Below are 57324 nucleotides of genomic sequence, written 5' to 3'. Positions count from 1 at the left end.
CCGGCAATGGCAATCAACGTCTCGCCGCTGGCGCGGTCGAACAGGCGGGCGATCATACTGCCGGGCGCGTCCATGCTGCCCTCGAAGCCCATCGGATGAAAATGCCAACGCATCAGCTGGCAGGCGTTGGGGAACGTCACTTTATTCATGTTGCCCACCTTGTTCATTGAGCGCTTCCTTTAGCTCGCGGCAGGGGGCCAGACCTTCACTGGTCGTGGCGGTGTAGAGCTTAAAAATAGCATTCGTTCGTCACCGCAAGGTGACTTTTTCGGCCCCGTTCGGCGGTTGTTTTCCATAAGGTTGATGTGGGTCATGTCCTACTTGGGATTGGGCAAAAGGCCATTAGTCGGAAGCGTCAATTGGCCATTGAAGCGCCCGGGAAATTTCGGCAATCTCCAGGGTTTACCCGCCGCAGAGCCGTCCATGCCCGACATCGCTGCAGACGATGATTGCCAGCAATCCCACGCCACGCGAGAGTTGGTGTTACGCCATCACCTCTGCTGGCGCCACCGGGACCTGGAAGGCGTGATGTCCTACTACCACCCGGACATCCAATACCACGACTTTTTCCAGAACCGAGTCGTCGGTTTCGCCGACTTGCGCGATTACCTGCAAGCCAGCATGCCCCGTGAGGCTGACGAAGCAATCGAGCACAGCGACCGTATCCGTGCCGACGGCGATACCGCGTTCATCCAGTACCGCATCACCTTGCGGGGCAGCCAGGGCCTGGTGTCATTCCGCACCAGCGAAGCCATTACGGTGCGCGACGGGTTGATCTGGCGGGTCAACGAATACGCGTCCCTGGTGCACGAGCAGCCGGCCCAGGCCGCACGGCCCTCTGTCAGCCGCCTGGGCCTGTCGCCCCAGCAATTGGGGCATATGGCCAATGACCTGCAACAGTATTTCGAACGCAAGCAACCTTACCTGGACCCGGAGCTGGACCTGCAACGGGTGGCCAAGGAGTGCGGCTACAGCCGCAATCAAATTTCCTACCTGCTGAACCAGGTGCTGGGGCAAAGCTTCTACCGCTACGTCAACCAGGCAAGGCTCCAGCATTTACTGGCCGCGCTGGATCAGGCCGTACCGCCGATCAAGGTCGATGACCTGGCGTTTGCCGCCGGTTTCAATTCGCTGTCGGCGTTCTACAGCGCGTTCCGCCAGCATACGGGCCAGTCGCCCAAGGCCTACGTCAAACAAATTTCTCTGCGTGCACGCGCGCAAGACAGCCCATAACACGGCGCTCTAGGATCAACCCTATCGAAACGAGGTAGGGGAACCTGGCATGCCGGCATGGCGCAACATCAGTTTATGGATGGACCAGTTGGACGACCCGCTGCAGGCGCGGCCGACGCTGGAGCATGACCTGGACGTCAACGTGGCCATTATCGGCGCCGGTTACACCGGGCTGTGGACCGCGTACTACCTGAAACGCCAGGCTCCTGAGCTGAAAATCGCCATCATCGAAGCGCAAACGGCCGGTTTCGGTGCATCTGGCCGTAATGGCGGCTGGCTGATGGGTAATCTGCTGGGTGAGGACCGCTTGCTCGCCGGCCTGAATCCCGAACAACGTCGCGCTTCGTTTGACCTGCTGCACGCCATCCCCGATGAAGTGGCCCAGGTGCTGGCACGTGAAGGCATCGACTGCGACTACCGCAAGGGCGGCGCCTTGTACTGTGCCGCGCGCTACCCCGAGCAGGAAGGCAGCCTGCGCCGCTATTTGGACAAACTCTACGCCCAAGGCCTGACCGAAGACGACTACCGCTGGCTCGCCCCGCAGCAGTTGGCCGAGCAAATCCGCATCGCCAAGCCCTATGGCGGCATTTACGCGCCCCATGTCGCAACCATCAACCCGGCCAAGCTGGTGCGTGGCCTGGCGCGGGTGGTCGAGAGCATGGGCGTGATGATCTACGAAAACAGCCCGGTCACCCACTGGCAATCCGGCAGCCTGCGTACCGCAAAGGCCGGTGTGCGGGCGGCCTGGGTGGTGCCGGCGGTGGAGGGCTATGCCACCACCTTGCCGCCGCTGGGTCGCTACCAACTGCCGGTGCAAAGCCTGATCGTCGCCACCGAGCCGTTACCCGCCAGCACCTGGGATGAGATCGGCCTGAGCCATGGCCAGGCCTTTGGTGAAAGCAGTCGCCAGGTCACCTACGGTCAGCGTTCGGCGGATAACCGCCTGGTATTCGGCGCGCGCGGCGGTTACCAATTCGCCGGGAAGCTACGCCACGACTTCGATTTGACCGACAGCGAAGTGGAGCTGCGTCGCTATCTGTTCGGCGAGCTGTTCCCACAGCTCAAGAACGTCAGGATTACCCATTCCTGGGGCGGCAACCTGGGCATGTCGCGCAATTTCCGTCCGCACATGCTCTGCGACCACAAGACCGGCATCGCGCTGTCCGGCGGTTACGGCGGGGAGGGCGTTGGCGCGACCAACCTGGGCGGCCGCACCCTGGCCGACCTGATCCTGGGCCGCGACACGTTGTTGACCCATCAGCCCTGGGTCATCCGCGAACGCGGCCTGGACGCGCTCAAACCCTGGGAACCCGAACCCTGCCGCTGGCTGGGCTACAACGCGATCATTCGCAGTTTCGTCCATGAAGACCAGGTACTGGCCAACCCCAATACCGCCCCTTGGCGCCGCAAACTGGCGGCCGGTGTGGCCGGGTTCATGGAAGGTTTCATGCACTAAGTCGTTTCATTCACACGGGAAAACCCATGAGCATCACTCAGTTCAAAGACACGCTGAACGCCCACCTGCCGGACTCGTCGCCCGTCGCCGTGCCCTTGGGTGAGCCCATTGCCATTGCGTCGACCCTGAGCGTCGAGCGCAACGACGGCGTCGAGACCGGCATCTGGGAGTGCACCCCAGGCCGTTGGCGTCGGCAGATCAAATCCCAGGAGTTCTGCCACTTTATCCAGGGCCGCTGCACCTTTACCCCGGACAACGGTGAAGTCGTCCACATACAAGCCGGTGATGCACTGATGTTGCCGGCCAACAGCACCGGCATCTGGGATATCCAGGAGACCGTGCGCAAGACCTATGTATTGATCCTGTAACGCTTTGATCCTTGATCGCCTGCCATAAAAACAGCCCTAAAACCGCCAGGAAATCGAACCATGAAAGCCATTGCCCTGTTGCCCTTGATGTTGGTGGCCTCTGTCAGCCAGGCCACCGAGACGGTAAAAATCTACAACTGGTCGGACTACATCGCGCCGGATACCACCAAGAACTTCCAGAAAGAAACCGGCATCGGTTTCACCTACGACGTGTACGACAGCAATGAAACCCTCGACGGCAAGTTGATGACCGGTAAATCCGGCTACGACGTGGTGTTCCCGTCCAACCATTTCATGGCCCGGCAGATCCAGGGCGGGGCATTGAAGAAGCTCGACAAGAGCCAGTTGCCCAATTGGAAGAACCTCAACCCGGTACTGCTCAAGGCCCTGGAAAACAACGACCCGGGCAATGCCCATGGTTTCCCGTACCTGTGGGGCAGCACCGGCATCGGCTACAACATCGACAAGGTCAAGGCCGTGCTGGGTGACAACGCGCCGGTGGATTCCTGGGACCTGATCTTCAAGCCGGAAAACATGGCCAAGCTGCAGAAATGCGGGGTGGCGATCCTCGACAACGGCCCGGAACTGCTGCCGGCCGCGCTCAACTACCTGGGCTTGCCGCACCACAGCAAGAAACCCGAGGACTACAAGAAGGCTGAAGACCTGCTGATGAAAGTGCGACCTTACGTGGCGTACTTCCACTCCTCGAAATACACCGCCGACCTGGCCAACGGTGATATCTGCGTGGCTGTTGGCTTCTCCGGCGACATCCTGCAAGCCGAAAGCCGCGCCAAAGAGGCCAAGAACGGCGTGAACATCGGCTACAACATCCCCAAGGAAGGCGCCGCCATCTGGTTCGACATGGTCGCCATGCCCGCCGATGCACCGGATGAAAAAGCCGGCTACGCGTTCATGAACTACCTGCTGCGTCCGGACGTGATGGCCAGCATCACCAACTACGTGCACTACGCCAATGGCAACCAGGCCGCCGACAGCCTGGTGGACCCGGCGATCAAGGCCGATACCAAGGTGTACCCAAGCCCTGCAATGATGGGCAAATTGTTTGCGCTGGAAGCGATGCCACTGAATATCGACCGTGTGCGTACGCGGGTGTGGAACACCGTCCGTACCGGCCGCTGAAATTCCGTGGTGAGCGGGCTTGTCCCGCGCTGGGCTGCGAAGCGGCCCTAATTCCAGCACCCGGTAGGTGTGGCAGGCCGCCTATGGACCCGTCCTTCACTGCAGGCGCGGTCCATAGAGTTTCTAGCGATTAAAACCGATTTCCTAGACTGTCATTTCTGACAGGTTTTATGTTTGGACAAATGACTTAAGCTCCTGATGCCTACTAGTCATCAAATGGAAAAAGGAGTTTTTATGCCAAACGTCCCTGATATCGTCCTGCCGAAAATCTACCCGTTCGGTAGCATGGTGGGTGCGGTAACCACTGGCGGTGTGCCGAGTATTTTCATAGCGACATCGGTCTATCGCGACGAACAAGGTGGAAATATTCGATTTATTGGCCGAATGGAAGGTTCAGATCCGCTAGCGCCAGCAATCATCCAAGTCGAGATTAAGGATCGTGACACGCCAAGCGGTACTTACACATTAGCGGACAAAGTCTTGAGGGTTATTTACGTCCCGCATGGCTCGACTGCGGGCCGCCTTGCAGTCAGTGCCGAGGTGCTGTTTATTCGCTCCGGTCCGATTGACTGGATTCGAGGACGTGTGGAGGCTGAAACCCCGCAGGGTGATGTGATAGACGTTGTGTACTCTATCTTCGGAATGGGTTGAAAGGCTTGAAACCGACAGGGCGGTTTTCTGAAGTCGACTTCAGATCGCCGCTCTTTACCGGGTAGTGATATCCGCATTCACGGATTCTCCAGATCATGCCCCAACGACTGGATAAACAACGAAAACAGCTCCGGCTGTGACGAGATATCCAGCTTGGCGTACAAGTGTCGACGGTGCACCTTCACCGTGTCCGGCGAGATGTTCAGGCGTTCGGCCATGGCCTTGGACGAGAACCCGCGCAGCACCAGGCGGGCGATCTCCAGTTCGCGATCCGAGAGCACACCACAGCCGAATTGGCTCAGCGCATCCCGGATCTGGCTGTCCATCGCCGGCGCACGCTGGGTACTTTGCTGCCAGTGTTGCTGCATCAGCGGCAACACCCAGGCTGCCACCGTGGCCATCAACCCGGTCTCCTCAAAACTGAAGCGCCGCTGCATGCCCAGCGACAGCGACAGCGTGCCCGCGCCCGGCAGTTGCAGGATGAATTGCACCTCGTCTTCCAGCACGTTGTCGTGGAAGTAATTGAGGAAGTACTCACTCTGGCGAAAATGATCCGGCGCCACTTCCTCCAGGCGGTACACCCCGCTGGCATACCCCTCGCGACAGGCCTGGAAGAACGGGTCGAGCAAATACAAGCCGTTGAGGTACACCAGCATCGACGCCGGCTTGCTGCTGGGCTGGGCGTCGTATTCTTCCAGGGCCTGGGGTGGCCCTTCCAAGGGGTAGAAGATCGCCAGGGCGTTATCGAAGGGCAGGCATTGGTGCAGCAACAGCACCAACTGCTTCCAGAAACGCTCGGTGCCGATGTGCTCAACGGTGCGGCCCAGGCCGGCGTGCATCCCAACCTCGCGAAACAGGCTCATGTGACAGGCTCCCGCCGGCAAAAAGATCGGCCAAGGGTTCGGCTTTTGCCGGGTGGCGTCAAGGGGAGTACGCCAATAGGGGAATTGGCCGACATGCCCTCACGTATTAACGTCCGCATCATTCAGCGGGAAACATATCCCGTGACTTATCAGATTTTTCGTTTCTGCCTCATACCAAGAACAACGACAGAGGATAACGATATGAGCATTTCCCCCACGCCCGACGGCGTGTTGAAACCCACCTTGAGTGTGTTCGATGTGGTCGCCATCACCGTATCAGCGGTGACGCCGGCCAGTTCCGTGTTTGTGATCGCACCGTTTGCCATCCAGCAGGCCGGCAGCGGAGTGTTCCTGGCGTTCGTGATGGCCGGTCTGCTCGCGCTGATGTTTGCGTTTTGCTACGCCGAACTGGGCCGTGCTCACAACAGCGCCGGTGGCGAATATGTATACGCCAAGCGCGTGTTCGGCGGCATGGCGGGCTACGCGACATTCCTGACCGTGCTGGTGATGTTGCTGTTTATCCCGCCGGTACTGGCTACGGGCGCGGCAACGTATCTGAATAACGCCCTGGGCACGAAGTTTGATTCGCAGACGGTGGCCCTGGTGATCGTGGTGTGCAGCTACGCCCTGGGCATCCTCAATATCAAGCTCAATGCCTGGATCACCGGCACCTGCCTGTTGCTGGAAGTCGCAGCGCTGCTGGTGATCGTGGTGATCGGCTTCGGCAACCCGGTGCAACCGGCCAGCGTGCTGTTCCAGCCGCAGATCGTCGAAAACGGCGTGTTGCACCTGGCGCCCTGGGCCCTGGTGATCGGCGCGGTGGGCATCGGCCTGTTTTCCTACAACGGCTACGGCCCGGCGGTGTTGCTCGCCGAAGACATGAAATGCGGCGGCAAAGGCGTGCACAAGGCGGTGTTGTGGTCGCTGGGGTTGGTGGTGATCATCGAGTTGGTGCCGATCACTGCCCTGTTGATCGGCGCGCCGTCCCTGAGCGCGATGATCAGCAGCCCGGACCCCATCGGCTACCTGCTGACCAGCCATGGCAATGAAACCCTGTCGCGCCTGGTCAGCGCCGGGATCTTCCTGTCGGTGTTCAACGCCATTGTCGCCATCGTGATCCAGATCGGCCGCGTGGTGTTCAGCAGCGGGCGCGATGCGCTGTGGACGCCGGGCATCAACAAGCTGTTCACGCGCATTCACCCGCGCTGGGATTCGCCGTGGTTGGCTACGCTGTTCCTGGCGATCCCATCGGCGCTGCTGAGTTTCAGCTCCAACCTGGCCGACCTGACGTCGTTCAGCGTATTGCTGATCATGCTGGTGTACCTGGTGGTGGCGTTGAGCGCGTTGATGAGCCGGGTGCTGCTGCGTGATCGCGAGCATCCCTATCGCATGCCGCTGTGGCCGTTGCCGGCGTTGGTGGCGGTGCTGGGCGCGGGCTATTTGTTAATGACTTTGATCGTGGCGGCCTCGGTCCGCGACATCCTGATCATCCTCGGCCTGCTGGCCCTGTCGGTGATCCTGTATTGCATCAGTGGCCGGTTGAGTCCGGTCTTCCAGAAATTGTAAGGAGTAGTTATGCGCGCACGTCAATTGGGCATCACGTTGGGGCTGGGCACGCCCGGTGAGTGGAACGCCATCACTGATGTGCCGGGGGTACGGGTCGGGCACAGCACGCTCAAGACCCGTATCGATGGCAAGCAGGTGCGCACCGGCGTCAGCGTGATCCAGCCGCGCGCGGGGGAGGCTCGCCTGCAACCGTGCTTTGCCGGGTACCACGTGCTCAATGGCAACGGTGACGCCACCGGCCTGGAATGGGTCAGCGAAGCGGGGCTGCTGACCACGCCGCTGGCCATCACCAACACCCACAGCATCGGCATCGTGCGCGACAGCCTGATCGCCCTGGAACGCGAACGCCTGGCGGACCCGGCGGTGTATTGGTGCATGCCGGTGGTGATGGAAACCTATGACGGCCTGCTCAACGATATCTGGGGCCAGCACGTGGGGCCCGAGCATGTGCGCGAAGCGGTGGGCAACGCCGAAACCGGCCCGGTGCAGGAGGGCGCGGTCGGCGGAGGCACCGGCATGATCTGCCACGAGTTCAAGGGCGGCATCGGTACATCCTCGCGGCGCCTGCCGGCGGAGCAGGGCGGCTGGACCGTTGGCGTGCTGGTGCAGGCCAACCACGGCAAGCGCCAGGAACTGCGGGTGGACGGCTACCCGGTGGGGCGCCGCCTGATGGACATTGCGTCGCCGTTCGCAGAGCAAGGTACGCCGGGCATGGGTTCGATTGTGGTGATCATCGCCACGGACGCGCCGTTGCTGCCGCACCAGTGCCAGCGCCTGGCACAACGTGCATCCATCGGCATCGCCCGCACCGGCGGCGGCACCGAGGACTCCAGCGGCGATCTGTTCCTGGCGTTTGCCACGGGTAACCAGGATTTGCCGCCGGCGGATTACGGGCGCAAGGGCCTGCCGTTCAGCAGTGCATTGCAGATGGTCAACAACGACCATATTTCGCCGCTGTTCAGCGCGGCGGCGGAGGCCGTTGAGGAGGCAATCATCAATGCGATGCTGGCCGGGGAGGACATGCTCACCGATCAAGGTGCGCGCGTGCCGGGCCTGGACGCCGACACGCTGTTGGCGGCATTGCACAACACCGGCTGGAGTGTGTCCCGGAAATAGGGGACACACTAACTTATTACTATAAATAGTGGCTGTTTAATGTTGCCAATGGCACCGTGGCAATATATTGGATCCATTAATAGCGAATGCCGCTCAACTTGAGCGGCATTAGTGCTATTTAATATTTAAATACCGTTGCGGTGTTTTTTGTCGGACAACAGCGGTACTCCCCAATAAACAGGGAGCGGAACTTACACGGAGTGTTTGCCTGGGGTTTTTTAGTGCTGGAAAAGATGTAGACGAAAGATTTCAAGTTGTGTCAGTTTTCTTACGCCTTCAAAAGAGGCGAGTGATAGGACGATCTCGCCCGCGGGGTTCCTATCGATCAAAGACTGATGCACTTGCAAACAAGGAAGTACGTTTATGTCAAAAGTAAAAGACAAGGCTATCGTGTCGGCGGCGCAAGCCAGCACCGCTTACTCGCAAATCGATACCTTCAGCCATCTGTATGACCGTGGCGGCAACCTCACGATCAATGGCAAACCCTCCTATACCGTTGACCAGGCGGCCACCCAGCTGCTGCGCGACGGCGCCGCGTACCGGGACTTTGACGGCAACGGCAAGATCGACCTGACCTACACCTTCCTGACCTCGGCCTCCTCGAGCACCATGAACAAACATGGCATCGCAGGCTTCAGCCAGTTCAATGCCCAGCAGAAAGCACAGGCCGTACTGGCCATGCAATCCTGGGCGGACGTGGCCAACGTCACCTTCACCGAGAAAGCCACCGGCGGTGATGGCCACATGACCTTCGGCAACTACAGCAGCGGCCAGGACGGCGCGGCAGCCTTCGCCTACCTGCCCGGCACTGGCGCAGGCTACGACGGCACCTCGTGGTACTTGACCAACAACAGCTACACGCCGAACAAGACCCCGGACCTGAACAACTACGGCCGGCAGACCCTTACTCACGAAATCGGCCACACCCTGGGCCTGGCCCACCCCGGCGACTACAACGCCGGGAACGGCAACCCGACCTACAACGACGCGACCTATGGACAGGACACGCGCGGCTACAGCCTGATGAGCTACTGGAGCGAGAGCAACACCAACCAGAACTTCAGCAAGGGTGGGGTCGAGGCGTACGCGTCTGCTCCACTGATCGACGACATCGCGGCGATCCAGAAGCTTTACGGCGCCAACTACAACACCCGTGCCGGCGACACCACCTACGGCTTCAACTCCAACACCGGGCGTGACTTCTACAGCGCCACCTCCAATGCCGACAAGCTGGTGTTCTCGGTGTGGGACGGCGGTGGCAACGACACCCTGGACTTCTCCGGTTTTACCCAAAACCAGAAGATCAACCTCAATGAAGCCTCGTTCTCCGACGTGGGCGGCCTGGTGGGCAACGTGTCCATCGCCAAGGGCGTGACCGTCGAGAACGCCTTCGGTGGCGCCGGCAACGATTTGATCATCGGCAATAACGCGGCCAACGTGATCAAGGGCGGTGCCGGCAACGACATCATCTACGGCGGCGGCGGGGCAGACCAGCTGTGGGGCGGCGCGGGCAACGACACCTTTGTGTTCGGTGCCAGCTCCGATTCCAAGCCGGGCGCGGCGGACAAGATCTTTGACTTTACCTCCGGTTCCGACAAGATCGACCTGTCTGGTATCACCAAGGGCGCAGGCCTGACCTTCGTCAATGCCTTTACCGGGCATGCCGGCGATGCGGTCCTCACCTACGCCGCAGGTACCAACCTGGGCACTCTGGCAGTGGACTTCTCCGGGCACGGCGTGGCGGACTTCCTCGTCACCACCGTCGGCCAGGCTGCGGTCAGCGACATCGTGGCGTGATGCACGGGCGCGGCGCTTCGGCGCCGCGCCTTACGGATGGAGCATGAAGATGCGGCGTATGTTTAATCTGATCGCCTGCGTGCTGCAGGTGATGTTCGTGTCGGCAGGAGCCCACGCAATGGCAAGCAGTCTCGTATTACCTACCTCCGCCCAGTTGGCCGGGCATTGGCAGTTGCACCAGCAGGACCAGGTCTGCGCGCTGGACTTGCTGGAACAGGCCAATGCCTTGGGCGGCGATGTGGCGTGTGTCGCCAACTGGTTGGGCGACAAGCCCCTGACCTGGACGCCAACGCCGGATGGTATCTGGCTGATGAATGCCGAAGGCAGTGGCATTACTCACCTCAACCGGCAGAAAGAAGGTGAATATAAAGGCCGCACGCCGACGGGCCTCGAAGTTGTACTGCAACGCGCACCTTAGTTGCCGTTATAAGTAAATAACTTGATTTCATTAGTTGACCGCTCCGTTAGCCGGGGCTGGGGCAACTATTGCGCGCAATTGGGTTCAGGGAAGATCAGAAGCTATGGCGAAGTCCCATGCCGTCGCGCCGTTATTCAAGGCGCTGGGTGAGTACAAGAGTATTTTGATCAGCATTGGCTGTTTCACGGCATTGATTAACCTGCTGATGCTGGTGCCGTCGATTTATATGCTGCAAGTGTATGACCGCGTGCTGTCCTCCCAGAATGAAACCACCCTGGTGATGCTGACGCTGATGGTCGTGGGCTTCTTTGCCTTTATCGGCCTGCTGGAGGTGATCCGCAGTTTTATCGTGATCCGCATCGGCAGCCAACTGGAGCGGCGTTTCAACTTGCGCGTGTACAAGGCGGCGTTTGAACGCAACCTGCAACGCGGCCAGGGGCACGCCGGGCAATCCCTGGGGGATTTGACCCATATCCGCCAATTCATCACGGGGCCGGCGCTGTTCGCATTTTTTGATGCGCCGTGGTTTCCCATCTACCTGTTTGTGATTTTTTTGTTCAACGTCTGGTTGGGTGTGCTTGCTACGGTCGGCGCCGTGCTGCTGATCGGCCTGGCATGCCTGAATGAATACCTGACCAAAAAGCCGTTGGGCGAAGCCAGCGGCTACTCCCAGCAATCCACGCAACTGGCCACCAGCCACTTGCACAATGCCGAGACCATCCAGGCCATGGGCATGCTCGGCGCACTGCGCACCCGCTGGTTCGCGCTGCATTCTCAGTTTCTCGGCTTGCAGAACAAGGCCAGTGACACCGGTTCGGTGATCACCTCCCTGAGCAAATCCCTGCGCCTGTGCCTGCAATCATTGGTGCTCGGCCTGGGGGCCTTGCTGGTGATCAAGGGCGATATGACTGCCGGGATGATGATCGCCGGCTCCATCCTGATGGGCCGGGTGCTCAGCCCCATCGACCAGTTGATTGCGGTGTGGAAGCAATGGAGTGCGGCCAAGCTGGCCTATCAGCGCCTGGACGACTTGTTGCGCGAGTTTCCCCCGGAGGTCGAGCAGATGAAGCTGCCGGCGCCCAAGGGCCAGGTCAGCTTTGAACAGGTCAGCGCCGGCCCGCCCGGACGGCGTATGGCGACCTTGCATCAGGTCAGCTTCAACCTCGGCGCCGGCGAAGTGCTCGGTGTGCTCGGGGCATCGGGCTCCGGCAAATCCACCCTGGCCCGGGTGCTGGTGGGCGTATGGCCGACACTCGCTGGCACGGTGCGCCTGGATGGCGCCGACATCCATCGCTGGGACCGCGACGACCTCGGCCCGCACATCGGCTACCTGCCCCAGGACATCGAGCTGTTCAGCGGTAGCATCGCTGACAACATCGCACGCTTTCGCGAAGCCGACCCCGAGCAGGTGGTGCGTGCCGCGCAGCAGGCCGGTGTGCATGAACTGATCCTGCGTTTACCCCAGGGCTACGACACGGTGCTTGGGGACAACGGCGGCGGCCTGTCCGGCGGCCAGAAGCAACGGGTGGCCCTGGCCCGCGCCCTGTACGGCGGGCCGCGCCTGATCGTGCTGGATGAGCCCAACTCCAACCTCGACACCGTGGGCGAAGCCGCCCTGGCCAGCGCCATCGTGCAGATGAAAGCCCAGGGCAGCAGCGTGGTGCTGGTGACCCATCGTTCGTCGGCGCTGGCCCAGGCCGACAAGTTGCTGGTGCTCAGCGACGGTCATTTGCAAGCGTTCGGGCCGAGCCAGGAGGTGCTGCGCGCATTGTCGGGCCAGCCGGAAACGCCCAAGGACAAACCGGGCGTGAGTTTCAGTCGTCAGTACCAGGCCACAAGGAATCCAGGCGCATGAGCAGCATCACGGTTGAACCACGCTTCAAAGAGCACGACGCCAGGTTTTTCGCGCGCATGGGGTGGTTGCTGACCGTGGTCGGCGCCGGCGGGTTTTTCCTGTGGGCCAGCCTCGCGCCCTTGGACCAGGGCATCCCGGTACAGGGTACGGTGGTGGTGTCGGGCAAGCGCAAGGCCGTACAAACCCTCAGCCCGGGCGTCGTCAGCCGGATTCTGGTAAAGGAGGGCGAGCATGTGAAACAAGGCCAGGCGCTGTTCCGTCTCGACCAGACCCAGCACCAGGCCGACGTGCAATCCCTGCAAGCCCAGTACCGCATGGCCTGGGCCAGCGTGGCGCGCTGGCAGAGCGAGCGCGACAACCTCGCCAGCATCGCATTTCCCACCGAACTCAGTGCCGCTCCCGACCCCGCCCTGGCGTTGGTGCTGGAAGGCCAGCGCCAATTGTTCAGCAGCCGTCGCGAAGCCTTTGCCCGCGAGCAGGCCGGCATTCGCGCCAATATCGAGGGCGCGACCGCACAACTGGGCGGTATGCGCCGTGCGCGCACTGACCTGACCGCCCAGGCGCAATCCCTGCGTGACCAACTGAGCAACCTGCAACCCCTGGCCGACAACGGCTACATCCCGCGCAACCGGCTGATGGAGTACCAGCGGCAGTTGTCCCAGGTGCAACAAGACTTGGCGCAGAACACTGGCGAAAGTGGCCGTGTGGAACAGGGCATTCTCGAATCGCGCCTCAAGCTGCAACAACACAGTGAGGAATATCAAAAAGAGGTACGCAGCCAGCTGGCCGATGCGCAACTGCGCAGCCTGACCCTGGAACAGCAACTCACTTCGGCCGGGTTCGACCTGCAACACAGCGAAATCAACGCCCCGGCGGATGGCATCGCGGTCAATCTCAGCGTGCACACCGAAGGGGCCGTGGTCCGCGCCGGTGAAACCCTGCTGGAAATCGTGCCCCAGGGCACGCGCCTGGAAGTGGAAGGGCACCTGCCGGTGCACCTGGTGGACAAGGTTGGCACGCATCTGCCGGTGGACATCCTGTTCACCGCCTTCAACCAAAGCCGTACGCCCCGGGTGCCGGGCGAGGTCAGCCTGATTTCCGCCGACCAGATGCTTGATGAAAAGACCGGCGCGCCTTATTACGTGCTACGCACCACGGTCAGCGAAGCGGCCTTGGAAAAACTCCACGGCCTGGTGATCAAGCCGGGCATGCCCGCCGAGATGTTCGTGCGCACCGGCGAGCGTTCGTTGCTCAATTACCTGTTCAAGCCGCTGCTCGACCGCGCCGGCTCGGCGTTGACCGAGGAATGAACATGAAACCGGTGTTTATGGCCTTGCTGTTCACCTGCGCGAGTGCCCAGGCGGCCATGGGGCCGTTCGATGTGTACGAGCAGGCCCTGCGTAACGATCCGGTGTTTCTCGGCGCGATCAAGGAGCGCGACGCCGGCCTGGAAAACCGCGCCATCGGCCGCGCCGGCCTGCTGCCCAAGCTGTCGTACAACTACAACAAAGGCCGTAACAACTCCCAGGCCACCTTGCCGGACGGGCGCGGTGGCAACTATCACGACGACCGCAACTACAACAGCTACGGCTCCACCTTCAGCCTGCAACAGCCGCTGTTCGACTACGAGGCCTACGCCAATTACCGCAAGGGCGTGGCCCAGGCGTTGTTTGCCGACGAGAGCTTTCGTGACAAGAGCCAGGCGTTGCTGGTGCGGGTGCTGACCTACTACACCCAGGCCTTGTTTGCCCAGGACCAGATCGACATCGCCCGCGCCAAGAAGAAGGCCTTCGAACAACAGTTCCAGCAGAACCGGCATTTGTTCCAGCAAGGCGAGGGCACTCGCACGGATATTCTGGAAGCTGAGTCGCGCTATGAGCTGGCCACCGCTGAAGAAATCCAGGCGCTGGATGAACAGGACGCGTCCTTGCGTGAACTGGGCGCCTTGATCGGCGTACAGAGCGTCGACATCCACGACCTGGCGCCGCTGAACCAGGGCTTCGCCGCGTTCACCCTGACCCCGGCCAACTACGACACCTGGCATGAACTGGCGATCAGCAACAACCCCACGCTGGCCTCCCAGCGCCAGGCCCTGGAAGTGGCGCGTTATGAGGTAGAACGCAACCGCGCCGGGCATCTGCCCAGGGTCACGGCCTATGCCAGTTCGCGTCAACAGGAGTCCGACAGCGGCAACACCTACAACCAGCGCTACGACACCAACACCATCGGCGTCGAAGTCAGCCTGCCGCTGTATGCCGGTGGCGGCATCTCGGCCTCTACCCGCCAGGCCAGCCGCGCCATGGAGCAGGCCGAGTACGAGCTTGAGGGCAAGACCCGCGAAACCCTGATCGAACTGCGCCGCCAGTTCAGCGCCTGCCTGTCGGGGGTGAGCAAATTGCGCGCGTACCAGAAGGCCCTGGTGTCGGCTGAGGCGCTGGTGGTGTCGACCAGGCAAAGCATCCTCGGTGGCGAGCGGGTCAACCTCGACGCATTGAACGCCGAGCAGCAGCTCTACAGCACCCGGCGCGATCTGGCCCAGGCACGGTATGACTACCTGATGGCCTGGACCAAGTTGCATTACTACGCGGGCAATCTGCGCGATACCGATTTGGCCAAAGTGGATGAGGCGTTCGGCCCTGCAAGGGGTGTAAATCAATAATAAGAGGGGTAATACCATGGGTATCTTTGACTACAAAAACCTCGGCACCGAGGGTTCCAAGGCGTTGTTCGCCGATGCGATGGCGATCACGTTGTACAGCTATCACAACCTGGATAACGGCTTTGCCGTGGGGTACCAGCACAATGGCCTGGGGCTGGGCTTGCCGGCAACATTGGTCGGCGCGTTGCTCGGCAGCACCGATTCACAGGGCGTTATCCCCGGCATTCCGTGGAACCCGGATTCGGAAAAAGCCGCCCTGGAAGCAGTGCAAAAGGCCGGTTGGACGCCGCTCAGCGCCAGCGCCCTGGGCTACGGTGGCAAGGTCGATGCCCGTGGCACTTTCTTCGGCGAAAAGGCCGGCTACACCACCGCCCAGGTCGAGGTGCTGGCCAAGTACGACGCCGCCGGCAAGCTGCTGGAAATCGGCATCGGCTTTCGCGGCACCTCCGGTCCACGGGAAACCTTGATCAGCGATTCCATCGGCGACCTGGTCAGCGACTTGCTCGCAGCCCTGGGGCCAAAGGATTACGCGAAGAACTACGCCGGCGAAGCCTTCGGCGGCTTGCTCAAAAATGTCGCCGACTACGCCAGCGCCCATGGCTTGAGCGGCAAGGATGTGGTGGTCAGTGGGCATAGCCTGGGCGGCCTGGCGGTCAACAGCATGGCCGACCTGAGCAACAACCAATGGGCCGGGTTCTACAAGGATGCCAACTACGTGGCCTATGCCTCGCCGACCCAGAGTGCCGGCGACAAGGTGCTCAATATCGGCTACGAAAACGACCCGGTGTTCCGGGCCCTGGATGGCTCGTCCTTCAACCTGTCGTCCCAGGGCGTGCACGACAAACCCCATGAGTCGACCACCGACAACATCGTCAGCTTCAACGACCACTATGCGTCGACGCTGTGGAATGTGATGCCGTTCTCCATCGTCAACCTGCCGACCTGGATCTCGCACCTGCCCACCGGCTATGGCGATGGCATGACGCGTATTCTCGAATCGGGCTTCTACGGGCAGATGACCCGCGATTCCACCGTGATCGTGGCCAACCTGTCCGACCCGGCGCGGGCCAACACCTGGGTGCAGGACCTCAACCGCAATGCCGAACCGCATAAAGGCAATACCTTCATCATCGGCGGCGACGGCAATGACCTGATCCAGGGCGGCAAGGGCGCGGACTTTATCGAGGGCGGCAAGGGTAATGACACGATCCGCGATAACAGTGGGCATAACACCTTTCTGTTCAGCGGCCACTTCGGCAACGATCGGGTGATTGGCTATCAACCCACGGACAAGCTGGTGTTCAAGGATGTGGAAGGCAGCACCGACCTGCGCGACCATGCAAAAGTGGTTGGCGCGGATACGGTGCTCACCTTTGGCGCCGACTCGGTGACCTTGGTCGGCATCGGGCAAGGCGGCCTCTGGGCGGACGGTGTGAGTATCGGGTGAATGATGCTTATGGCGTTCAGCCAGCCAATCCCCCAGGAAGGCCTGGGGTATCGGCTGAATGCAGCGGCGTGGAAAATCCTTCGGTAAATAAATATCTACCTGGTTGTCGCGACGGATCGCTCGGTGTGCCTGCGTTTAACGATCAAGCGAGCCGTTTCGCGTGATGACGTGGGAGGAACCGAGCATGTCCCGATTGCGATTGTTGCTGTGCGCCCTGGTACTGCTGGGGTTGGCTGGGTGTGCGGTGTACCCGGCGTATCCTGGCCCGTGCTGCTATCACCCGTACTACCACTCGTACTATTACCATCCCTACTATCACCCGTACTACCACCCGTATTACCGGTATTAACCGAGCGATAATGCAAAAAAAGCCCCGCACTGCGGGGCTTTTCATTGTTATTTTTCTTTGATAACCGTCGCGACGTCGGCGGCTTTGACTCGGATGCGCTTGCCGGCGATATCGGTAAATTCGTAGAACCCGTCGGCGGTCTTGGCGTTGGGGGTGTCCTTGGTCAAATACTGCGTGCCATTTTGCAGCGTTACTACGGTTTGCGTTGCGCAACCGGCCAGTACCAGAAAAGTGAGTGCAACCAGCGGCAGCCCCAGATTCTTCATGTTCATAACCCTTACCTTGACCTTGAAAAGTCCCGCGCCAGAGGCGGCGGGCGACAAATGTTACGCCATCGATTCTCCCATCTGATCGCTTTTATACAAAAAGTTGCAGGCGCCATTTATCTATTACCGATTGCAACACCGCATTTGGAGCGGCACTCTGTATGCATAACCAGTATTCGATCAGCGCGTGAAATGGCCAATCCCCTCGACGATCCCCTGTATTACCTGCATAACTTCCGCCAAGTGCTGCTCTGGCTGGGGCAGCGCTATGCCGATTTGCTCGACCCGGACGAACAGCGTTTTATTCAGCAATTTGACAGGTTGCCGCAGGCGTCCCAGGCGCTTTTGGTGCGCATGGTGATGCGCAAGGGCGTGCACTTTCGTGCGGGCAAGCTCAATTACCTGGAGATTGGTTGCCCCCACGCCGCTGCCGGGCCGCTGATGGAACTGGGTTGGGTGGACGATCAGTACCTGCTGGCCTTTGAAGAGCTGTTCGCCGTGCTGCAAAAAGGTGAAATCCTGGCCACTTTCAAACCCTGGATCGAGCAGCCCAAAGGCAAGAAAACCGATTGGCTGGAAGGGTTGTCGGCACAATTCACCGACAGCCGCAGCTTTGCCACCTGGTGCCCCGACCTGGCCGACAGGTTGTTCAGCCTCACCGTGATGGAACTCTGCGACCGTCTGCGCCTGATGTTCTTCGGCAACCTGCATCAGGACTGGTCCGAGTTCGTGTTGGCTGACCTGGGCATCTACACCTATGAAAAAGTCCAGTTCTGCGCCGAATCCCGTGGTTTGCGCCACCGTGACGATGTGCAGGGGTATCTGTTCCTGCACCAATGCCAGCAGGCGTACGAGGCCGGTGAGCCGCTGGAGGATGTACTGGCCGGGATTGCCACGCTGGACACCGATAACCCCTGGCTGGAGAAACGCCGCGCCAAGTTGTTGTTTCAGATGGGTCAATATTGCGAGCGCACTGCCGAGCTGGCCCTGGCGGAGCGGATTTACCGGAACTGCGCCTACCCCGGTGCCCGCTCACGGTTGATCCGCGTGCTCGAGCGCCAGGAGGATTACGCCCACGCCATGGCCCTGGCGAACACCGCCCAACAGGCCCCGGAAAGCGCCGCCGAACAGCAGCACTTGCTGCGCGTCATCCCGCGCCTGCGCCGCAAACTCGGCGAGCCGACATTGCCCAAGGTCAAGCCACGACCGGTGACGCGCCTGGACCTGGCGCTCACGCTGCCGGAACCGTTGATGTCGGTGGAGTACTGCGTGCAGGCGCACCTCAGCGAGCCGGATGGGCCGGTGCACTACGTGGAAAACGGCCTGATCAATTCGCTGTTCGGCCTGCTGTGCTGGGAGGTGATTTTTGCGCCGCTGCCGGGTTCGTTCTTCCACCCGTTCCAGCGCGGCCCTGCCGACCTGCACAGCGCGGATTTTCACCAGCGCCGAGCGCCGCTGTTCGCCGCGTGTTTCGAGCAGCTGCAGGACGAGCGCTACAAAACCACTATCCGCCAACGCTACCGCGACAAATGGGGCATCCAGTCGCCCTTCGTGTTCTGGAACCTGCTCAGCGAAGAGCTGCTGGAGCAGGCGCTGGCCTGTTTGCCCGCCGAGCACCTGCGCTACTGGTTCGAGCGGCTGCTGCTGGACATTCGCGCCAACCGCGCCGGCATGCCCGACCTGATCCAGTTCTGGCCCGCGCAAAAGACCTACCGCATGATCGAGGTGAAAGGCCCCGGCGATCGCCTGCAAGACAACCAACTGCGCTGGCTGGAGTTCTGCGGCGAGTACCAGATGCCGGTGACGGTCTGCTATGTGCGCTGGGCAGAGCCCGCTTGAGTTACACCGTGGCGGTGCGGGCGCTGTGCGAATTCACGGCCAAGGTCGGTGACCTCGACCTGCGCTTCACGCCGTCGCCGAGCGCCCAGGAAGGCATTGCCGGCCACCGCACCGTGGCGTCGCGGCGCAGCCAGCACTACCAGAATGAAGTGGCGCTGGAGGGTCAATACCAGCAGCTCACGGTGCGGGGCAGGGCGGATGGCTATGACCCGGACGCCAATCGCCTGGAAGAAGTGAAGACCTATCGTGGTGACCTCGATGCGCAGCCCGCCAACCATCGGCAATTGCACTGGGCTCAGGTCAAGGTGTATGGCTGGTTGATGTGCCAGAAACTCGGGCTCCCGGACATCGACCTGGCGCTGGTGTACTTCGATATCGTCGGTGAGGGCGAGACGCTGCTCAATCAACGCTTCGACGCCAGCGACCTGGAAGCGTTCTTCAACCAGCAATGCGCGCTGTTCCTCGGCTGGGCCGAGCAGGAAATGCGGCACCGTGAAGCGCGCAACGCCGCCGCGCAAACCCTGGCGTTCCCCCATGCGGATTTTCGCCCTGGCCAGCGTTCACTGGCCGAGTCGGTGTACAAGGCGGTCAGCACCGGCCGCTGCCTGATGGCCCAGGCACCGACCGGCATCGGCAAGACCATCGGCACGATTTTCCCGTTGCTCAAGGCCCTGGCGCCCCAGCAACTGGACACGCTGTTCTTCCTCACCGCCAAGACCCCCGGCCGCAAACTCGCCCTGGACGCCGCCCAAGTGTTGTATGCCAGCCGCCCTGGCTTGCCACTGCGCGTGCTGGAACTGGTGGCGCGGGACAAAGCCTGCGAGCACCTGGACAAAGCCTGTCACGGCGAGTCCTGCCCGTTGGCCAAGGGCTTCTACGACCGCTTGCCCGCCGCGCGCATCGCCGCGTCCAGGGTGCGCCTGCTCGATCAGCGCAACCTGCGTGACGTGGCCCTGGCCCATCAGGTCTGTCCGTACTACCTGAGCCAGGAAATGGCGCGCTGGGCCGACCTGGTGGTCGCCGACTACAACTACTACTTTGACTTTGGCGCCATGCTGTTCAGCCTGGCCCAGCTCAACCAATGGCGCGCGGCGGTGCTGGTGGACGAGGCGCACAACCTGGTCGAACGGGCGCGTTCGATGTACAGCGCCAGCCTCGACCAGTACCACCTCAAGACCCTGCGTGACAGCGCCCCGGAGCCGTTGAAGAAACCCTTGCAGCGCCTCAACCGTGAGTGGAACGCGCTGCACAAGGACCAGCTCGCGCCGTACCAGGCCTACGCCGTCCGCCCGGACAAACTGCTGCAGGCCCTGAGCCTGTGCGCCAGCGCCATGGGCGAATACTTCAACGAGCATCCGGAGTCCCTCAGCGGCGACCTGCAAACCTTCTATTTCGACGTGCTGCAATTTGCCAAGGTGGCGGAGCTGTTCAACGAGCACTTCATTTTCGACATCAGCAAGCGCCAGCTCAGCGGCAAACGCAGCAGTTCCACGCTGTGCCTGCGCAATGTGGTGCCCGCCGAATTCATCCGCCCACGATTGACGGCTGCCCGCAGCAGCGTGCTGTTTTCCGCGACCCTGAGCCCCCGGCATTACTACGCCGACCTGCTGGGCCTGCCGGCCGACACCGCATGGGTCGACGTGGAATCACCGTTCAAGGCCGAGCAATTGCAGGTGCGCATCGTCGATGAAATCTCCACGCGCTTCGTGCATCGCCACGCTTCGCTGGAGCCTATCGTCGAGCTGATTGCGCACCAGTACACGCAACAACCGGGCAACTACCTGGCGTTTTTCTCAAGCTTCGATTACCTGCAACAGGTCGCGCAGCTGCTGGCCGAGCGACATCCGCAGATCGTGCTGTGGCAGCAGTCACGCGGCATGGCCGAGGCCGAGCGCCAGGCGTTCCTCGACCAGTTCACCGAGCACAGCCAGGGCATCGGTTTTGCCGTGCTGGGCGGCGCTTTTGGCGAGGGCATCGATCTGCCGGGGGCACGCTTGATCGGTGCGTTCATTGCCACCCTCGGGTTGCCGCAACTGAACCCGGTGAATGAACAGATGAAACTGCGCATGGGTGCGATCTTCGGCGCGGGCTACGACTACACCTACCTGTATCCCGGCCTGCAGAAGGTGGTGCAGGCGGCGGGCCGGGTGATCCGCAGCCAGCAGGACCGGGGCGTGGTGATGCTGATCGATGACCGTTTCGGAGAAGGCCGGGTACGCCAGTTGTTGCCGCGCTGGTGGGCGCTGGCGTGAGTTATTCCTGCTATCAATGATGCTGGCGCCGTGGCCGGCAATCGCGCACGCTGGCAAAAACCTGGAAGAAGGCGATGCCCATGAGCCAGCAGATCATCAGCGTCAACGGTATTGAGTTGAGTGTCCACATTGTCGGCCCTGAGCAGGGCACGCCGATCTGGCTGCTGCACGGTTTCCCGGAGTGCTGGCACTCCTGGCGCGAGCAGATTCCCGCGCTGGCGGCGGCGGGCTATCGGGTATTTGCCCCGCAAATGCGTGGCTACGGCCATTCCAGCGCACCGGCCGAGGTGGCTGATTACGACGTGCTGACGCTATGCGGCGATATCCAGCAGGCCATGGACCACTTTGGTCATTCCCAGGTGGTGATGGTCGGCCACGACTGGGGCGCGGTGGTGGCCTGGCACATGGCGTTGCTCGAACCTGAACGGGTCACGCGCCTGATCACGATGTCGGTGCCGTTCGCCGGGCGAGCGCGGCGGCCGGTGATAGAAATCATGCGTGAGCTGTACGCCGACCGTTTCAACTACATCCTGTATTTCCAGGAACCCGGCGTTGCCGAGCAGGAATTGAACGCCGATATCGAACGCACATTGCGGCTGTTCATGCAGGATCAGGATGTGTTTTTGCAACGCAAACCGGCGAATGCCAGGTTGCTTGAAGGCGTTCCAGCACCCGGCGCGTTGCCACACTGGTGCTCCCAGGCAGACCTCGACGTCTACGTGCAAACCTTCGCCGAGCAGGGGTTTCGCGGCCCGTTGAACTGGTATCGCAACTTCGAACGCAACTGGCAACGCACAGAACACCTGGCGGGCAGGCAGGTGCTGCAACCCACGCTGTTCCTGATTGGCGACCGCGACCCGGTCGGGGTATTCGAGGCGCATACGCTCAAGCGCATGCCAGGCACAGTGCCTCAGCTTGAGCAGCACGTGCTGCCCAACTGCGGCCACTGGATCCAGAACGAGCAGGGGCAACAGGTCAACGCGCTGATGCTCGGGTTTCTAGGCAAAACGTAAAGGTCGCACCTCGGCCGGGGCGGTCCACCAGGCTGATGCTGCGCCCGTGCAGTTGCAGGATGCGGTGCACGATGCGCAGGCCCAACCCCCCGTCGCGCCGGGCGCCACCAATGGTGAATGCGCGCAGGAACAAGCCTTCGCGTAATTCAGCGTCGATGCCAGGCCCGCTGTCGCTGACCGTGACCGCTACCGCGTGTGCTTGAGGCGACAGGATGACCTCGATTTCGCCATTCACCGGTGTGTGCCGCAGGGCATTGTCCAACAGGTTGGTCAGCACCCGTTCGATCAACCCCAGGTCTGCCTGCACCGTCGGCACCTGCGGCGGCAGGCTCGCCGTCAGCGTGATGCCGCGTGCTTCGGCGGTGAGTTCGAATTTCTGGAAGATGTCCTGCACCAGGTCGGGCAATGAAAAACCTTCGATCACTGGCTGCACAAAGCCATGCTCCAGGCGTACCAGTTCCAGCAGCGATTGGGCCAGGCCGCCGACTTTGCGACTCTGGTCCAAAGCAATCCCTAGGTAGCGACGGCGCTCTTCCGGGCTGAGGCTGGCGTCCTTGAGCGAGAGGGTTTCCAGATAGCCATGCAAAGAGGCCAGCGGTGTGCGCAGGTCATGGGAGATATTGGCGACCATTTCCCGGCGTTCCTGGTCCTGATGGGTGATGGCGCGCCATTGTTCGCCCAGGCGGTTCTCCATTTGCATGAAGGCCTGGTCCAGCACCGCAATCTCATCGCCGCTGGTGAGTGGCGGTGCGGTGGTTTCTGCCGGTTTGGGCGCGCCATTGATGTCGAACTGGCCAACCTTGTCGGTGAGTTGACGCAGCGGCCGGGTGATCCAGGCAAATGCAATCAGGCCGGCCATCAGGCAGAGCAGGGCGACCAGGCCGATGGACCACAGGGCAATCTTCAAGGCCATGCCCGTGGCGTCCTTGGCGTCGTACGCATCGTGGGCTTCACCGAGCAGGACCACATACAGGAACCCGGTTTGCTGTCCGCCGGCGGTGAGGGGCGCGGCGCTGAATACCTTGCGCCCATCGACGCTGCGCGGGTCGTCCCCGAGGATCGGCAGCATGAAGCCCGCCAGGAAGCGCCGGATGGGCGCCAGGTCGACCTTGTCACGCAGCAGGTGGCCGCTGGGCGCGGCATTGCCGACCACACGGCCATCGATGTCGAGCAGGTACACCTCGACGCTGGGGTTGACCAGCATCAACTGGCTGAACAGGTTGCGCACGGCGTCGGGCTTGAGGCCATCAGCGTCCATCAGTTGGGTGTCGCGGGCGATATGCGCCGCGAGATCGCGGGACAGGCCTTGCACCACTTCCAGCTCGTGCATGTGGTTGGAACGCACCTGCAGCCACGCCGACGTGCCGCTGCAGATCAACAGCAAAACCGCGAACACCAGCGACAGGCGCTGGGTGAGGGTGAGCTTCATGGCGGGCTCTCGGCAAACTTGTAGCCACGGCCCCACACCGTGAGGATGCGCGCCGGGTTGGCCGGGTCGGCTTCGACCTTGGCCCGCAGGCGGTTGATGTGGGTGTTGACCGTGTGTTCATAGCCTTCGTGGCTGTAGCCCCACACCGCGTTGAGCAAGTCCATGCGCGAGAACACTTTGCCCGGCTGGCGCGCAAAGAAGTACAGCAGGTCGAATTCCCGCGGGGTCAGGTCCAGGCGCTGGCCTTGCAGGGTGGCATCGCGGGTCAGCGGGTTGATGAACAATTGGCCGAGGTCGAGGCTGCCGGCGTCCATCTTCAGGTTGCGCGCCATGGCATCGACCCGGCGCAGTAATGCCTTCACGCGGGCCACCAGTTCCGGCATGGAAAACGGCTTGGCCAGGTAATCATCCGCGCCCAGCTCCAGGCCGAGGATGCGGTGCAGTTCGCTGGAGCGTGCGCTGGTGATGATGATCGGGGTGTAGCGCGTCATGGCACGGGCGCGCCGGCAGATCTCCAGACCGTCGACGCCGGGCAGCATCAGGTCGAGGATCAGCGCATCCCAGCCGCCTTGCTCCAGCAGGCGCAGGCCTTCGTTGCCATCGGCGCTGTGCACCACGTCGAACTGTTCGTCACGCAGGTGCAGGCAGATCAGGTCGGCGATATGGGCATCGTCCTCGACCACCAGGACACGTTTGGGCTGATCCATGTAAGAGAAACCTTCGCTTGTAGTTCGCGCATTGTGCGGCTTTTGCAACAGTGTAGTTATCACGAATTGTTTAACTCTGCGTGAGGATTCCGCGACCGTAAACAGCCCAACATTCCCTCACGTCAAAGAGGGAAAACACCATGTACTCACGCCGACAAATACTCCTGGCCAGTGGCGGCCTGGGTGTCGCCGTCCTGGCGGGCGGCCTGCTCAAGCAACTCAGTATGGTCACCGAAGCCGAAGCCGCCGAAACCTTCGAGGTCAGCCACACCGACGCGCAATGGCACAGCCTGCTCACCGACGAGCAATACGCCATCCTGCGCGAGGAGGGCACCGAACGCCCCTACAGCAGCGCGCTCAACGATGAACACCGCGCCGGCACCTTCGCCTGTGCCGGTTGCGCGCTGCCGCTGTTTGCCTCGACCACCAAGTTCAACAGTCACACCGGCTGGCCGAGTTTCTGGCAGCCACTGGACAACGCGGTGGCCAGCCATACCGATACGTCCTACGGCGTGGTGCGCAAGGAAATCCACTGCCGCCGCTGTGGCGGCCACCAGGGGCACGTGTTCGATGACGGCCCGCCACCCACCGGCCTGCGCTACTGCATGAACGGCGCCGCCATGACGTTCACGGCGGCGTAAGCCGATGTCTATTTCTTATAAGGGTCCATCCCATGTGGCTTCTGGTTCTCGCGTACCTGGGCGGCGTGCTGACAATCGTCAGTCCGTGCATCCTGCCTGTTCTGCCTTTTGTCTTCGCTCGCACCGGGCAGCCGTTTTTGCGCAGTGGCTTGCCGCTGTTAGCGGGGATGGCGGTGACATTCGCCCTGGTGGCCTCGCTGGCGGCGGTGGGCGGCGGCTGGGTGGTGCAAGTCAATCAATACGGGCGCTGGCTCGCGTTGCTGTGCGTTGCCCTGTTCGGACTCACGTTGTTGTTGCCGCAACTCTCGGAGCGCCTGACGCGCCCACTGGTAGCCGCCGGCAGTCGTTTGTCGGAAGCCGCCGGGGCCGATGCCAGGCCGCGTCCGGGCGCGTCGTTCCTGATCGGCGTGGCCACCGGGCTGCTGTGGGCGCCGTGCGCCGGGCCGATCCTGGGGCTGGTGCTCACCGGTGCCGCGCTGCAGGGCGCCAGCATCGGTACTACCTTGCTCTTGCTGGCTTACGCCGCCGGTGCTGCCACCTCCCTCGCGCTGGCGTTGCTGGTCGGCGGTAAAGTCTTTGGTTTCATGAAAAAGTCCCTCGGTGCCGGCGAATGGCTGCGCCGTGGCCTGGGCGCGCTGATGCTGGCCGGTGTATCCGCCATTGCGCTGGGCCTCGACACCGGCGTGCTGTCGCGGCTGTCGACCGCGTCCACCGGTGGCCTGGAACAAAGCCTGGTGGATCGCCTCAGCGCCAAGCCGGCGCAGCCCGGCGGTGCGATGATGATGGCCGCCAATCACAACGACACCTTGCCGATCGAAGGCGCGCTGCCATCCCTCGATGGCGCCGTGCAATGGCTCAACAGCCCGCCACTGACCGCCGAAGCGCTCAAGGGCAAGGTGGTGCTGGTGGATTTCTGGACCTACTCCTGCATCAATTGCCTGCGCACTCTGCCGTATGTAAAGGCCTGGGCCGAAAAATACCGCGACCAGGGCCTGGTGGTGATCGGCGTGCATGCGCCGGAATTCGCCTTTGAGCGCGACGTGAACAACGTCACCCAGGCCATGAAGGACCTGGGCATCACTTACCCGGTGGCCATCGACAACAACTACAAGATCTGGCGCGCGTTCAACAACCAGTACTGGCCGGCGCATTATTTTGCCGACGCCAAGGGCCAGATTCGTTATCACCACTTCGGTGAAGGCGACTACGCCGAGTCGGAGCGAGTGATCCAGCAGTTGCTGCGTGAAGCCGGCGCGAAGAACGTCGCGGGCGGTTTGATCGAGGCCGATGCCAAGGGCGTGCAAGAAGCGCCGGACATGAACGAGGTGCAGTCGCCGGAAACCTACCTGGGTTCGCAGCGCGCCGAAAACTTCGTCAAGTCCGGCCCCCTGGCACTCAATAATTGGACCCTGCAAGGCCAATGGAACGTCGGCGGCCAGCAAGCCACCCTCGACCAGGCCGGTGGGCGCATCGTCTACCGCTTCCACGCCCGCGACCTGCACCTGGTGCTTGCCCCGGGCGCCGACGGCAAACCGGTGCGTTTCAAGGTCACGCTCGACGGCCAGGCGCCTGGCGATGCCCATGGCACCGACGTCACGCCGGATGGCAGCGGCACCGTCACCGAACAACGGTTGTACCAACTGGTGCGTCAACCGGGTGCCGTGCAAGACCGCACCTTCACCATTGAATTCCTTGACCCCAACGTGTCGGCGTATGCCTTCACCTTTGGTTAACCCGGAGTGCCTGCCATGAATGTATTCAAATACCTGCCCGTGTTGGCCTTCGCCGCGTTCGTCGGCCAAAGCCAGGCCTTTTCCTTCGGCGCCGCCGACGACGCCGTAGTGATCGCGCCACCCGCCCTGGACCTGCCCGCCGAAGCCGGCAACCTGCAAACCGCTGTGTTCGCCGGGGGCTGTTTCTGGGGTGTGCAAGGGGTGTTCCAGCATGTGCAAGGCGTGAAAAACGCCGTTTCCGGCTACGATGGCGGCGCCGCAAGCACGGCGCAGTATGAGTCCGTCAGCGACGGCAACACCGGCCACGCCGAGTCGGTGTCGGTCACCTACGACCCGAGCAAGATCAGCTACGGCAAATTGCTGCAAATCTACTTCTCAGTGGCCCACAACCCCACCGAACTCAACCGCCAGGGCCCTGACACCGGCACCCAGTACCGTTCGGCGATCTTTGCGCAGAATGCCGACCAGCAAAAAGTCGCCCAGGCCTACATTGCCCAGCTGGATGCGGCCAAGTCCTTCGACGCACCCATCGTCACTAAAATCGAGATGGGCAAGGTGTTCTACCCGGCGGAGTCCTACCATCAGGACTTCCTCACCGAGAACCCGTCTTACCCGTACATCGTGATCAATGATCTGCCGAAGGTGGCGCAGCTCAAGAAGCTTTTCCCCGACCAGTACCGCGCCGAGCCAATGCTGGTAAAACACCAGTAACCGGAATGTGGGAGGGGGCTTGCCCCCGATAGCGGTGAATCAGTCCCCGAATTGGCTGACTGACCCACTGCTATCGGGGGCAAGCCCCCTCCCACATTGTTTAATCCCAGTGGACGTTAGATGACCTCCAGGTACGAGCTGTGAATCGCCCGCGCCAGCTCGCGCACGGTGTCGATAAATTCCGTAAGACGGCTGTGCAGGCCGTCTTCAAGGATTTCATCAATCCCCGTATACCGCAGCCGCGCCTCGAACTCCGCTGCCAGGCGCTGCGCCGTGCGCCCATAACTGCCGGGCAGGTCCGCGAGGATATGGCTCAACTCCTCGATGCACGCATGCAACGAGCGCGGCACATCGCTGCGCAACAGCAGTAATTCGGACACGGAACGGGCATTCAACGCGTTCGGATACAGCTCCGTGTACGCCTCGAACGACGACAACGCACGGAGCAGGGCGCTCCACTGGTAATAACCGCGTGCCGACAAATCACTGACTTCTTCCGATTCCTCGCCGAACATCTCGTAGCGCGCATCCAGCAAACGCAGGGTGTTGTCGGCGCGCTCGACAAAGGTGCCGAGGCGAATGAACCGATAGGCGTCATTGCGCATGATCGTCCCCGAGGTGGCACCACGAAACAGGTGCGAACGCTGCTTGACCCAGTCACAGAAGTGGCTGATGCCATGTCGCGCCAGGCCGCCGGCGGCGATACTGCGCATTTCCAGCCAGGTGGCGTTGAGGTTTTCCCACATGTCGGCGGTGATGCGTCCGCGTACGGCGTGGGCATTGCCACGGGCGGCGCGCAGGCAGTTGTAGATGCTGGCGGGGTTTTCTTCGTCGAGGGCGAAGAAGTGCAGCATGCGCTCGGCATCCAGCTGTTTATGCCGCTCAAGGTAGCTGTCCAGGGTGCCGCTGCTGAGCAACGACATGGCCAGTTCGTCCAGACCGTCGCTGCGCCCGGCTTGTGGCATCAACGACAGCGAGTAACTGACTTCGAGCATGCGCGCCAGGTTTTCGGCACGCTCCAGGTAACGGGACATCCAGTACAGATCTGCGGCGGTTCTACTCAACATACTCAGCCCTCCACCACCCAGGTGTCCTTGGTTCCGCCGCCTTGCGACGAGTTGACGATCAACGAGCCTTCCTTCAATGCCACGCGGGTGAGGCCACCGGGCACCAGGCGGGTTTCCTTGCCCGACAGCACAAAGGGCCGCAGGTCGATATGCCGTGGGGCGATGCCGTTTTCGACGAAGGTGGGGCAGGTGGACAGGCTCAAGGTCGGTTGGGCGATGTAGGCATGGGGACGCGCCTTGATGCGTTGGCGGAAGTCCTCGATCTCGGCGGCGCTGGAAGCCGGCCCGACCAGCATGCCGTAGCCACCGGAGCCCTGGGTTTCCTTGACCACCAGTTCCGGCAGGTGAGCCAGTACGTGGGACAGTTCATCGGGCTTGCGGCACTGGAAGGTCGGTACGTTTTGTAGCACCGGTTCTTCGTCCAGGTAGAAACGGATCATTTCCGGCACATAGGGGTAGATCGACTTGTCGTCCGCCACGCCGGTGCCGATGGCATTGGCCAGCACTACGTTGCCGGCGCAATAGGCCGCGACCAGGCCGGGCACGCCGAGCATCGACTCGGGGTTGAAGGCCTTGGGGTCGAGGAAGGCGTCGTCGATACGCCGGTAAATCACGTCCACCGGCTTGGGGCCGTCGGTGGTGCGCATGAACACCTTGAGGTCGTGCACGAACAGGTCGGCGCCTTCCACCAGTTCCACGCCCATTTCCCGGGCCAGGAACGCATGTTCGAAGAACGCGCTGTTGAAGCGCCCCGGGGTCAGCACCACCACATTGGGGTTGTCCAGGCGGCTGGAGCTCTTGAGGGTCTTGAGCAGCAGGTTGGGGTAGTGGTCCACCGGCGCGATGCGTTGCTTGGCAAACACCTCGGGGAACAGGCGCATCATCATCTTGCGGTCTTCGAGCATGTAGCTGACGCCGCTGGGGGTGCGCAGGTTGTCTTCGAGCACGTAGTAGGTGCCATCGCCGTCACGCACCAGGTCGACACCGGAGATGTGCGAGTAGATGTCGCGATGCAGGTCCAGGCCGACCATGGCCTTCTGATAGCCCTCGTTACCCAGCACCTGGTCCGCGGGAATGATCCCGGCCTTGATGATGCGCTGGTCGTGGTAGATGTCGGCGAGGAACATGTTCAGCGCATTGACGCGCTGGATGCAGCCGCGTTCGATCACGCTCCATTCACTGGCAGGGATGCTGCGCGGGATGATGTCGAAGGGGATCAGGCGCTCGGTGTCTTGTTCGTCGCCGTAGAGGGTGAAGGTGATCCCGGCGCGGTGAAACAGCAAATCGGCTTCGCGGCGACGCTGGGCCAGCAGTTCCGGCGGCGTATTCGCCAGCCAGCGGGAGAAGTCCTGATAATGCGCACGGCAGGCGCCGTTTGCGTCATTCATTTCATCGAAGAAAGATCGAGCCATTCCAGTACCTTGTCAGTGCCGAGGGACGCTTGGGTGGCACTGCCGTTTCAAAAAACGCATTTTTTATGAGCCCGTGGCTAAGGGTGCCACTGGGCCTGGTCCTTACTTTCTTGTGGGGTCGGCTCTGGGTCGGGGGGTAACGAATGCTCCTGTATCCGGGCAGATGAATGGATAAAGCAATGCCTGTGCCGAAACCGCGAATCTTGTGGTGAGCGGGCTTGTTGTGGTGAGCGGGCTTGCCCCGCGTTGGAGTGCGCAGCGCTCCCGCTCTTTCTGGGGCCGCTGCGCAGCCCAACGCCGGGCAAGCCCGCTCGCCACAGAAGCCTGTTCACCACAGAAGGCCATCACCCCAACAAGCCCGCTCACCACAAGAGGGCAGCGGCTTGAAGGTGCCCCGACTTGGTGCATGAACAAACTTGAACTTCACTCGCCACCGACTCTTCTAACAGGACTCGAACCTGCTGGGAGCACCGTCGTGCCCAGAATCATCTCTCCCCATACGCCGGAAGCGGCCCTGACCGACCACAGCGAACACAACGCGAAGATCTTCGGTTCGCCCAAGGACCGGTTGGACTTCTACCGGCGCGAAATCCAGTACGAAACCACCATCCTGGCCAACCGCACCGACGCCTACCTCACCGCGCAGTCATTCCTGGTGATCGCCTTCGTCTCCGGCATGGGTAACCTCAACCCTGAGTGGGGCAAGCTGTTCACCCTGGTGGTGCCGGTGTTCCTGGTGATGCTCGGCGTGCTCAGCTCGTTGAATGCCTGGCCGGGGATCCGTGCGGCCTACGAGATCATCGACCATTGGCACTACAAACAGAGTGAACTGCTGCGCAGCGAGCCGGTGATGGGCCTGGCCTACGATGAGTCACCGTTGTTTTCCGAGATGGAGTCGTCCCACAAGGGCTATCGCAAGTCGCTGCTATTCTCAATGCGAGCGCCCTGGCTGTTCATGGTGTTCTGGCTGTTGCTGGGGGCGTACGCGTTCTATATTCAGGTGGATAACCCTGGCTCATAACCGAGGAGAGCGTCATGGCAAACGACTGCGAGGAAGAAGAACCGAATGACCCGGGCAACGAAGACCCGGGTTCCTTGATGGACGATGCAACCGTGCCGTTGATTGACCAGGAGGGTGACGCTACCGAGCCGCCGGATTGAAGCCTATTCGATCAACTGTTTGCCGATGGTTTTCATCCGGATCATGTCCATCAACTGCCGCAGCCCTGGCTGCGACTGCCGTCGGCTCGGGTAGTACATGCACAACGGCTCGCCCAGGCAGGCCCAGTCGGGCATGACCTCCACCAGACGGCCGTCCTTGAGCTCCTGTTCCACGCGGTTGGACAGGCAGTAGGCGATGCCCACCCCTTGCAGCGCCGCATTCACAATAGTCTCGGTATCAGCCGCGCTGAAGTGGCCCGGCACGTCGATGCGTTGCTGGCGGGTGCCGTTGCCCAGTTCCCACTTGTAGGTGGTCTTGTCGCCCAGGTACATGCGGATGCAGGCGTGTTGCAGCAGGTCTTTGGGCACCTGCGGCGTGCCCCGGCGGGCCAGGTAGGCGGGCGACGCGACCACGATCCAGCGCAGCTCACCGGTCAAGGGCACCGCCACCATGTCCTGGGGCACGGTGGCGCCGTAGCGGATACCGGCGTCGTAGCCCTCGGCGATGATGTCGATCATCTGGTCCTGCACGATCAGGTCCACGCGCAGTTGCGGGTAGGCGGTGCAGAAGTCCCCGAGGATCGGCGCCAGCAGCAATACCGCCGCGTCCCGTGGCACGTTCAAGCGTAGCCGGCCAATGGGCGCGTCGCGGTACAACTCCAGGGTGTCGAGGCCGTCCTTGATGGTGGCAAAGCCCTGGGTGAGTTTTTCTGCCAGCAGCGAACCGGCATCGGTGGGTTCCACGGCACGGCTGGTGCGGTACAGCAGCTTCACCCCCAGGCGGGTTTCCAGGTTGCGCATGGTGTGGCTCAAGGCCGAGGTGGTAACGCCCAACTCATGGGCGGCGTGGCGAAAGCTGCGGCGACGGATGATAGCCATGAACACGTTGAGATCGGCCAGTTCGGAACGGTTGAAAGCAGCCATTTTCAAGCCTCTTATGCGGGAGTTCGGCTGTATGCGGCGTTGAGCCCGATTCAACCGTGGATGACTTAGAGTAATTGTTTTTCTAAGCACTATTGCAAGCCACGGGATATTTTCATGCGCGTTGAGACCATCAGAATTGCCGGCATCGAACAGGCGGTCTCGCGGATCGCCCTCGGCACCTGGTCCATGGGCGGGCACCTGTGGGGCGGCGCGGACACCGAGCAAGCCTCGCGCACCTTGCGGCACGCGTTGGCGGTGGGTATCAACCTGATCGACACCGCGCCGGTGTACGGCTTTGGCCTGTCCGAAGAGCTGATCGGCAAGGCCTTGCGCGGCGTGCGCCACAGCGCCGTGATCGCGACCAAGGCGGGGCTGCAATGGGACACCGGCGCCATCCGGCGCAACGCCACGGCCCAGCGCATTCGCAAAGAGCTCGAAGGTTCCTTGATACGCCTGGGAACCGACTACATCGACTTGTACCAGGTGCACTGGCCCGATCCGTTGGTAGCCCAGGAAGAAACCGCCGATGAACTGGAGCGCCTGCGCCGTGAGGGCAAGATCCTGGCGGTTGGCGTGAGTAATTATTCTTCGGCGCAAATGGACGATTTCAGCCAGTACACCGCCCTGGCCACGGTGCAGCCACCGTACAACCTGTTCGAACGTGCCATCGACAGCGACATCCTGCCCTACGCCAAACAGCATTCGCTGGTGGTCCTGGCCTACGGCCCGCTGTGCCGGGGCTTGCTCAGCGGCAGCATGCACACAGCCACGCGCTTTGCCGGCGACGATGTGCGTACGCTCGACCCCAAGTTCAAGCCGCCACGCTTCGAGCAATACTTGGCCGCCGTGGCCGCGCTGAGTAGCTACGCCCGCGAATGCCACGGCAAGTCGGTGCTCGCCCTGGCTCTGCGCTGGGTGCTTGACCAAGGCCCGACCATCGCGCTGTGGGGCGCCCGCCGCCCGGAGCAGCTGAAGGGCTATCAAGAAGCCTTCGGCTGGCACCTGACGCTCGAAGACCTGTCGCATATCGACCGTATCCTGGCCAGCACGATAAAAGATCCCATCGGCGCGGAATTTTTAGCCCCGCCCAAGTGTTGACCCTTCGACAGGGATGTCCAGGTTTTTGCATGAAGCGCGGCACCTGATGAACCCGCTGTAACTGTCAGCCCCGTAGAACAGGTGATAAGCACCCTGTGGCGAGCAGGCTTGTCCTGCGTTGGGTTGCGAAGCAGCCCTGAAACCCGCGGCCGAAGCGTGCCTGACTCAGCGCATTCCTCTTTCCAGGGTCGCTTCGCAACCCAACGCGGGACAAGCCCGCTCGCCACAGTTGCAGTGCTCGCCCTCCAAGACTTTGAAAGGGCTGGTTGTAAATGTGCGGAAATCGCCATAACGACCTCTTTGGACGATAAACGACACCGGGCCAAACATGCCCATTGAACGACTGTTCAGTTTGCACTATGTTGACCGCATCCACCCGTTTGGAACCGAACGGGTTAGCGCTTTTTCTTCTTGAACGAGAGGCTCTGGCATGCGGTTTTCCCCCTTCGTCGAACGAATTGCAGGGCAGGGCGTAGCCGCCTGGGACATCCACCACGCCGCGTTCCACGCCGCCAGTCAGGGCGAAGACATCATCATTCTCAGCGTCGGCGACCCGGATTTCGCCACGCCGTCCTTTATCACCGACGCTGCCGTCAGCGCCTTGCGCGATGGCGACACCCACTACACCGAAATCCCTGGCCGCCCGGCACTGCGCGAAGCGATTGCAGCACGCTACAGCCAGACGCTGGCACGCCCGCTCGATGCCGCAAACGTCATCACCGTGGCCGGTGCGCAGAACGCCTTGTTCGTGACGTCGCTGTGCCTGTTGCAGGCCGGTGACGAGGTGCTGGTGCTCGACCCGATGTACGTCACCTACGAAGCCACGCTCAAGGCCAGCGGCGCCACACTGGTGCGCGTGCCGTGTTCCCCTGAATCGGGCTTTCGCGTCGACGCCACGTTGCTCGCCGCCGCGATCACCCCGCGCACACGGGCGATTTTTTTCTCCAACCCGAACAACCCCACCGGCGTGGTGCTCAACCCGCAGGAGCTGCAAGCCATTGCCGACCTGGCCATCGCCCACGACCTGTGGGTCGTGGTGGATGAGGTCTACGAAAGCCTGGTGTTCGACGGCGAGTACCGCAGCCTCGCTGCACTGCCGGGCATGGCCGAGCGCTGCGTGGTGATTGGCAGCCTCTCCAAGTCCCATGCCATGACCGGTTGGCGCATCGGTTGGCTCATCGCTGCGCCCGCGCTGATCGCCCATGCCGAAACCCTGGTGCTCAGCATGCTTTACGGCTTGCCCGGCTTTGTGATGGAAGCCGCCACCGCCGCCGTGCTGGCCCATGATGAAGTGACCCAGGGCATGCGCGAGATTTATCGGCGCCGCCGCGACCTGGTGGTGGCCGGGCTGAGTGCCTGCCCTGGTATCCAGGTGCGGGCGCCGCAAGCGGGGATGTTCGTGCTGGTGGACGTGCGCGGCACCGGCCTGGGCTCCCTGGATTTTGCCTGGCGCCTGTTTCGCGAAGCGGGGGTATCGGTGCTGGATGCGGCGGCCTTCGGCGAGCCCGCGCAAGGTTTCGTGCGGCTTTCGTTCACCCTCGGCGAAGAACGCCTGGCGCAGGCCTGCCAACGTATCGCGCAGTTTGTCGCCAAGCTGGCCGGTGAGCCACGTATCGCCGCCGCGCCCAGGGTTGAAGTGGCGCAACCTGTCGCAGCCAGGAAGATGATCGAGGTCATCGACCTGCATAAGCGCTTCGGCAATATCGAAGTGCTCAAGGGCATTTCCCTCACGGCCCACGAAGGCGAAGTCATCTCGCTGATCGGCGCCAGCGGCTCGGGCAAGAGCACCTTGCTGCGCTGCATCAACATGCTCGAAGTGCCGGACCAGGGCAGCATTCATGTAGACGGCGAAAGCATCAAGCTCAACTACGGCCGCCCCGGCGCACCCCTGGTGGCGGATGCCCGGCAGTTGGTACGGATCCGCTCGACCTTGGGCATGGTGTTCCAGAACTTCAACCTGTGGCCGCACCGCACCGTGCTGGAAAACCTCATCGAAGCCCCCACCCAGGTATTGCGCGAAAGCCGCGCCGAGGCCATCGAACGTGCAGAAAGCCTGCTCGACCGCGTCGGCCTGGCCGCCAAGCGCAATGAATACCCGGCCTTTCTTTCCGGTGGCCAGCAACAGCGCGTGGCGATTGCCCGGGCGCTGGCCATGCGCCCTAAAGTCATGCTGTTCGACGAACCCACTTCGGCGCTCGACCCAGAGCTGGTGGGCGAAGTGCTGCGGGTGATCCGCTCCCTGGCCGAAGAGGGCCGCACCATGATCCTGGTCACCCATGAAATGGCATTCGCCCGGGATGTGTCGTCGAAAGTGGCGTTCCTGCACCAAGGCATGATCGAAGAAACCGGTTCGCCGGACGCGGTGTTTTTCGACCCACGCAGTGAACGTTGCCGACAGTTCGTCAACGCGCACCAAACTCGCTAACTCCAGAAAAAGACGGGGCAACATCATGCAATTCAAACGTATGGCAACGTGGTTGAGCAGTGCAGTGTTGATGCTGGCCGCAGGTTTCACCTGGGCGGCCGACAAGCCCATCGTGTTTGCGGTGGCGGCCGAACCCTACCCGCCGTTTACCGTGAAGGGCGGTAACGGCCAGTGGTCCGGGTTCGAGGTGGACCTGATCCACAAGCTCTGTGAAGGCATGAAAGCCGAATGCCAGATCAAGGAAGTGGCGTGGGACGGCATCATTCCCTCACTGCTGGCGAAGAAGATCGACGTGATTTTCTCGTCGATGTCGGTGACCGACGAGCGCGAAAAACAGATCGCGTTCAGCCGCGCCTACTACGATTCCCTGCTGGGCGTCGCGGGGCCAAAAGGCAGTGAAGTCGAGATCTCCCCGGCGGGCCTCAAGGGCAAATTGATCGGCGTGCAGATCTCCACGGTCAGCGCCAATTACCTGAAGAAGTATTACGAAAACATCGCCGACCTCAGGTACTACGACACCCAGGAATCGGCCAACGCCGACCTGATCGCCGGGCGTATCGACTACATGATGGCCGACGACACCGCCATCGCCATGATGGTCAAGACCCCGGAAGCCAGCGGCCTGGCGCACATCGCCAGCGTGCCCTACGACCCGATCATCGGCCGTGGCGTCGGCGCCGGCCTGCGCAAGGAAGACACCGCGCTCAAGGCCCGGCTGGACAAGGCCATCGGCGAGTTGCTGGTGAGCAAGGACTACGACGACCTGTCACAGCACTATTTCGGCCTGTCGGTCAGCCCGTGCAAGCGCACCGATACCCCGGCGTTTGTGAGCAAGACCTGTGACAGCCCGTACCAGCAAATCGCCCAGAAGACCGAATAACCATGCTCGACCTTCTCGGTTTCGGCGAACAAGGGTGGGGCCAGGCGTTGCTCAAGGGGTTATGGATGACCCTGCAGATCTCCGCCGGGTCATTTGCGGTGGGCTTGCTGATCGGCCTGGTGGTGGCCTGCGCCAAGCTCAGCGCGCCGCGTCCCATCGCGCTGCTGATGCGCGGCTACACCACGGTGTTTCGCGCGGTGCCGGAACTGCTGCTGATCCTGCTGCTGTACTACGCCGGCTCCATGGGCCTCAACGCGCTGATGCTGTGGCTGGGCTTCGCCCAGGTGAATATCAGCGGCCCGCTGGTGGCGATCCTGGTGCTGGGGCTGGTGCAGGGCGCCTATGCCTCGGAGATTTTTCGCGCGGCGATCCTGGCGATCCCCCATGGGCAGATCGAAGCGGCGCGGGCTTTTGGCCTGAGCGGGCTGGGGCTGTTCCGGCGGGTGACGTTGCCGATCATGGCGCCGTACGCCCTGGCCGGCATGTCCAACCTGTGGATCAACCTGATCAAGGACAGTGCCTTGATCAGCGTGGTCGGCACCAACGAGCTGCTGTACACCGCCAAGCAGGCGGCGGGGTCTACCCGCCAATACCTGCTGTTCTACCTCGCGGCCGCCGTCTTGTATTACCTGGTGACGCTGGCTTCCAACTACCTGTCCGGGCGCCTGGAGCGCCGTATCCGTCGCTGGATGCCGGTTGTCGAGTGAGGCGCACATGCCTGAGTGGATAAGCTACTACGCCGGGCTGATCGCCAAGGGGTTGCAGACCACCTTGTCGCTGCTGGTGATTTCGGCAGTACTCGGTTTTGCCCTGGCGGTGCTGGTGGCGCTGGCACGGTTGTCGCGGCGCAAGTGGCTGGCGCGCAGTGCGCTGGCCTACACCAGCGTGCTGCGCGGTACGCCGTTGCTGATCCAGATCTACATTTTCTACTACGGCCTGGGCAGCCTGTTCGCCCAGTTCCCGATGATCCGTGGCAGCTTCCTGTGGCCGTATCTGCGCGATGGCTACTGGTACATCGTGTTTGCCCTGGTGTTGTCGGTAGGCGCCTATGTCGGCGAGGTGATTCGCGGTGGCCTGCTGGCGGTGCCCAAAGGCGAGATGGAAGCCGCCTCGGCGTTCGGCATGACCCCACGCCAAGCCTTGTTGCGCGTGCGTTTGCCACGGGCGATGCGTCTGTTGCTGCCGACCCTGGCCGGGGAGACGGTAATGCTGCTCAAATCCACCGCGCTGGCGTCGACCATTGCCGTGGTCGACCTGCTCGGCGCGGCCAACGTGGTGCGCGCGCAGACCTTGCAGATCTACCAGCCGCTGCTGCTGGTGGCGGGCGTCTACCTGTGCCTGACCTTCCTGATCGAAGGCGTCTACGCCATCGCCGAACGGCGCGGTACGCCGCTGCGCAGGTCGGCCGGATGAGCCGGTGTCACAGGATGTGATCGGCGCTGAATGCACCGTGACGCAAGCCTTGTACCCAGCAGCGGCAGATGTGCAACCCGTTGGCAGGACTGAAGGTGCCGGGGTTGAGGCAGCCCTCGAGCCAGAGTCCGTCGAGCATCGCCGATAGGCCAATGGCGGCCAGGTGGCTGTCGTGGATCAGCAGGCTTTCACTGCGGGCCAGGTCGTCCAGCAGGCGTTGGATCAGCCCCAGGTAGGCGTGGTAACTGTTTTCGTGGGACTGGTTAACGTGGGGCGAGTGGCGGATCAGGCTCCAGAACACCACCCACACGCCGAGCAGGTCGGGGTCCATGACCCGTGGCGAGAACGAGGCACTGAGAAACGCGTCCAGCCGTGCGGCGGCGCCGTCAGCCAGTTCGACCTGTTCCCACAGGGCAGTGGTCAGCTCGTTGGCCAGCTTGTGGTAGGTCTCGGCAATCAGCGCGTCGATGCTGCCGAAATGGTGGTTGAGCAAGCCCACCGATACACCGGCTTCGGAGGCGATGCGGCGCACGGAAATCCCGGCGTGCCCGTCGCGGGCCAGGCAGGTGAGGGCGGCGGCGATCAGCAGGTCGCGGCGCTCGTCGGGGTCGGCACGGCGCAGTTTGGGAGGGTCGACGGTCATGGGCAGGCCTTTGATGGAAACACCACAGCGCTCAGGTTAGTTGAACGTGTGTTCAATCTCTAGCGGTTAATGAATGAGAGGAGGGCAAGGCATGGCAAACGACCTTTCGTGGCAGGTCATCGGCGACGCCGGCAACCCGCTGCACATTGGCGCCTGGCGCTTCGAAGGCGACGGCAGCGGGCCAAGGGTGCACCTGCAGGCGGGTGTGCACGCGGATGAAATCGCCGGCATGCTGGTCCTGCATCAGCTGTTGCCACGCTTGCAGGCGTGCCAGGACCAAGGCCGCCTCAAGGGCAACGTCACCGTGGTGCCCCAGGCCAACCCGTTCGGCATCGGCCAGTTCCGCCAGGGCCGTTTGCTGGGGCGCTTTCATGAAGCCACCGGGCAGAACTTCAACCGCGCTTTCGATCACTCCCTGGCCATGGCGCAGCCGGCGAGCAACCTGGCGCAGTGGCAAAAACGCCTGGTGCAACTGGCCGCTGAAGCCGACCTGGTGCTGGACCTGCACACCGATGACGAAGCGCTGCCGTACCTCTACATCCACCGCAGCTTCTGGCCCGACCAGGGCCTGGCGTTGGCGGCGGCCTTGCGCGTGGACCTGGTGATCGTCTGGGACGAGGGCGGCGATGGTTCCTTTGAAGAGACCATCATCAACCATGCATCGCCGCAACTGGCCGCGACCATTGAGCTGCGCGGCCAGGCGGACGTCAGCGATGCGCTGGCGCAACAGGATGCCGACGGCCTGTGGGCGTGGTTGTGCATCAACGGCGTGATCGACGAGGTGGCCGCCATCGCCGAGTGGCCGGGGGACGTGGTCGACATGGGCTGCATGGAAACCATCCTCGCGCCTTGCGCCGGGGTGCTGGTGTTCGAGAAAGCCCTGGGGGATTACGTGGAGGAAGGCCAGCGTTTCGCACGCATCATCGGCCGCCCCGGTGACCCGTGTTCCGAAGTGATCCTGCACGCCGCCCAGGCCGGCCGTATGGTCACAGGCCACCGCGAACGCCTGGTGGCCCAGAGTTCGGTGGTCGCCAAGTTCACCGGGACGCGCTTATCCGACAGCTACAGCGGTGGCGTGCTGGACCCGTAGCGGTGTCTGTGTGGGAGGGGGCTTGCCCCCGATTGCGGTGGATCAGCTGTAGATGAGTTGACTGGCCTGGTGCTATCGGGGGCAAGCCCCCTCCCACTTTTTTAGCGCAGTGTGCCATTGGTCGAAGTGTGAGCCCAACCGCTTCAACCGCCGCATCGCACTGTCCAGATGCGGGCTGGCACAGAAATGCACCACCCACCGGGGCTTGATCGAGTGCCTGCGTGCGGAAATCTCACGGACTCTCTAAACGCTCCAGCAACAGGCGCTCCAGGGTGTCCACCGGCAGCGGCCGGCTGAACAGGTAGCCTTGGATCTGATCACAGCCGGCCTCCTTCAAGAACGCCAGTTGGGCCTGGGTTTCCACGCCTTCGGCCACCACCCGCAGGCTGAGGCTGTGGGCCAGTTCGATGATGGTACGGGTGATCGCCGCGTCCTGCGGGTTGCTGGTGACTTCGCGGATAAACGCGATGTCGATCTTCAGCGTGTCGATGGGAAACCGCCGCAGGTACGCCAGGCTCGAATAGCCGGTGCCGAAGTCATCGATGGAGATCTTCACCCCCATGGCGTGCAGGCGCTGCAGGCTGGCGATGGTGTGCTGGGTGTTTTCCATCAGCGAGCCCTCGGTCAGTTCCACCTCCAGCCAATGCGGCTCGACCCCGGTGCGGGCAAGGGTGCGCGCAATATCGGCGATCAGGTCGCCTTCGATCAATTGATGGCCGGAGACGTTCACCGACACCTCCACCGCGCCAATCGCACCGCGTTGCCACTCGGCGATCTGTTGGCAGACCTGCTCGATCACCCAACGCCCCACGGGGACGATCAAGCCGAGGCTTTCCAGGATCGGTATGAACACTGCTGGCGATACCGCGCCGTATTCCGGCCGTTCCCAGCGCAGCAGCGCTTCTAGGGCACAGATGCGACCGCTCAGCACCTCGACCTTGGGTTGGTAATGCACCGTGAAGTCATGGCGTGCCACCGCTTGGCGCAAGTCGTTTTCCAGGGCCTGGTGGGCCAGGTCATGCACGTTCATGCCGATCTGTCGTTGCGCCAACTCACGGGAGTGGCTGACCAGGTCGCCGCGTTCCTTGAGCCGCAGCAGGTTACGCACGCGCAACCATAGCTCGACACGTTCCACCGGCTTGCTGATGAATTCTTCGGCACCGGCCTGCAACCCGCTGACACGGGCGCTCGGTTCACTGAGGGCCGACAGCATGATGATCGGAATACCCGCCGTGGTTTCATCGTTTTTCAACTGGCTGGCAACCTCGTAGCCGTCCATGCCCGGCATCATGATGTCCAGCAGGATCAGGTCCGGCGGTTGCCGGGCCACCAACTGCAAGGCTTCCTCGCCGCTGCTCGCGCTCAGGGTCTGGTAGCCCTCATGTTGCAGCAGGGTTTCCAGGAGTTTGCGCACCTGGGGTTCATCATCAACGATCAACAACGTTGCGGGTTGGCTGGCCATGGAGAGGACTCATGTGAGAGGGCGGGTGTGCTGTTGCAACAAGGTATCGATCACCTGGTACAGCTCTTTGTAGCGCAGTGGCTTGATGATGTAGGCGTCGCAACCGGCGAGCCGGGTCTTTTCGCGATCTTCTTTCATCGCCATTGCAGTCAGGGCGATCACCGGGATGTGGGCCGTGAGCGGGTCGCGCTTGAGCAGCGCGGTGGCAGCCAGGCCGTCCATGCCGGGCAACTGGATGTCCATCAGGATCAGCGCCGGTTGCTGTTCGCGGGCCAGGGTCAGGCCGGTCTCCGCATCCGCGGCCCACAGCACGTCGTGGCCAGCATTGACCAGTAACAGGCGCGCCAGGCGCATATTGGCTTCATTGTCTTCAACGATCAGGATGTGGGCCATGTGGCCTCCGGGGCGCGGTGCAGCGGCAGCCAGGCAACGAACCGCGCCCCGCAGCCTTCACGGCTGGCCACGGCCACGCTGCCGCCATGCAAGTCGGTCAACCGCTTGACCATCGCCAGCCCCAGGCCAGTGCCTTCGAATTTGCGCGCCAGGCTGCTGTCGATCTGGCTGAACGCCTTGAACAGCTTGTCCATGTCCGCCTCGGCGATCCCGATGCCAGTGTCGCTGACGCTGAGTTCGAGGAACGGTTGATCAGCGCTGTCGGGCAAGGCAAAACGGTACACCGGCCAGTCGCCGGGAATCTGCCCGACCTGTGCGCGAGGCACCTGGCGCACGGTCAACGTCACTGAGCTGCCGTGGGCGCTGAACTTTACGGCGTTGGCCAGCAGGTTGTAGACGATCTGTTTGGTCTTGCGCAGGTCCAGCTGTAGAAGGCCGAGATCGTCGGGACACTCCAGCTTCAATTGGATGCGTTGCAACGCGGCCTTTTCCCGCACGATCAGCAGGCTGTTGGCCAACAGCCCCGCCAGTTCTGCGTTTTCCAGTTCCAGTTCCATCATGCCGGCCTCGACCTTGGACAGGTCGAGAATGTCGTTGATCAACGACAGCAAGTGCTGGCCGCTGGTGAAAATGTCGCCGATGTATTCGCGCTGGGTCTCGCTCATGTCGCCGACCAGGCCATCCTTGAGCGCTTCGGAAAAGCCGATCACCGCGTTCAACGGCGTGCGCAATTCATGGGACATGGTGGCGAGGAATTCGGACTTCATATGGCTGGCGTGCTCCAGCTCCAGGTTCTTTTCTTCCAGTGCCCGCTCGAAACCTTTGCGCTCGGCTTCTTCCTGCTTGCGCGCGGTGTTGTCGGTGCCGATCAGCAGGTAGCCGATGATGGTGTCATACCGATTGCGCAGGGCCGTCACCGAAACCATGGCCGACAGGCGACTGCCGTCCTTGCGGATGTAGGTCAGCTCGTAGATGTCTTCGATACCCCTCGAGGCCTTGAACACCAGCGCTTCGAAGCCCGGCGTGATCGGCGTATCCAGTTCCAGGCTGAGGGCGGCGGCGCGGGTGATCAGTTCGACGGGGTCGGAGATATCGGCGGGGGTGATGCGGTTGACCACATCGGCGGCGGCATAGCCGAGCATGCGTTCGGCGCCGACATTGAAGATCTGGATTACGCCTTTCTCATCGGTGGCGATGCTGGAGAAGTACGCGCTGTTGAAGATTGCGTCTTGCAGGGCGCCGGTCTTGAGCAGGGTTTTCTGCCGCTTGAACTCGACGATCTTTTCAGCCCGCGATTGCGGTTGTTCGGGTAACGGTGTGTCCATCGCGTTGGCGTTCCGTGACGTTCAGGCCCGCCATCATCGAACGACGATGGCGCAGAGCATGCTCACAGAAGATCGCTTGAGGGCGACGAGGAGGAGATGAGGTACTTGGACAATAGCAGAGATTATGGCGTTTTGATGGCGGGCCAACGGCTATCCCACTTCAAATGAATATCTTTGGGTCAAATTGGATGCTTTTCGGATTAACGGCTGATGAAACGTTTCATCTGTCGACAAATGAGCAACGCAAGCGCTTGCGTAAGGAAATGTTTCTACATTAGAGTCGGCCCACTGACGACAAAAATAATAAAACCAGGAGCTCATTCATGAGCCTTGAACCCTTGCTTGAAATGCAGGGCATCAGCAAAACCTTCAACGGTTTGCGCGTGCTCAAGAATGTCGGCCTGAAGGTCTACCCCGGCGAAATCCACGCCTTGATGGGGGAGAACGGCGCCGGCAAATCGACGCTGATGAAGATCCTCTCAGGCGCCTACCAGGCCGACCCCGGCGGTGAAATCCGCATCGCCGGCCAGCCCGTCCCCACATTCGACCCCGCCACCGCAAAAACCCTCGGCATCGCCGTGATCTACCAGGAACTGAGCCTGTGCCCCAACCTGAGCGTGGCCGAGAACATCTACCTGGGCCGTGAACTGCGGCGTGGCTGGACCATCGACCGCAAGGGCATGCAGGCGGGGTGCAGCGAAGTGCTGCAACGCCTGGGCGCCGAGTTCACCCCGGCCACGCGGGTCAGCAGCCTGTCGATTGCCGAGCGCCAATTGGTGGAAATCGCCCGCGCCTTGCACGCCCACGCCAAGATCCTGGTGATGGACGAACCGACCACGCCGCTGTCCTCCCGTGAGACCGACCGCTTGTTTGCGTTGATCAAACAATTGCGCAGCCAAGGCCTGGCGATCATCTATATCAGCCACCGCATGGCCGAGATCTACGAGCTGTCGGACCGCGTCTCGGTGCTGCGCGACGGCCAGTACATCGGCGAACTGACCCGCGAGGCGCTATCGGCCGAAGTGCTGGTGAAGATGATGGTGGGTCGCGACCTGTCAGGGTTCTACAAAAAGGAGCACGCCGCCTATAACCCCGGCAACGTGGTGATGCGCGTGCGCGACATGGCCGATGGCAAGCGCGTGCGCCCGTGCAGTTTCGACCTGCATGCCGGTGAAGTGCTGGGCATCGCCGGCCTGGTCGGGGCAGGGCGCACCGAACTGGCGCGCCTGATCTTCGGCGCCGACCCACGCACCTCGGGCACCCTGGAAGTGGTCGGCAAGACTGTCACCCAACTGCGCACCCCGGCGGATGCGATCCGCGCCGGCGTCGTCTACCTCACCGAAGACCGCAAGGCCCAGGGCCTGTTCCTGGACATGAGCGTGGCGGACAACATCAATGTCTGCGCCTGCGTGCCGGATGCCCATGCCGGCGGGGTACTCGATCGCGCCCATGCCGCGCAGCGCGCCACGCAGGCGATCAAGTCACTGTCGATTCGCGTGGCGTCGGGCAAGGTCAATGTCGGTGCGTTGTCCGGTGGCAACCAACAGAAGGTGCTGCTGGCGCGGCTGCTGGAGGTCAAGCCGCACGTGCTGATCCTCGACGAACCCACCCGTGGCGTCGACATCGGCTCCAAGTCCGAGATCTACCGCATCATCAACCAATTGGCCCAGGCCGGTGTCGGCATCGTGGTGATCTCCAGCGAGCTGCCGGAAATCATCGGCACCTGCGACCGCGTGCTGATCATGCGTGAAGGCCAGTTGGTTGCAGAAGTCGGCGGCGCCTCCGGCGACGCTATTTCCCAGGAACGTATTATTGACCTCGCCACCGGTGGCGATCAGGTGGTGGCCCATGGCTGAATTGAATATCTCAACAACCGGTAAGGCAGAGCGCGCCCGCGAGCTGATGCGCACGGTCGGCATGTTGCCGGTGCTGATCCTGCTGCTGGTGGGCTTTGCCCTGGCCAGCGAGAACTTCCTGACGGTACAGAACCTGTCGATCATCACCCAGCAGGCGTCGGTGAACGTGGTGCTGGCGGCAGGCATGACCTTTGTGATCCTCACGGCGGGCATCGACCTGTCGGTGGGCGCGATCCTCGCGGCGTCGGCGGTGGTGGCGTTGCAGGCGTCGATGTCGCCGCAGTTCGGCATGTTCGGGATAGCCGCCGGTATCGGCTTTGGCCTGTTGCTGGGCCTGGTCAACGGCGGGCTGATCGCCTTTATGCGCCTGCCGCCGTTTATCGTCACCCTCGGTGCACTCACAGCCATGCGCGGTCTGGCGCGCCTGTTGGCGGACGACAAGACCGTGTTCAACCCGGACCTGCCGTTTGCCTTTATCGGCAACGACTCGATCCTCGGTGTGCCCTGGCTGGTGGTGATCGCCGTGGCAGTGGTGGCGTTGTCGTGGTTCATCCTGCGCCGCACCGTGATGGGCGTGCAGATCTACTCGGTGGGTGGCAACCCGGAAGCGGCGCGGCTGTCGGGGATCAAGGTGTGGAAGGTGCTGCTGTTCGTCTACGCCATGTCCGGCGCGTTGGCCGGGCTGGGCGCGGTGATGAGCGCGTCGCGCCTGTTCGCCGCCAATGGCCTGCAACTGGGGCAATCCTACGAGCTGGATGCGATTGCCGCGGTGATCCTCGGCGGCACCAGTTTTACCGGTGGTGTCGGCACCATCGGCGGCACGCTGATCGGCGCGCTGATCATTGCGGTACTCACCAACGGCCTGGTGCTGCTGGGTGTCTCGGACATCTGGCAGTACATCATCAAGGGCATCGTGATCATCGGCGCGGTGGCGCTGGATCGTTATCGCCAGTCCGGCGCACGGACCTGAATTCATTCCCACAACAATCACAAGAGAGACCCGCATGAACCTCAAACGTATCTTTCCGGTCATTGCCTTGGCTGCCCTGATGTCCCAAGCCGTCGAAGCCCGTGAGTTGAAGGCCCTCGGTATCAGCATGGGCTCGCTGGGCAACCCGTATTTCGTGACCCTGGCCGATGGCGCAACCGCCCGCGCCAAGGAGCTGAACCCCAACGTCAAGGTCACCTCGGTGTCGGCCGACTATGACCTGAGCAAGCAATTCTCGCAGATCGATAACTTCATCTCGTCCAAGGTCGACCTGATCCTGATCAACGCCGTCGACCCGTCCGCCATGGCCTCGGCGATCAAGAAAGCCCGGGATGCCGGCATCGTCGTGGTGGCCGTGGATGTGGACGCCAAGGGCGTCAACGCCACGGTGCAGACCGACAACGTCGAAGCCGGCAAGCTGGCGTGCCAGTACCTGGTGGACAAGCTCTCCGGCAAGGGCAATGTGATCATCCAGAACGGCCCGCAGGTCACCGCCGTGACCGACCGGGTCAAAGGCTGCAAGGCGGCACTGGCCGGCGCACCGGAGATCAAGGTGCTGTCTGATGACCAGGACGGCAAAGGCTCCCGCGAAGGTGGCCTGAACGTGATGCAGGGTTACCTCACACGCTTCCCGAAAATCGACGGCCTGTTCGCGATCAACGACCCGCAAGCCATCGGCAGCGACCTGGCGGCCAAGCAGCTCAAGCGCAGCGGCATCCTCATCACCTCGGTGGACGGTGCGCCGGATATCGAGAACGCGCTGAAGACCGACACGCAGATCCAGGCGTCGGCCAGCCAGGACCCTTGGGCCATGGCGCAGACCGCCGTCAACGTGGGCAACGATATTCTCAATGACAAAGCCCCGGCCGAAGCGGTTACCCTGCTCACGCCAAAATTGATCACCCGTGACAACATCGCAACGTACAGCGGTTGGTCGAGCCAACATTGATTCATTGAGAGGAACAGCGCCGTGGTCACCATGGATGACGTGGCAAGCAGGGCGGGGGTGTCGACGTCGACGGTGTCCCATGTGTTGAACGGCACCCGCAAGGTCAGCCCGGCAACGGTGCACGCGGTGCAGCAAGCGATCCAGGCGTTGGGCTACATCCCCAACACCCTGGCGCGTTCGCTGGCACGGTCAAGCACCAGCACGATTGGCGTGGCGATTTCGGCGCTGTCCAACCATTACTTCAGCGAAACCGTGCACGCCATTGAAAACGAGTGCGCCAAGCACGGCTACATGATGCTGTTTGTCGACACCCATGACGACCCGGAGCAGGAGCTACGGGTGGTCACGGCGCTGCATCATCGACGGGTCGACGGCATAGTGCTGGCGCCCTCCAACGGTTCCAAGGCCCTGCAGTACCTACGGGACAACCAGATCCCGGCGGTGTTGGTGGACCGCATGATGAGCGAGCAATTCGACCAGGTCGGGGTGGAGAACACGCAGTCCACCCAAGCCTTGGTTACCCACTTGATTGAACACGGCCACCGGCGCATCGGCTTTATCGCCGGGCGTGAGGGGTTCAGCACCACCGATGAGCGGGTTGCCGGATACCGCGCGGCGCTGCACGGCGCGGGGTTGGCGTTTGATCCGCAGTTGCTGGTCAACGGCGGCTCCAATACTGCGCCGGCGCGCCAGGCGACGGTGCAGTTGCTGGGCCTGGCGGCGCCACCCACGGCGATCATGGCCGGCAATAACCTGATGACCCTCGGCGCGATGCAGGCCCTGCGTGAGGCGCAGATCGACGTACCGTCGCAGATGGCCCTGGTGGGTTTTGATGATTTTGACTGGGCGGATTTTTTCGTGCCGCGCCTGACCCTGATCGCGCAGCCGGTCCAGGCACTGGGCACGCAGGCAGTGAACCTGTTGTTGCAGCGCATGGCGTCGCCCGACGCACCCGCCCACAGTGTGCGCCTGGCGCCGACTCTGCAATGGCGTAATTCATGTGGCTGTAATGGATTGGAATGACCCCCTTATGAGCAGTCCCGTTTCCCTCGGCATCGACCTCGGCACCTCGGAACTCAAGGCCATCCTCATGGATCTTGACGGTACGGTGCTGGCCCATGCCGGCGTGCGCTTGAGTGTGTCGCGGCGTCACAGCGGCTGGTCCGAGCAGGCGCCTGAAGATTGGTGGCAAGCGTGCCTGCAGGCGCTGGCCGAATTGCGCGGGCATCCTGGATTTGCCCGCGTGGCCTGTATCGGCCTGTCCGGGCAGATGCACGGCGCGGTGTTGCTGGGCACGGACAACCGCGTGTTGTACCCGGCGATCCTGTGGGACGACTCCCGTGCCATCGCCGAGGCCGAAGAGTTGGGTCCTGCGTTTGCCGACATCACCGGCAGCCTGCCCATGGCCGGGCTGACGGCGCCGAAACTGCTGTGGCTGCAACGCCATGAGCCTGAAGTGTTCAAGGCCATTGATTGCGTACTGTCGCCCAAGGATTACCTGCGCTTGCGCTTGAGTGGCGAGCGCATCGGCGAGATGTCCGACGCTGCGGGGACGTTGTGGCTGGATGTGGCGCAACGTGAGTGGTTCGCGCCGATGCTGCGGGCGACGGGTCTCTCGCCGGAGCAGATGCCTCGGCTGGTGGAAGGCGGCGCGGCGAGTGCCGTGCTGACGGCGCAAGGCCTGGGCTTGGCGCCCTCGGTGGTGATTGCCGGCGGCGGTGGTGACAACCCGGTGGCGGCCGTGGGGATCGGGGCGATCAATGCCGGTGATGGCTTCATCACCCTCGGCACCAGTGCTGCCATTGTCGCGATTACCGATCACGCCGCCGGTAATCCCGCGAGTGCCGTGCACAGCTTCTGCCATGCGCTGCCTGATCGCTGGTACACCATGGGCGCCATGCTCGCCGGTGCCAGTTGCCTGCGTTGGGTCACGCGGCTTACGGGAACGGCGGATGAGCAAACCTTGCTGGACCAGGTGCAGGCGCAGTTGCCGATCGAACAGCCAGTGCCACTTAGTACACCGTTGTTCCTACCGTACTTGGCCGGTGAACGCACCCCGCATAACGACCCGCTGCTGCGCGGTGGTTTCATGGGCCTGGGCCATGACTGTACACCGGCGATGCTCGGTTATGCGGTGATGGAAGGCGTGGGGTTCGGGCTGTTGGATGCGTTGCGTGCCGTGCAATCAACCGGTGCCGACGTGGGCGCCTGCGCGTTGGTGGGCGGAGGGGCGCGCAGTGAATACTGGGCGCAGTTGCTGGCTAATATCCTGCAGCGGGACATCTTCACCCTGCATGGCAGCGAATTGAGCGCGTGTATCGGTGCGGCGAAGCTGGGGTTTGTGGCGATAGAGCAGGGTGCACAATTGCTGGCGGCGGGGATGCCGGTCAAGGTCCGGTATAGACCAGATCTAATGCAGCAGCCGGTGTTGAAGGCGCGTTATCGCAAGTTTCAAGGTTTGCTGAGCGCGGCCAAGGCCCTTCACGAGTAGCCTTTTGTAGTGAGCGGGCTTGTCTGGGTGGCCTGTTTTGGTGAACTGGCCTGTTGTGGCGAGCGGGCTTGTCCCGCGTTGGGGCGCGAAGCGGCCCCTTTCAGCATCACCGCGCTTCTCCAGAATTTGGGGCCGCTTCGCAGCCCAACGCGGGGCAAGCCCGGTTCGCTCCCCACATCAGGACCCACAACAAGCTGCTGCCGCTAGTCGCCCAAGGGCGGCAGACGCCGTTTCACCGGGGTTTTCTTGACAATGGCCGTGTTGGTTTCAGCGTAGGCGTTGAGCCGGTCAAGCAGGCTGTCCAGGTGATCCATGGTGCGCACATGCAGGCGTGCGATGAAGCAATCCTCCCCAGTCACCTTGTCACACTCGGTAAACTCGGGGATCGCCTGGATCTGCCGCTCCACCTCATGCAATTTGCCCGGCAACGGGCGGATGCGCACGATGGCTTGGAGCAGATAACCGAAATGCCTGGGGTCGATGTCGACGGTGTAGTGGGTCAGCACGCCGCGCTCTTCGAGACGCCGGAGGCGTTCACCGACGCTCGGCGAAGACAGCCCGGTAATCCCGGCCAGGGCCTTGAGGGACAGACGCGAGTCGTCCATTAAAGCAGCGATCAGTTGCTGGTCAATGGTGTCAATCATGGTGTCCACCTAATAAGTAAAGGCAACTCAAGGCTTTTGCCTTTTTTAGTCGCTGGAGCCAGTCTCAACCAGATTGCCATAATTGGGCCTCACTTGAGGAGCCTCAATCATGGATACATCCATCCGTCGCGGGTCGTGGGAAATGGTCGCCGCCATGCTGATCTCGGGCACCATTGGCTGGTTTGTCCTGGTCTCCGGCGTGTCGGTGATCGAAGTGGTGTTCTGGCGCTGTGTGATCGGCGGGCTGACGTTGCTGTTGGTGTGCGCGTTGCTCGGTTATCTGCGTCTGGACCTGATCAGCTGGGCCAAGCTCAGCCTGGCGATGCTCAGTGGCGTGGCGATTGTCGGCAACTGGTTGCTGCTGTTCGAATCCTATTCCCGCGCGTCGATTGCCATCAGTACGGCGGTGTACAACGTGCAGCCGTTCATGCTGGTCGTGCTCGCCGCCGTGTTTTTAGGGGAAAAGATCACCGTGCAGAAACTCGCGTGGCTGAGCGTGGCGTTCCTGGGCATGTTGGCGATTGTTACCGCCCATGGTGATCAAACAACCGGCGACGATTACCTGACCGGCATCGCATTGGCACTGGGCGCAGCGTTGCTGTACGCGATTGCCGCGCTGATCATCAAACGCTTGAAAGCAGTGCCGCCACATTTGATGGCGTTGATCCAGGTAACCACCGGCGCGTTGTTACTGGCGCCGCTGGTGCCTTGGAACAGCTTGCCGGCTACGACCAGCGCCTGGGGCGCACTGGTGACACTCGGCGTGGTGCACACCGGCGTGATGTATGTGTTGTTGTACGGCGCGATCCAGAAACTGCCGACAGCCCTGACCGGTGCACTGTCGTTTATCTACCCGATTGCGGCGATCTTCGTCGATTGGATCGCCTTCGGGCATCGCCTGGGCTGGCTGCAATGGTTGGGGGTGCTGGCGATTCTATTGGCGGCGGCTGGATTGCAACGCGGTTGGTGGTGGCGATTAAAACCGAATGGGTGGACTGAGGACGCTTGAACCGCGTTTATTCACTCAAGTCGAGGGAACGAGTTCCTACGCCTGCGCCACACATGGAGACAACTTTAAGACGAAGCGTACTGCCCGTTTTAGCGAAAACTCTCTCCCGTGATGATGAAAGATGAAATCCAACTTACTCAGCTCTCCGACGCATAAATCTCTGGCAACGCAGATTCAACAGGAGTCGCAACCCACGAATAACCGTCATCGACGCGAGGTGGAATCCCCTGCCGTTCGAACCGAACCAGGACCACCGGAAGTAGCGCAGCCTAAATCCGGAGGTATTTCCAAGCCCAACGTTACATCAAGGGAGTCCTCATCAGAGCTCCCCAAAAGCTCAATGCGTTGGGTGAGTTATCAACACGGTGTCAATCTTGCCGAAGCGCTGGAACCTGGTTCTTCGAAGCGAATGACTCAGGAAGAACTGATCGCCCTACCGGAAAAAATGAGCGCAGCGGCCGTTACACCTGAGCAAGAAGAGTTGATTGCTGCGACACGCGTTGGTCCTGCGCTGGAGTGGGCTGTAGCTAACGGAGTCCTTGAAGAAAAAACCGATTACTCACAAGCGGAAATTCACGAGGCTATTACGGCGCTGAATCTCCATTTCGAAAAAATGGCGAATGCAGTCAGCACGCTGACCACGCCTATGCCGATGAGAAAAAATTACTTCATCGGTACACAACTCGTATCGCCCATCAAGGGCCATGCCGATCCGGATAATCCAAAATACCCGGTGGCGCTCTATGATGACAAAAAGTTTGCGGAAGACTTTAAAGTTGATCTAGCGTCCAAAAAAGCCGCTTATGGCACGATCATCCAACAGTTGGTCGCTACGCTTCCATTGCCGGATCGGATAGCCATCGGGCAGGGTGAAGTCGAAGTGTACGCAATGAAGGCGCCGGGAGAGGGCGGTGAGCTTGAACGCACCGAATTCTTGATTAAAACGGTTCACAAGGGAAAGACAACGGTTTATCAAATTGCCCCTGAACGGGGAACTGCCACCAAGCGTGATGACTTCATCAAACTCTTCAACGGCAACGACGTTATCGGGAAGCAAAAATTATCCGATGGCAGTTATTCCAGTGTGTTCACTGCTTGGGAAAGGCCGAATATTCAAGACGGCCGGTATCAGCCAAGGGTGGATCACCGACCTGGCGCGGCATTGGACAATACGCCTTTTTCAGCACAGCTTCATACGTTGGAGCCGCTGGCGAAATGGCCTGCGGCACCGGAAGACGCAGAGGGAAGCGCCAGCCCGCAGGCATCCTTCTTAGAGCGAAGCAATCAGATCGGGACCGCCGTATCCCAAAAACTGTTTTATGCGAAGGACCTGGATTTGCTGCTGATGGCGGAAGAAGACCCGGAGCGGGTCACCGAATCCGAAAAAAAGGACAGGGAGAACTATCAGACTTTCAAAGAGGACAGGGAGAAACGTCGCCAATTGCTCAAAGGTTTTGTGCCTTTCTGGCGCGGAATCGAGGCAATTATTGACGGTCGCCCAATCGAAGGGATCGCACAAATATGGATAGATATCCTGACATTCATGATGCCCGTTGAAAAAGCCGCCGCAGGTGTAGTGAGGGCCGGTTTCCAGATGATTAAACGCGTGATTCCAAAGTTTTTGAAACTGTCGACAAACTTCGCCAGCTACACCTTCAAACCGGGTGTTGCAGGAATTAAATGGGAAGGTGGCGTGCAGGGGCTGAAATGGACATCGAGCGCTTCCAAGGGGGCAGCCAAGGGGGCAGAACAATTCAGGGGCGCTATGGCTACCATACCTCTGACCCAGCCGGGCGTTAGAGAAATTGAGTTGGGAGGTATCAAGTATTTTGTTGCCGCAAAGCCTGACGCAGGGGATGGCGTCCACTACAGTCTGCGAGTGGTGAGCCCGGATGACTCGACGAAGCTAATCAATAGCGGGAAAGTTGCCAAGCCTGATGAGGCAGGTGTTTGGAAAATGCCCGAAAGGGCGGGTCGAGATGTAAGCGGCGCGCCCATGACGCAGATGAAGGGGACAATGCAAGAGCTCGGTGTCCTAGGCGGTGAAATACATACGTTTACGGATATCTATAAGGGCGAGACACGGCTGAATGTTGTCGCGCATGGCATAGAACGGAGCCCTGCGGAAGTAGCGGCGGGCGTTCCTTCTAAAGTGATGGTTGATGGCAAAGCTTACAGCGCAAAAGAGTTGGTTGCGTATTTGAAGACACAGGGTATTGATCCCGCAAATCCGCGCTATAAAAATGTCCGGCTGTTGATATGTTATGCGGCAGACGGCGGAAAGCATTCGTTTGCCAGCGATTTTCAAAAGATTGTGGGTAAACCTGTTAAGGCCTTTGAAGGAACCGTCACCACGTCGCATGGCGCGACGGCCATGGAATATGTTCGCAAAGAGTTAATAAAAGACATGCGCGCCTTACATCCAGACTTGGATGACAACGGTATCGAACTTTTGGTCCAAGCCGAGATAGAAAAACTCTTTAGTCAAAAGTCCATCTTCGTCAACAAAGCCGACGGCACCCTCGTGCAAATACAAACGGCGCCTCAGGGCGCCAACATCGGTGAGCATATACTTAGGATTGAATATAAACCGGTACATTTCACCCGGTGACGCTCTTCTCTCACTGACGGGCCGCTTTAGAACAAGGCGGCGTATCATTAAAAACTGCCGTTTGTAAAAGCGAACGTGCTCACCGACTTTTTGTGAGCACGCTCTCCTATACGTTGGGGATCAGTGCGTGCCCTGGAAAATAATGTTTTCCGGGTTGAAGTGCTCCACCGCGCTGCCCGGCTGCGGCAAGCCGAGGATGTGGCCCTTGATCTTGCCCACCACGTGCATCTCGCAGGGTTTGCAGTCGAACTTCAGGGTCAACACTTCATCGCCATGGATCAACTGCATCGGCGCCACCTTGGTCTTCACGCCCGTGACGCCCTTGGCCTGTTTAGGGCACAGGTTGAACGAGAAGCGCAGGCAGTGCTTGGTGATCATCACCGGTACTTCGCCGGTTTCTTCGTGGCCTTCGAAGGCGGCGTCGATCAGCTTCACCCCGTGGCGGTGGTAGAAGTCGCGGGCTTTCTGGTTGTAGACGTTGGCGAGGAACGACAGGTGCGCGTCGGGGTACACCGGCGGTGGCGTTGTTTCCGCCTTGCGGCCACCCCTTGGGTGCGCAGCCACGCGCGCGGCGGTCAGCGCTTCGATCACTTCACGGCGCAGGGCCTTGAGCTGTGAGTTGGGGATGAAGAACGCTTGCGGCGCATCCAGTTGGATGTCGGTCGCGTGGTATTCGGTGGTGCCCAGTTGGCCGAGCAGGTCGCGCAGGGTGTCCAGCGCCTGTTCCGGTTTGTTGGCCACGCCGAACGGGCCGGGCAGGGTGACACTGGCGCTGATGCCTTCTTCGCTGGTGGCGGTGACTTCCAGCTGCGCTTCGCGCAGACGTGCGGCCCAGGTCAGGCCGATACGGCGCTCGGATGAGGTCTTGAGCAGCGCCTGTTGCCAGTTGTGGTCCAGGTTGCGGTTCAACGGGTGATTCGGGCGCAGCTGATGCAGGCCGGCCGGCATCTCGTTCGGCTCGACGCGGTAGCGGTAGCGCTTCTCGCCGTCTTCCTCGAACTCGCCTTTAGGCTCGGCAATATTGGCGCGGAACCCCACCACTTCGCGCTTGACCAGCACATTCAAGCCATCGCCATTCGACAATGGCTCATGGGTAACCACTTGCAGGTCGCGCTTGCCGGCTTTTTCCACCACACCCACCGGCAAGCCGGTGAAAGTCGGGGTGTCGAAGGCGCCGATATCGACCTTGCGGTCGTTGACGAAATAGTCGGTGCTGCCCCGGTGGAAGGTTTTTTCCGGGTCAGGCAGGAAGAAATGCGCAGTACGGCCGCTGGACGCGCGCGCCAGGTCCGGGCGGTCTTCAAGCACGTCATCCAGGCGCTGGCGGTAATAGGCAGTGATGTTCTTCACATAACCCATGTCCTTGTAGCGGCCTTCGATCTTGAACGAACGCACGCCGGCTTCAACCAGTGCGCGGATGTTGGCGCTCTGGTTGTTGTCTTTCATCGACAGCAGGTGCTTTTCAAAGGCCACGACGCGGCCCTGATCGTCTTTGAGGGTATACGGCAGGCGACAGGCCTGGGAGCAGTCGCCACGGTTGGCGCTGCGGCCGTTCTGCGCGTGGGAGATGTTGCACTGCCCGGAGAACGCCACGCACAGGGCGCCGTGGATGAAGAACTCGATGGCGGCATCGGTTTCGTCGGCAATGGCGCGGATCTCTTGCAGGTTCAGCTCACGGGCCAATACCAACTGCGAGAAACCGGCCTGGTCGAGAAACTTGGCACGGCCCAGGGTACGGATATCGGTCTGGGTGCTGGCGTGCAGCTCGATGGGCGGAATATCCAGCTCCATCACGCCCAGGTCTTGCACGATCAACGCATCGACGCCGGCGTCGTAGAGCTGATGGATCAGCTTGCGCGCAGGTTCCAGTTCGTTGTCATGCAGGATGGTGTTGATCGTGGTGAAGACGCGGGCGTGGTAACGGCGGGCGAATTCCACCAGCTGCGCGATATCGCTCACGTCGTTACAGGCGTTATGGCGCGCGCCGAAGCTCGGGCCGCCGATGTACACGGCGTCGGCGCCATGCAGGATCGCCTCGCGCGCGATGGCGACATCGCGGGCAGGGCTGAGCAATTCAAGGTGGTGCTTGGGCAAGGACATAGTTTTTTTAGTCAGGCTTGTCACGGTTGAGGCGCGCATTGTAGCTGTGAAATGCCTGACCGGCACCCACTCAGGCCTGAGCGGCCATCGCCGTGACTTCCACGCGCATGCCGTCGACCGCCAACGCAGCTACGCCAACCGCCGCGCGCACGGGCCAGGGCTTGGCGAAGAAGCGTTTGTAGACTTCGTTGAAAGCGGCGCGATCGGCCATGTCCGTCAGATAAATGGTCAGGTGCATCACCCGGTCCATGGAGCTGCCGGCCTTTTCCAGGGCGACTTTCAGGGCTTGCAGGGTGCATTCGCTTTGCAGGGTGATGTCGCCCAGTTCCAGGCTGCCATCGGCACGGGTCGGGATCTGGGTGGACACCAGGATGCCGTTGAAGCCGATCACATCCGAAGAAATCGAGTCGACATCGGGGTCAGGGGTGTAGTGCAGGTCGTGGTTGGCCATGGGCGCCTCGCGTTGGCAGGTTCAGAAAGGCGCCCATGGTCCCCGAAAATCACCGCAGGGGCAAACTACGCCCAGCGGCGGAACAGCACGCTGGCATTTACGCCGCCAAAGCCGAAACCGTTGGACAGTGCATAGTCAATCGGCATCGGCCGGGCAGCACCGCGCAGCATGTCGAGGCCGTCGGCGAGGGCGTCGGGGTTTTGCAGGTTGAGGGTGACCGGGGCGATCTGGTCGCGCAGGGCAAGCACGGTGAAGATGGCCTCGATACCGCCCGCCGCCCCCAGCAGATGGCCGGTGGCGGATTTGGTCGAACTGATCGCCGGGCTGCCGTTTGCACCGAATACCGTCCTGATCGCGGCCAATTCGCCTTTATCACCCACCGGAGTCGAGGTGGCGTGGGCATTCAAGTACTGCACCTGGTCTGCGCCGATCCCCGCCTGACGCAAGGCCTGCTGCATCGCTCGGCGTGCGCCGTCGCCGTCTTCCGGGCCGGCGGTCATGTGATAGGCATCGGCACTGGTGCCGTAGCCGACCAATTCGGCAATCGGCTGCGCACCTCGGGCCAGGGCGTGCTCCAGCTCCTCGATGACCAGGATGCCGGCGCCTTCGCCCATGACGAAGCCGTCCCGCGCCTGGTCGAAAGGGCGCGAAGCCTGCTCCGGGCTATCGTTAAAGTCACTGGACAACGCCCGCGCCGCCGCAAACCCGGCAAGGCTGACGCGATGGATCGCTGCTTCGGCACCGCCGCACACAGCCACATCCACTTCACCGGCGCGGATCATGCGCGCCGCATCACCGATGGCTTGCACACCCGCTGCGCAGGCCGTCACCGGCGCACCCAGCGGGCCTTTCAAGCCGCAGTTGATCGACACATGCCCGGCGGCCATGTTGCTCAGGAACGACGGGATGGTGAACGGCGACAACCGCCGTGGGCCTTTGCTGTCGGTGGTGCGTACCGCGTCGGCAATCGCCGGGAAGCCGCCGACACCCGAGGCGATGATGGTCGCGGTGCGCTCCTGCGCTTCGGGCGTGCTCGGCGCCCAGCCGGCCTGCTTCAAGGCTTCATCCGCCGCCGCCAGTGCGAACAGGATGAAGCGGTCCATCTTGCGCTGTTCCTTGGCTGCCAGCAGTCGATCAGGGTCGAACCCGGCGTCTGGATCCTGCTGCACGCTCTGCACCTGGCCACCGATGCTCACGGCCAGGTCTCCGATCAGGTCTTCCGGTAAGCGACGAATACCCGACTGCCCGGCCAGCAGGCGTTGCCAGGTGGATTCCACGTCAGCGCCCAATGGCGTCAGTGCGCCCATACCTGTTACAACGATGCGTTTACTCATGATCAATCGACTCCAGTTGCGGTGAAGGAACAGACCTTATGGACGTCACTATCATCATGAAAGTAACATGGCGTCACGCACATTGGCAC

51 protein-coding genes (1 of these 51 running past the window's edge) are annotated in these 57324 nt (G+C 61.8%); 35 read left to right on the top strand and 16 right to left on the bottom strand.

Going from position 1 to position 57324, the window contains the following annotated elements:
* On the bottom strand, positions 1 to 167 hold the 5' portion of the coding sequence (locus M2497_RS16395; protein WP_058425948.1) for a DUF1652 domain-containing protein. 106 nt of this gene lie to the left of the window's left edge; only the first 167 of its 273 coding nucleotides appear in the window; the start codon lies at positions 165 to 167; the stop codon falls past the left edge of the window.
* Positions 168 to 423: 256 nt separating this feature from the next.
* On the opposite strand from M2497_RS16395, the gene M2497_RS16390 reads away from it, so the two are divergent.
* From M2497_RS16390 to M2497_RS16370, 5 genes are all read left to right on the top strand, one after another.
* On the top strand, positions 424 to 1233 hold the full coding sequence (locus M2497_RS16390) for a helix-turn-helix domain-containing protein (protein ID WP_248481629.1): 810 nt from the start codon (positions 424 to 426) through the stop codon (positions 1231 to 1233).
* Positions 1234 to 1282: 49 nt separating this feature from the next.
* A complete protein-coding gene (locus M2497_RS16385) occupies positions 1283 to 2689 on the top strand; it encodes an FAD-binding oxidoreductase (protein ID WP_248481627.1) in 1407 nt (468 codons plus the stop codon).
* Between the two features lie 26 nt (positions 2690 to 2715).
* Complete coding sequence (locus tag M2497_RS16380; protein WP_248481625.1) at positions 2716 to 3057, top strand: cupin domain-containing protein; 342 nt, start codon at positions 2716 to 2718, stop codon at positions 3055 to 3057.
* 60 nt (positions 3058 to 3117) lie between these two features.
* Entirely contained in the window at positions 3118 to 4197 is a 1080-nt protein-coding gene (locus tag M2497_RS16375) for a polyamine ABC transporter substrate-binding protein (RefSeq protein WP_248481623.1), read from the top strand.
* Positions 4198 to 4431: 234 nt separating this feature from the next.
* Positions 4432 to 4848 (top strand): hypothetical protein, encoded by a 417-nt coding sequence (locus M2497_RS16370; protein ID WP_248481621.1) that lies wholly within the window; start codon positions 4432 to 4434, stop codon positions 4846 to 4848.
* 77 nt (positions 4849 to 4925) lie between these two features.
* Here the strand turns inward: M2497_RS16370 and M2497_RS16365 are convergent, their stop codons facing one another.
* Complete coding sequence (locus tag M2497_RS16365) at positions 4926 to 5711, bottom strand: helix-turn-helix transcriptional regulator (RefSeq protein WP_248481619.1); 786 nt, start codon at positions 5709 to 5711, stop codon at positions 4926 to 4928.
* 201 nt (positions 5712 to 5912) lie between these two features.
* Between M2497_RS16365 and M2497_RS16360 the strand changes: the two genes are divergently transcribed.
* The 9 genes from M2497_RS16360 (at position 5913) to M2497_RS16320 (ending at position 16918) form a co-directional block, all read left to right on the top strand.
* Positions 5913 to 7277 carry an APC family permease gene (locus M2497_RS16360; protein WP_248481617.1) on the top strand — a complete coding sequence of 455 codons (1365 nt, stop codon included), beginning with the start codon at positions 5913 to 5915 and terminating at the stop codon, positions 7275 to 7277.
* Between the two features lie 9 nt (positions 7278 to 7286).
* A complete protein-coding gene (locus M2497_RS16355) occupies positions 7287 to 8393 on the top strand; it encodes a P1 family peptidase (RefSeq protein ID WP_248481615.1) in 1107 nt (368 codons plus the stop codon).
* 363 nt (positions 8394 to 8756) lie between these two features.
* Positions 8757 to 10190 carry a serralysin family metalloprotease gene (locus tag M2497_RS16350; RefSeq protein WP_248481613.1) on the top strand — a complete coding sequence of 478 codons (1434 nt, stop codon included), beginning with the start codon at positions 8757 to 8759 and terminating at the stop codon, positions 10188 to 10190.
* Positions 10191 to 10239: 49 nt separating this feature from the next.
* A complete protein-coding gene (locus M2497_RS16345) occupies positions 10240 to 10608 on the top strand; it encodes an AprI/Inh family metalloprotease inhibitor (protein WP_248481611.1) in 369 nt (122 codons plus the stop codon).
* Between the two features lie 103 nt (positions 10609 to 10711).
* On the top strand, positions 10712 to 12463 hold the full coding sequence (locus M2497_RS16340; RefSeq protein WP_248481609.1) for a type I secretion system permease/ATPase: 1752 nt from the start codon (positions 10712 to 10714) through the stop codon (positions 12461 to 12463).
* Positions 12460 to 13773, top strand: coding sequence for an HlyD family type I secretion periplasmic adaptor subunit (locus tag M2497_RS16335; protein ID WP_248481608.1), 1314 nt, complete (start codon positions 12460 to 12462; stop codon positions 13771 to 13773). The genes M2497_RS16340 and M2497_RS16335 overlap by 4 nt, the downstream gene beginning before the upstream one ends.
* Positions 13774 to 13775: 2 nt before the next feature.
* Positions 13776 to 15122, top strand: a complete 1347-nt coding sequence (locus M2497_RS16330; RefSeq protein WP_248481605.1) for a TolC family outer membrane protein — start codon at positions 13776 to 13778, stop codon at positions 15120 to 15122.
* 16 nt (positions 15123 to 15138) lie between these two features.
* Positions 15139 to 16569: a lipase gene (locus M2497_RS16325; RefSeq protein WP_248481603.1), complete on the top strand. Its 1431-nt coding sequence runs from the start codon at positions 15139 to 15141 to the stop codon at positions 16567 to 16569.
* A gap of 184 nt (positions 16570 to 16753) precedes the next feature.
* Positions 16754 to 16918, top strand: coding sequence for a hypothetical protein (locus M2497_RS16320; protein ID WP_165447925.1), 165 nt, complete (start codon positions 16754 to 16756; stop codon positions 16916 to 16918).
* 47 nt (positions 16919 to 16965) lie between these two features.
* On the opposite strand, the gene M2497_RS16315 is transcribed toward M2497_RS16320, so the two are convergent.
* Positions 16966 to 17190 (bottom strand): YgdI/YgdR family lipoprotein, encoded by a 225-nt coding sequence (locus M2497_RS16315; RefSeq protein ID WP_071488353.1) that lies wholly within the window; start codon positions 17188 to 17190, stop codon positions 16966 to 16968.
* Between the two features lie 186 nt (positions 17191 to 17376).
* On the opposite strand from M2497_RS16315, the gene M2497_RS16310 reads away from it, so the two are divergent.
* The 3 genes from M2497_RS16310 (at position 17377) to M2497_RS16300 (ending at position 22288) form a co-directional block, all read left to right on the top strand.
* Positions 17377 to 19023, top strand: coding sequence for a VRR-NUC domain-containing protein (locus M2497_RS16310; protein ID WP_248481600.1), 1647 nt, complete (start codon positions 17377 to 17379; stop codon positions 19021 to 19023).
* Positions 19020 to 21275 (top strand): ATP-dependent DNA helicase, encoded by a 2256-nt coding sequence (locus M2497_RS16305; RefSeq protein WP_248481598.1) that lies wholly within the window; start codon positions 19020 to 19022, stop codon positions 21273 to 21275. Before M2497_RS16310 ends, M2497_RS16305 begins: the two co-directional genes overlap by 4 nt.
* 80 nt (positions 21276 to 21355) lie before the next feature.
* Positions 21356 to 22288 carry an alpha/beta hydrolase gene (locus tag M2497_RS16300; RefSeq protein WP_248481596.1) on the top strand — a complete coding sequence of 311 codons (933 nt, stop codon included), beginning with the start codon at positions 21356 to 21358 and terminating at the stop codon, positions 22286 to 22288.
* Here M2497_RS16300 and M2497_RS16295 read toward each other — a convergent pair.
* Together M2497_RS16295 and M2497_RS16290 are read right to left on the bottom strand one after the other, a co-directional pair.
* Positions 22251 to 23717, bottom strand: coding sequence for a HAMP domain-containing sensor histidine kinase (locus M2497_RS16295; RefSeq protein ID WP_248481594.1), 1467 nt, complete (start codon positions 23715 to 23717; stop codon positions 22251 to 22253). The two genes, M2497_RS16300 and M2497_RS16295, sit on opposite strands and share 38 nt — an antisense overlap.
* A complete protein-coding gene (locus M2497_RS16290) occupies positions 23714 to 24424 on the bottom strand; it encodes a response regulator transcription factor (RefSeq protein WP_071488349.1) in 711 nt (236 codons plus the stop codon). Before M2497_RS16290 ends, M2497_RS16295 begins: the two co-directional genes overlap by 4 nt.
* A gap of 140 nt (positions 24425 to 24564) precedes the next feature.
* On the opposite strand from M2497_RS16290, the gene msrB reads away from it, so the two are divergent.
* The 3 genes from msrB to msrA are packed head-to-tail and all read left to right on the top strand — an operon-like array spanning position 24565 to position 27509.
* A complete protein-coding gene (gene msrB / locus M2497_RS16285; RefSeq protein WP_248481592.1) occupies positions 24565 to 25065 on the top strand; it encodes a peptide-methionine (R)-S-oxide reductase MsrB in 501 nt (166 codons plus the stop codon).
* A 32-nt stretch (positions 25066 to 25097) separates the two neighbouring features.
* Positions 25098 to 26798 carry a cytochrome c biogenesis protein DipZ gene (locus tag M2497_RS16280; protein ID WP_248481590.1) on the top strand — a complete coding sequence of 567 codons (1701 nt, stop codon included), beginning with the start codon at positions 25098 to 25100 and terminating at the stop codon, positions 26796 to 26798.
* A 15-nt stretch (positions 26799 to 26813) separates the two neighbouring features.
* A complete protein-coding gene (msrA, locus tag M2497_RS16275; RefSeq protein WP_248481588.1) occupies positions 26814 to 27509 on the top strand; it encodes a peptide-methionine (S)-S-oxide reductase MsrA in 696 nt (231 codons plus the stop codon).
* Between the two features lie 116 nt (positions 27510 to 27625).
* Here the strand turns inward: msrA and M2497_RS16270 are convergent, their stop codons facing one another.
* Complete coding sequence (locus M2497_RS16270) at positions 27626 to 28576, bottom strand: alpha-E domain-containing protein (RefSeq protein ID WP_071495662.1); 951 nt, start codon at positions 28574 to 28576, stop codon at positions 27626 to 27628.
* A gap of 2 nt (positions 28577 to 28578) precedes the next feature.
* Positions 28579 to 29988: a circularly permuted type 2 ATP-grasp protein gene (locus M2497_RS16265; RefSeq protein ID WP_058425921.1), complete on the bottom strand. Its 1410-nt coding sequence runs from the start codon at positions 29986 to 29988 to the stop codon at positions 28579 to 28581.
* A gap of 475 nt (positions 29989 to 30463) precedes the next feature.
* Between M2497_RS16265 and M2497_RS16260 the strand changes: the two genes are divergently transcribed.
* Together M2497_RS16260 and M2497_RS30695 are read left to right on the top strand one after the other, a co-directional pair.
* Positions 30464 to 31009 carry a hypothetical protein gene (locus M2497_RS16260; RefSeq protein ID WP_058425920.1) on the top strand — a complete coding sequence of 182 codons (546 nt, stop codon included), beginning with the start codon at positions 30464 to 30466 and terminating at the stop codon, positions 31007 to 31009.
* Between the two features lie 14 nt (positions 31010 to 31023).
* Positions 31024 to 31149, top strand: coding sequence for a hypothetical protein (locus M2497_RS30695; protein ID WP_282578163.1), 126 nt, complete (start codon positions 31024 to 31026; stop codon positions 31147 to 31149).
* Between the two features lie 3 nt (positions 31150 to 31152).
* Here M2497_RS30695 and M2497_RS16255 read toward each other — a convergent pair whose 3' ends face one another.
* On the bottom strand, positions 31153 to 32073 hold the full coding sequence (locus tag M2497_RS16255; RefSeq protein WP_248481586.1) for a LysR family transcriptional regulator: 921 nt from the start codon (positions 32071 to 32073) through the stop codon (positions 31153 to 31155).
* 114 nt (positions 32074 to 32187) lie between these two features.
* Between M2497_RS16255 and M2497_RS16250 the strand changes: the two genes are divergently transcribed.
* From M2497_RS16250 to M2497_RS16225, 5 genes are all read left to right on the top strand, one after another.
* Positions 32188 to 33171 (top strand): aldo/keto reductase, encoded by a 984-nt coding sequence (locus tag M2497_RS16250; RefSeq protein ID WP_248481584.1) that lies wholly within the window; start codon positions 32188 to 32190, stop codon positions 33169 to 33171.
* A 430-nt stretch (positions 33172 to 33601) separates the two neighbouring features.
* On the top strand, positions 33602 to 35596 hold the full coding sequence (locus M2497_RS30690; RefSeq protein ID WP_282578162.1) for an aminotransferase class I/II-fold pyridoxal phosphate-dependent enzyme: 1995 nt from the start codon (positions 33602 to 33604) through the stop codon (positions 35594 to 35596).
* Positions 35597 to 35621: 25 nt separating this feature from the next.
* Positions 35622 to 36476 carry a transporter substrate-binding domain-containing protein gene (locus tag M2497_RS16235; protein ID WP_248481582.1) on the top strand — a complete coding sequence of 285 codons (855 nt, stop codon included), beginning with the start codon at positions 35622 to 35624 and terminating at the stop codon, positions 36474 to 36476.
* A gap of 2 nt (positions 36477 to 36478) precedes the next feature.
* Entirely contained in the window at positions 36479 to 37183 is a 705-nt protein-coding gene (locus M2497_RS16230) for an ABC transporter permease subunit (protein WP_248481580.1), read from the top strand.
* Positions 37184 to 37190: 7 nt separating this feature from the next.
* The gene (locus M2497_RS16225; protein WP_248481578.1) at positions 37191 to 37889 is read left to right on the top strand and encodes an ABC transporter permease subunit; all 699 of its coding nucleotides are present in this window, start codon (positions 37191 to 37193) and stop codon (positions 37887 to 37889) included.
* 7 nt (positions 37890 to 37896) lie between these two features.
* On the opposite strand, the gene M2497_RS16220 is transcribed toward M2497_RS16225, so the two are convergent.
* On the bottom strand, positions 37897 to 38532 hold the full coding sequence (locus M2497_RS16220; protein WP_248481575.1) for a TetR family transcriptional regulator C-terminal domain-containing protein: 636 nt from the start codon (positions 38530 to 38532) through the stop codon (positions 37897 to 37899).
* A gap of 91 nt (positions 38533 to 38623) precedes the next feature.
* On the opposite strand from M2497_RS16220, the gene M2497_RS16215 reads away from it, so the two are divergent.
* Positions 38624 to 39622, top strand: coding sequence for a succinylglutamate desuccinylase/aspartoacylase family protein (locus M2497_RS16215; protein WP_248481573.1), 999 nt, complete (start codon positions 38624 to 38626; stop codon positions 39620 to 39622).
* A gap of 232 nt (positions 39623 to 39854) precedes the next feature.
* Here the strand turns inward: M2497_RS16215 and M2497_RS16210 are convergent, their stop codons facing one another.
* The 3 genes from M2497_RS16210 to M2497_RS16200 are packed head-to-tail and all read right to left on the bottom strand — an operon-like array spanning position 39855 to position 42802.
* Positions 39855 to 41084, bottom strand: a complete 1230-nt coding sequence (locus M2497_RS16210) for an EAL domain-containing response regulator (protein WP_248481571.1) — start codon at positions 41082 to 41084, stop codon at positions 39855 to 39857.
* A 9-nt stretch (positions 41085 to 41093) separates the two neighbouring features.
* Positions 41094 to 41477 (bottom strand): response regulator, encoded by a 384-nt coding sequence (locus M2497_RS16205; RefSeq protein WP_058425910.1) that lies wholly within the window; start codon positions 41475 to 41477, stop codon positions 41094 to 41096.
* The gene (locus M2497_RS16200) at positions 41462 to 42802 is read right to left on the bottom strand and encodes a PAS domain-containing sensor histidine kinase (protein WP_248481569.1); all 1341 of its coding nucleotides are present in this window, start codon (positions 42800 to 42802) and stop codon (positions 41462 to 41464) included. The genes M2497_RS16205 and M2497_RS16200 overlap by 16 nt, the downstream gene beginning before the upstream one ends.
* 323 nt (positions 42803 to 43125) lie before the next feature.
* Between M2497_RS16200 and M2497_RS16195 the strand changes: the two genes are divergently transcribed.
* The 5 genes from M2497_RS16195 to xylB are packed head-to-tail and all read left to right on the top strand — an operon-like array spanning position 43126 to position 49086.
* On the top strand, positions 43126 to 44658 hold the full coding sequence (locus tag M2497_RS16195; protein WP_248481567.1) for a sugar ABC transporter ATP-binding protein: 1533 nt from the start codon (positions 43126 to 43128) through the stop codon (positions 44656 to 44658).
* On the top strand, positions 44651 to 45628 hold the full coding sequence (locus M2497_RS16190; protein ID WP_248481565.1) for a ribose ABC transporter permease: 978 nt from the start codon (positions 44651 to 44653) through the stop codon (positions 45626 to 45628). The genes M2497_RS16195 and M2497_RS16190 overlap by 8 nt, the downstream gene beginning before the upstream one ends.
* Positions 45629 to 45662: 34 nt before the next feature.
* Entirely contained in the window at positions 45663 to 46595 is a 933-nt protein-coding gene (locus M2497_RS16185; protein ID WP_248481563.1) for an ABC transporter substrate-binding protein, read from the top strand.
* A 21-nt stretch (positions 46596 to 46616) separates the two neighbouring features.
* Positions 46617 to 47618, top strand: coding sequence for a LacI family DNA-binding transcriptional regulator (locus M2497_RS16180; protein WP_248481562.1), 1002 nt, complete (start codon positions 46617 to 46619; stop codon positions 47616 to 47618).
* A 7-nt stretch (positions 47619 to 47625) separates the two neighbouring features.
* Positions 47626 to 49086 carry a xylulokinase gene (gene xylB / locus M2497_RS16175; protein WP_248481561.1) on the top strand — a complete coding sequence of 487 codons (1461 nt, stop codon included), beginning with the start codon at positions 47626 to 47628 and terminating at the stop codon, positions 49084 to 49086.
* A 203-nt stretch (positions 49087 to 49289) separates the two neighbouring features.
* Here the strand turns inward: xylB and M2497_RS16170 are convergent, their stop codons facing one another.
* On the bottom strand, positions 49290 to 49730 hold the full coding sequence (locus M2497_RS16170) for an Lrp/AsnC family transcriptional regulator (RefSeq protein WP_071488330.1): 441 nt from the start codon (positions 49728 to 49730) through the stop codon (positions 49290 to 49292).
* A 109-nt stretch (positions 49731 to 49839) separates the two neighbouring features.
* Here M2497_RS16170 and M2497_RS16165 point away from each other — a divergent pair, with 109 nt between their 5' ends.
* Together M2497_RS16165 and M2497_RS16160 are read left to right on the top strand one after the other, a co-directional pair.
* On the top strand, positions 49840 to 50739 hold the full coding sequence (locus M2497_RS16165; protein ID WP_248481560.1) for a DMT family transporter: 900 nt from the start codon (positions 49840 to 49842) through the stop codon (positions 50737 to 50739).
* Positions 50740 to 51088: 349 nt separating this feature from the next.
* Positions 51089 to 53350 carry a hypothetical protein gene (locus M2497_RS16160; protein ID WP_248481559.1) on the top strand — a complete coding sequence of 754 codons (2262 nt, stop codon included), beginning with the start codon at positions 51089 to 51091 and terminating at the stop codon, positions 53348 to 53350.
* Between the two features lie 120 nt (positions 53351 to 53470).
* Here M2497_RS16160 and M2497_RS16155 read toward each other — a convergent pair whose 3' ends face one another.
* The 3 genes from M2497_RS16155 to fabF form a co-directional block, all read right to left on the bottom strand.
* Positions 53471 to 55450, bottom strand: coding sequence for a U32 family peptidase (locus tag M2497_RS16155; protein WP_248481558.1), 1980 nt, complete (start codon positions 55448 to 55450; stop codon positions 53471 to 53473).
* A gap of 70 nt (positions 55451 to 55520) precedes the next feature.
* Positions 55521 to 55901 (bottom strand): RidA family protein, encoded by a 381-nt coding sequence (locus M2497_RS16150; protein ID WP_248481557.1) that lies wholly within the window; start codon positions 55899 to 55901, stop codon positions 55521 to 55523.
* A gap of 65 nt (positions 55902 to 55966) precedes the next feature.
* The gene (gene fabF, locus M2497_RS16145) at positions 55967 to 57235 is read right to left on the bottom strand and encodes a beta-ketoacyl-ACP synthase II (protein WP_248481556.1); all 1269 of its coding nucleotides are present in this window, start codon (positions 57233 to 57235) and stop codon (positions 55967 to 55969) included.
* Positions 57236 to 57324 lie beyond the last annotated feature (89 nt).

Origin of the sequence: Pseudomonas sp. CYM-20-01 (assembly GCF_023169845.1) — a bacterium.
In the GTDB taxonomy this organism is placed as follows: Bacteria; Pseudomonadota; Gammaproteobacteria; order Pseudomonadales; family Pseudomonadaceae; genus Aquipseudomonas; species Aquipseudomonas azotoformans.
Note: the sequence above shows the minus strand (reverse complement) of the source record. Positions and strands in the feature narration are given on the sequence as shown.

Coding starts and splice junctions, on each gene's coding strand:
- M2497_RS16205 (WP_058425910.1), bottom strand. CDS start 41,477: ATGGCCCACATCCTGATCGTTGAAGACAATGAAGCCAATATGCGCCTG.
- M2497_RS16340 (WP_248481609.1), top strand. CDS start 10,712: ATGGCGAAGTCCCATGCCGTCGCGCCGTTATTCAAGGCGCTGGGTGAG.
- M2497_RS16195 (WP_248481567.1), top strand. CDS start 43,126: ATGAGCCTTGAACCCTTGCTTGAAATGCAGGGCATCAGCAAAACCTTC.
- M2497_RS30695 (WP_282578163.1), top strand. CDS start 31,024: ATGGCAAACGACTGCGAGGAAGAAGAACCGAATGACCCGGGCAACGAA.
- M2497_RS16320 (WP_165447925.1), top strand. CDS start 16,754: ATGTCCCGATTGCGATTGTTGCTGTGCGCCCTGGTACTGCTGGGGTTG.
- M2497_RS16300 (WP_248481596.1), top strand. CDS start 21,356: ATGAGCCAGCAGATCATCAGCGTCAACGGTATTGAGTTGAGTGTCCAC.
- M2497_RS16225 (WP_248481578.1), top strand. CDS start 37,191: ATGCCTGAGTGGATAAGCTACTACGCCGGGCTGATCGCCAAGGGGTTG.
- M2497_RS16310 (WP_248481600.1), top strand. CDS start 17,377: ATGGCCAATCCCCTCGACGATCCCCTGTATTACCTGCATAACTTCCGC.
- M2497_RS16280 (WP_248481590.1), top strand. CDS start 25,098: ATGTGGCTTCTGGTTCTCGCGTACCTGGGCGGCGTGCTGACAATCGTC.
- M2497_RS16390 (WP_248481629.1), top strand. CDS start 424: ATGCCCGACATCGCTGCAGACGATGATTGCCAGCAATCCCACGCCACG.
- M2497_RS16220 (WP_248481575.1), bottom strand. CDS start 38,532: ATGACCGTCGACCCTCCCAAACTGCGCCGTGCCGACCCCGACGAGCGC.
- msrA (WP_248481588.1), top strand. CDS start 26,814: ATGAATGTATTCAAATACCTGCCCGTGTTGGCCTTCGCCGCGTTCGTC.
- M2497_RS16150 (WP_248481557.1), bottom strand. CDS start 55,901: ATGGCCAACCACGACCTGCACTACACCCCTGACCCCGATGTCGACTCG.
- M2497_RS16380 (WP_248481625.1), top strand. CDS start 2,716: ATGAGCATCACTCAGTTCAAAGACACGCTGAACGCCCACCTGCCGGAC.
- M2497_RS16230 (WP_248481580.1), top strand. CDS start 36,479: ATGCTCGACCTTCTCGGTTTCGGCGAACAAGGGTGGGGCCAGGCGTTG.
- M2497_RS16155 (WP_248481558.1), bottom strand. CDS start 55,450: ATGTCCTTGCCCAAGCACCACCTTGAATTGCTCAGCCCTGCCCGCGAT.
- M2497_RS16235 (WP_248481582.1), top strand. CDS start 35,622: ATGCAATTCAAACGTATGGCAACGTGGTTGAGCAGTGCAGTGTTGATG.
- M2497_RS16360 (WP_248481617.1), top strand. CDS start 5,913: ATGAGCATTTCCCCCACGCCCGACGGCGTGTTGAAACCCACCTTGAGT.
- M2497_RS16350 (WP_248481613.1), top strand. CDS start 8,757: ATGTCAAAAGTAAAAGACAAGGCTATCGTGTCGGCGGCGCAAGCCAGC.
- M2497_RS16290 (WP_071488349.1), bottom strand. CDS start 24,424: ATGGATCAGCCCAAACGTGTCCTGGTGGTCGAGGACGATGCCCATATC.
- M2497_RS16335 (WP_248481608.1), top strand. CDS start 12,460: ATGAGCAGCATCACGGTTGAACCACGCTTCAAAGAGCACGACGCCAGG.
- M2497_RS16370 (WP_248481621.1), top strand. CDS start 4,432: ATGCCAAACGTCCCTGATATCGTCCTGCCGAAAATCTACCCGTTCGGT.
- M2497_RS16210 (WP_248481571.1), bottom strand. CDS start 41,084: ATGGCCAGCCAACCCGCAACGTTGTTGATCGTTGATGATGAACCCCAG.
- M2497_RS16265 (WP_058425921.1), bottom strand. CDS start 29,988: ATGGCTCGATCTTTCTTCGATGAAATGAATGACGCAAACGGCGCCTGC.
- M2497_RS16170 (WP_071488330.1), bottom strand. CDS start 49,730: ATGATTGACACCATTGACCAGCAACTGATCGCTGCTTTAATGGACGAC.
- M2497_RS16190 (WP_248481565.1), top strand. CDS start 44,651: ATGGCTGAATTGAATATCTCAACAACCGGTAAGGCAGAGCGCGCCCGC.
- M2497_RS16355 (WP_248481615.1), top strand. CDS start 7,287: ATGCGCGCACGTCAATTGGGCATCACGTTGGGGCTGGGCACGCCCGGT.
- M2497_RS16330 (WP_248481605.1), top strand. CDS start 13,776: ATGAAACCGGTGTTTATGGCCTTGCTGTTCACCTGCGCGAGTGCCCAG.
- M2497_RS16295 (WP_248481594.1), bottom strand. CDS start 23,717: ATGAAGCTCACCCTCACCCAGCGCCTGTCGCTGGTGTTCGCGGTTTTG.
- xylB (WP_248481561.1), top strand. CDS start 47,626: ATGAGCAGTCCCGTTTCCCTCGGCATCGACCTCGGCACCTCGGAACTC.
- M2497_RS16200 (WP_248481569.1), bottom strand. CDS start 42,802: ATGGACACACCGTTACCCGAACAACCGCAATCGCGGGCTGAAAAGATC.
- M2497_RS16185 (WP_248481563.1), top strand. CDS start 45,663: ATGAACCTCAAACGTATCTTTCCGGTCATTGCCTTGGCTGCCCTGATG.
- M2497_RS16345 (WP_248481611.1), top strand. CDS start 10,240: ATGCGGCGTATGTTTAATCTGATCGCCTGCGTGCTGCAGGTGATGTTC.
- M2497_RS16270 (WP_071495662.1), bottom strand. CDS start 28,576: ATGTTGAGTAGAACCGCCGCAGATCTGTACTGGATGTCCCGTTACCTG.
- M2497_RS16325 (WP_248481603.1), top strand. CDS start 15,139: ATGGGTATCTTTGACTACAAAAACCTCGGCACCGAGGGTTCCAAGGCG.
- M2497_RS16255 (WP_248481586.1), bottom strand. CDS start 32,073: ATGGCTGCTTTCAACCGTTCCGAACTGGCCGATCTCAACGTGTTCATG.
- msrB (WP_248481592.1), top strand. CDS start 24,565: ATGTACTCACGCCGACAAATACTCCTGGCCAGTGGCGGCCTGGGTGTC.
- M2497_RS16165 (WP_248481560.1), top strand. CDS start 49,840: ATGGATACATCCATCCGTCGCGGGTCGTGGGAAATGGTCGCCGCCATG.
- M2497_RS16215 (WP_248481573.1), top strand. CDS start 38,624: ATGGCAAACGACCTTTCGTGGCAGGTCATCGGCGACGCCGGCAACCCG.
- M2497_RS16385 (WP_248481627.1), top strand. CDS start 1,283: ATGCCGGCATGGCGCAACATCAGTTTATGGATGGACCAGTTGGACGAC.
- M2497_RS30690 (WP_282578162.1), top strand. CDS start 33,602: ATGCGGTTTTCCCCCTTCGTCGAACGAATTGCAGGGCAGGGCGTAGCC.
- M2497_RS16375 (WP_248481623.1), top strand. CDS start 3,118: ATGAAAGCCATTGCCCTGTTGCCCTTGATGTTGGTGGCCTCTGTCAGC.
- M2497_RS16315 (WP_071488353.1), bottom strand. CDS start 17,190: ATGAACATGAAGAATCTGGGGCTGCCGCTGGTTGCACTCACTTTTCTG.
- M2497_RS16365 (WP_248481619.1), bottom strand. CDS start 5,711: ATGAGCCTGTTTCGCGAGGTTGGGATGCACGCCGGCCTGGGCCGCACC.
- fabF (WP_248481556.1), bottom strand. CDS start 57,235: ATGAGTAAACGCATCGTTGTAACAGGTATGGGCGCACTGACGCCATTG.
- M2497_RS16250 (WP_248481584.1), top strand. CDS start 32,188: ATGCGCGTTGAGACCATCAGAATTGCCGGCATCGAACAGGCGGTCTCG.